The sequence below is a fragment of the Pseudobutyrivibrio sp. genome (assembly GCF_015057185.1).
GTDB lineage: Bacteria > Bacillota > Clostridia > Lachnospirales > Lachnospiraceae > Pseudobutyrivibrio.
This window is the reverse complement of the sequence record NZ_SVEV01000003.1, coordinates 1-57,671: the sequence shown is the minus strand read 5'-3', so window position 1 is coordinate 57,671 and position 57,671 is coordinate 1. Positions and strand designations below refer to the sequence as shown.

Sequence of the window (57,671 nt, the reverse complement as noted above, 5' to 3'; positions counted from 1 at the left end):
TTAATAACTTTATTTTAGTTTAATAACTTTTAATAACTTTGTCAAATAAGTAGGCACTTCCCCATTCATGGAAAAGTGCCTCCGAATTACTTATCAAATCTACCTACAAAGTCCATTGTGCTGCAGTCCTTCATTGGGAACTCAACTGATTCTCCTGTTGCAGCTGATTTATAAATTGCAAGAACCATCTCAAGAGCGCGGCGACCTGCCTCACCATTTACATATGGCTCTCTATCATTCTCGATAGCATCAATTACGTCTCTATAAAGCTTTGAGTGACCAAAACCGTATACGTTTGGAGGAAGCTCTGAGCACTCCTTTTTAACCTGCTCTGGATCATCAACATAATCAGCGAAATTCCACTCCTCAAGAAGGTTAACTGCGTCACCGCCGGCCTTTACTGTACCCTTGTCGCCAAAGATGTAAAGTGTCTCCTCAAGGTTCTTTGGATAAACATTTGTAGTACCCTCGATGATACCGTAGCTGCCATTAGCGAACTGAACGAGAGCGATACCAAGGTCCTCTGCCTGGATATAGTTGTGCTTTAATCTGTCAGTCATACCAACAACGCGGACAACATCGTCTCCCATCATCCAACGGAGAAGGTCGATATCGTGGATACACTGATTCATAAGTGCACCACCGTCCTGCTCCCATGTGCCTCTCCAAGCAGCTCTATCATAATACTCGTGGTCACGAGCCCATCTGATGTGAGCTGTACCATATAAAAGACGACCAAAACGTCCCTTCTCAAGGGCCTCTCTAATCATCTGGATTGACTTGTTGAATCTGTTCTGGTGGCAAGCACAAACCTTGACACCCTTTCTGTGACCAGCCTCGATGATTGCATCTGCATCTGCAAGTGAAAGTGCTATAGGCTTTTCAATGATGACATTGCATCCAGCCTCGATACAATCAAGCGTTATCTGTGCATGCTTTCCTGACTCTGTAGCGATAGCAACAAGCTCAGGCTTTTCATTTGCAAGCATCTCCTTGTAGTCTGTGTATTGCTTTACATAATTTGCGTCTAAATCAAATTTCTTGATTTTGTCTAGTGTGTTTGCTAAATCCAAATCGCACAATGCCACCAAATCAAGTCCTGTCTTCTGAGAAGCTACTACGTGGTTTGGTGAAATTCTTCCACATCCAATAATTGCGTACTTCATAATTTTCCTCCTAATTGTCACGGCCTGTCTTGTAAATTGTGTAGATTACAAAATATGTGAAATATGGAAGCATATATTTGTAATACATATCAAGGCCTAAATCTATAAAAAAGAATGAAACCAAAAATGACAGTGTTAAAACTATTACCTGTTTATTTTTGGACATAAACGATTTAATAGCTAAGTATACTGGGAACCAGTAATATAAAACGAATCCAACGATACCATAGGAGAATAAAAGCTCCATGAAATTGTTGTGTATCTGTAAATGTCTATAGTGAATGACTCCGTTGACTTTGTACTCCTCTAACTGTGAGTAAGCCATTTCCTTGAAGGCATAGAAGCCGTGACCAAATAATGGAGTCTCGCCAAAATGCTTTTTAAACTCTGCAGCAACTGCCATTCTTTGACCTGTGCTGGTGTGTAAATCGTACTCGTCACTGCCAAGACCAGTGAACAGCTCGATAAATCTGCTACCGATAATTCTGTAAAACAGTGGCACTGTCATAACAACAACTGTGCCGATAGCAGCTAGGACCGCGAGAACAATGATATTTCTTCTAAGTGTCTTTTTATCCTTTGCTGCACTAACAATCATTATAACAAAAACGATTCCCAATGGAATAATCGCTGCCTTTGAACCAGAAGCAAATATCTGAAAGATGCCCAAAATCAAAGGAAGTATATACTTTTTTATTTCTTTTTTAAAATAAAGCTGATAGATGATTGGAATCAACAGGATAATCATCATGTTAGCTGTATCAACACAGGAACCTGCTGGTGTGGCGCCTACTCTGGAATCTGAGATGGTGCCATTCGTCCATTCCTTCCACACATCATCATAAAGTAAGCTAGTGATTAATGTGGTAAAAATGATGACTGAGCCTGCCTTTGCAAGTATCTCAACAACATCCTTCTCATTTGAGAAAAGAATCATCATGATAACCACTGCCGGAACAACGGTCATAATAGCAAACTGGCGACTGTAGAAATCGCTAAGTGTGCCAATTTTAAAGTGTCCATACACAAATACTAATGCTGAGAAAATAACTGCCCAGGCAACTGCTGGATTGAGCATACCTTTTTTAATCTGCTTTTTATCCTGTACAAACATTAACCCGCAAAAGACCAAGCCTAATGCGTTAACAAAAACATTTATTAATAATACCCATTTATTTACGGTGATTCCTAGGTTGCTTCGGGCAAAAATCAGTGAAGCAACCAGGATTATGGATAATACTTTTTTGTTTTTATTTATTAGTTCCATTTTATTCTCCGTTAACTAGAAGGCAAAAGCGTTTGGAGCTGTTTTGAACCAAACAATTTTCGCACCTAATTCCTGTAAATATGCTGCCAGCGCTCCCGCTGTGTACTGTGGACTGGTGAGCATGGCATCAGGCATATCAAAAATAGCAATATCTGGGTCGACTAATTCATAAAATCCAGTCTCTGTCGGCATGCTATTATTGCCGTGATGTCCGCATTGGAGGATGTCAGCTTTTAGCTCATCTCCATATGTTTCCACCAAATATTCTGCCATGAACTTGCTATGACAATCGGCACACATCAAAATGCTGCGATGTTCTGTTTCCATTTTGAATACCAATGAATCATTGTTTGGAATGTCCTCTGCACACTCTACTACAACATCATCAAAAGCATTGTAGAAGGTAATGGTAAGCCCATCACTAAACTCTAAAACATCATCCCTTTGAACCTCGTGAATGTTGTCAGCGCCCTCTGTGATTTTCTGGAATTTGTCGAAGGACTCTACATCATCCCACTCCTGAGCGACACTGTAGAATGTATCCGCATCAAGAGGTGTCACATAAACGTCCTTGATTGTAAGATCCTCAGGGTTCTCATAAATATCATTAAAGGCATCTATATGATCCATATGATAATGAGTAATAATCCAAGCATCTACGGTGCCACCATAGTCTCTGATGGCTTTTCTGAGCTTCCATGAATTTTCAATGTGACCGCCATCTATAACAATCAGCGTGCCGTCATTCTCATTGTACATAGTATAGCAAAGCCCCTGTAAATCAGCATCATCACTATACTCAGTCAATACCCAATTGGTATCAGGCACCTGAAGGATTGCGTAATATGGTGTCCTGCCATAGAGTGTGTAGCCATTGTCAAGGTAAGTGTTCAATGTGCTCTCTACTGCTGAAACAACTACAAAATCAACGCTTTTACCTGCGCAGTAATCCTCGACTACCTGTGTGTCTGGCTCAAGATTAGTAAGCTCGTAGGCCTCATCTGGCAAATATCTAGAATATGGCATTGTGAATCTGCTATCCATTTGGCGCAAATAAACCGCTATATCCTGAGGTGCCATGATGCTGATGGTGTCACCCTCATAGTCTGCAAAAATATCGCAGATTGTTACCACGTCCTGAGGTACCTTGTTTCGATTCTCAGCCTTTGTGTACCAGCTTTCTGAATAAATGGAATGACCAAGCACCCCAATTATTAACATAATAGCTAGTAATCCTGCCAGCTTTTTCACACCTGATAGTTTGTTTAAAAGAAGTGTGAAACCATAGGCAACGATTATAAGTATCGGTATCAATGTAAAAAATCTCTTGTAATACTGATCAAATGTACTCTCTTCCATCAACTTTTTGCAAACGAAAAGAGTCACCGGATTATATATGAAAACAAGTATTAATCCCGTATACCACAGGAATGCATACCGTTTTATTTTTTCTCTTTCAAATACGAGTATCCCTACCAAAGCTATTCCAAATAGCAGTGGGAATCCCAGGCCGCCCCAGTATTCCTTAGTGATACCGTATAAAAATTTTAACCAAACCATTTGTACCACCAATTCGTGCTCCTAGAGCGATTGAAAATGTTGCTTCCATGCTTCATATCATTGAGCAGGGCTCGCATAAGCATGAAAAATAATAGTAAATATAAAACTCCAAAGAGGCTAGCTACGAGGTAGCGAATTCCCCATGGTTTTCTATTGTAAATACTCATGCACAACCAAACTGCTACTGCAGTGGCTGTAACAAGTAATGCTGACATGGTCGTCAGCGAGCATGAGCCAAGGGAAAACAGCGCAATGCCAAGTAGCCTGCTATTTGTAATCTTCTCGCTATAGGCATTGAATAAATACACCATAAAAAATGGAACTGCTATAGCACATAAAACTGCCTTGCCCTGCCAGATTGCCCCAAGCAATCTAAATGTAACCGAGTAGTGAGAATAGAGACCAAATATATTCGCCATGGAAAGCAAAATCATGAAAATAAGTCTATTCTCATCATCCTTGAACAGGAACAGTGAAATATAACAAAAAACCGTATATGCGATAATAAGTAAAATCACTGGCAGGATAGTGTGACAAACTGTTGTCACCTCAAAGCTAGATACCCTTGCCAAATATGCAATGTATGTAGGCCATGCTGTAACAACTCTCTTCTCAGAGGTATATGGCATCTCGCCTGTGATGAAATTCGCATATGCGATAGTGTCTGTGGTGATAGTGTCCTGACTATTTACCACGTAGTCATAGTCATCGTAGGACCATTCATTTATCTCGTAGGCAAATGCAAAATAAAGCTGAACCACTAAAAGAGCCACAAAAATAAGTGCATATACCGCAATCAATTTACTATTTTTGAAATTAACCTTGCAGTGTGCAAATTTTGCACGGACATATACTGGGAATTTTTTGATTGCTGCTAAGTCCTTTTTAATCCATACAATGGCAAGCACTGCGATTACCACTGAATACGCTATGCATAGAGCAGTGAAGCAACCGGTAAATGGTTCGGTGAAGGTATTCCAATATTGATGCCAAACCAGAATAGAGCAGAGAATATAAAATATTCCTAAAGCCCCAAATAGACCCAAAACATAAGTCGCGATAGGCGACTCATCCTGGGTCTTGCGTAGCTTGTATGTAATTAGTCTGCCCACTGCTACAGGCACTAACGTGAAATGTAGCAGAAAGGCTATAGCTCTAATTAAAGTCATATATATTAATCCTTAGGAATTAGTTCTCTTTTGCATTAAGCATGTTGCAAACTCGAAGTCGATAGGATAATCGATATCGATTGAATCCTCACGTTTCATAACATAGGCAACGGTGTTGTCACAATAGTAGGTTCTCTTATTTTTGAGAAGCTCATAATCGAGAATGTAAATAGCGCCGTTTGGCACAATGTAAGTCTCATTAGCTTGGCGATTGCCCATTGTAGCACCTGCGCCAAAGCCTGCGTTATGAACACGTCCCTGCTCGTCTGTCACATGATACCAGCTAGCTGGCACCTCTGCCTCTGCAAATGAAATAAGTGTAGTGGCCTTGTCATGTTTGAACTGGGCGATAGCCTCATCAATGTGCTTCTCAGTACGAAGTGGAACTGTAGGAAGCAGCACCATGAACTTATCTATTTTCTCGCCTGTCTCATTCATAACAAACTCTGTGGCATGCAAATACACATCAATTGCAGAAGCAGTATCGCTAGAAAGCTCGGCCGGTCTCATAAATGGAACCTCGGCGCCGTACTCTCTTGCTACCGCAGCGATTGCCTCATCATCTGTAGTGACAATGACGCGGTCGATACCCTCAGCCTTTTTAGCTGCTTCGATGGTCCAGGCAATCAGAGGCTTGCCGCAAATTTCTTTTATGTTTTTCCCTGAGACTCCCTTGGAACCCCCGCGGGCTGGAATAAAAGCAATCATTAGAAATCACCCCACTGGAAGAGCTCGTCTTCTGTAATGTCGCGCTTGAGCACTTTTCCGATGAGCATCTCATAGAACTTAGGTGAGATGGCTGTGCCTGGGCGCTTGTAGTCGAGGTCTTCCTCTGTGAGGATGTGACCAGCCTTCATGTCGTGAGCGGCTACGATAGAGCGCTTGTACTCACCTCTCTGGTGCTCGCTTTCGTTGACAACCTTGCGGAATGAGCCCATCATCTTGTGACCCTGCTCTGCTGCATCGCAGATGATTTTCATTTCCTCAGGGTTAGCAGAAATCTTGTGGTCCCAACCCTTCATGTTTTTATCCATTGTGAAGTGCTTCTCGATGATGCACACGTTTTTAGCGATAGACATAATAGGTGCAACAGTACCAAATGTGTGATCTGAGTATCCTGTAGGATAGCCAAATGCCATACGGTACATGTCGATATTGTTGAGGTTTACCTGCTCGTCTGCTGGTGGGTAGATTGATACGCAGTGAAGTACGCAAATCTCGTGGCATCCACCTGCCTCGATAGCTGCGATAGCATTGCAAACATCATCCATGCCGGTAAGACCTGTAGAGATAACTACTGGTACGCCCTTGCTTCCGATGTATTTGAGGAAAGGAACATTCTCAACATCCATAGAAGCAACCTTGATGAATGGTACATGAAGCTCGTCAACGAGAAGGTCTACGCCAGCCTTGTCAAAAGGTGTAGATGTGAACTCGATACCGATTTCATCACAGTATGCCTTGAGCTCGTGATGCTGCTCCTTAGAAAGAGCGTATGCCTCAACGATTGACTCAAGTGTGTAGTCTGTTCTGTTTCTATAGTCGTCACCGAGGAAGTAGTTATCCTCGTAATTTTTCTTAGAGAAAACGTTGTTCTTTGTGAAAGACTGAAGCTTAACGCAGTCAGCGCCGCACTCCTTTGCAGTCTTGATCATTGTCTTTGCAAGGTCCATATCACCATTGTGATTAGCTCCAAGCTCTGCGATAACATATGGCTTCTGATTTCCTGCCACCATGTCCTGATAATTAAATTTCATAGGAATCCTCCATAATAATGTTGCTCCACCAGTAACCGTTGTGGCTCTGGCTTGTATCTATTTTTGTAATATCCAAATTCTTCAAATCCTCATAGAGGTGTTTGAAATATGGATAACGTTTAGCTAAGTTCTCGTAATGAGTAAGCTTCACTCTGTATTCCTGATCCACGTCGTGAGTGGTGCCCACCTGATTATTCTCGTGAATGCGATAAATAGTAGCGGCATTTCCCACTAATTTACCTGGACCAATGTCCATCAGCATCCTGGTGTAAAAATACCAGTCAAACACTGGGCAGTCCCCCTCGCTGAGGGAATCTATAAACTCATCATCAATCATATTCAGATTGATAGCAGCAATGGACATGCCGATAAAGTTGGACTGGGAGATAGCTTTTGCACTAGTAACCGTCTCAGGCATTTTTTCAAGGACAGTCTTACCCTCGTCCGTAACTAAATCATTATAGTAGAAAGCATAGGATTTGTCCATTTCGTACGCCTTTTTGTACTCTTCCACTCTTGTTGGGGCAAAAGTATCATCCGCGTCGGATACGATAAGCAAATCATAGCCTGCATGCTTTGCAGCGCGAATCATTTCGATTCTGGTTTGGGCTATGCTTACATGCTGTGGCTGTAAATCTACCAGCATGTCTGCCTGTAAATTGAGCTCATCCAGCTCCTGCTTCTCATAGTTGTCATTTACTATCAGCACGTCAAAATCCTTGTCCGTCTGATTTTCAACGCAAGCCATCAATTCATCTAAGAATCCTCTCGCCTGTTTATATATAACTGTTCCAAATGCTGCTTTCATTTATTTCCTTTCAGTCAAATACGCTCACTCTAGCTTTTACTAATAAAGCAAAATCTTTCCTCAAGTCATCAGGAATATATGATTGTTGTATTTCTTCTATTATTTTATCTTGATATTTACATACTTGGTTTATTATTCTTTCAGCCACTTTTGACTTGATACCTAAATTATCAGCCATTATAAGAAAATCTTTTTTTCGGATATTTCTTTTTTTACCATTTACCGTAAGGGCCATCTGCTCTTTATCTTGTGGCATGATAATATTAACGGGTAACATATCATAAGCAGGAGATAAACTAAATACTCTTCCACCTGGTTCGTTTTCAATTAATGAAAAATTTTTTAAATGCATATCGGAGTTCCCGGTCACAAAACAAAAAATTAGTCTATAGAAAAACTCTGTTTTATCTAAACCAATGTTTTTAGAATACTTATCAATAACTCTTCCGCATCCCTCATATGATCCCTTATATTTATCAGCTGTGTTACGATTTGAAAGCTGACAAAAATCCTCCATGGCATACATTCTATTATTTAGTCTATCAATTCTTTTTGTAATATATGCATAAGCGCCATTTAACTTGATAAGCCCATTAGGGACCGTCTTTATATTCATCATTTCTGCCAACTTCATGGAAAGAAATTCTGATTCTGGCAAAGCTCTAAAATCATCTGATTGAGGTTTTAATATATAACCTGTGGGATAATCTACGATTGTGAATCGCGCAGATTTATCTTCTTTTGACAGATGTAACGAAAGCTTTTTTTGAACTCCCGGAACAGTTAATCCCTTATTGACAGTACTGTTTGCCAAATTTTCTAGCATCTCTTCTGATATATTAAAATCCGGCAACTCATCCGTTCCAAAAAAATCCTTTATGCACTTTTTATGCCATCCCGATGCAACCTCATATTCTGATGGGTTCACCATTAAACGGTTACAACATAAACATCTCATATTATTCCTCTGCTTCTATATATACATCGCCTATGCAGTCTCTACAAGCTGCAAGCAATAGACCAAATCTATCTCTACCATCAATCTTCCAATTACGTTCTACTATACCAAGCAACCAACCTTCTGGAATCAGACCATCGAAAAAAGAAAACAGGGTGTTGGATTTATAAACTTGTTCTGATAATGGAAATGTCAAACTAACTGGTATAGCAGTCTCCCTAGAATAATACTCATCATCATAAGCAAATTCATAGCCTTCATCAGTTTCATATATTCTGCCTACATATTCATTTTGTACATAGACCTTACCTGCTCTAGCCATTTATTTTACTCCTATCAATTTCTCCTGGAACAGCCTGCATGCCAAACATTTCTAATGCTTGATTTACTTTATCAAGGCGCACAGTCTCCTTACCTTGCTCAAGATCCCTAACAAATCTAAGACCAAGTCCTGCACGCATTGCAAACTCTTCTTGAGTCAATCCCGCTTTTCTTCGTTCAGTTTTTATATATTCGCCAATTGTATTCATAAACTCAATATATACCCAATCGGGTATAATTTCAATATTTTTTATGGATTTATACCATATCGGGTATAATATTCCGTTTTAATAAAAAAATATACCCTTTCGGGTATATTTTTATTAAGCTATAAACTCTCAATATAGCCATCCATATATTTCATACGCTGTAGCACAAAACTCTCAAAATCATCTAGCTTTACCGCTGGATCATAATAGTTGCCATCTGGCCAGCGATTCATGGTTCGCTCAAAAGCACCGGAATCATAGATGTCTACTTCGTAGTCTGCGATGGCTTGAGTGAGGCTTTCGTCAGAAAGCACGCTTTCTCGTAATTCTTGGTAGCGCTGCTGCACCTGCTCTATGATTTCCTCGTCCCCACACTGCTGTAAGAAGTAAACTGGAGACCACTCCATAGGCAAATCATAATCGGTGGCGTTGTAGTAGGATGTAATTCCATGACTGCCCTGACCATCCACGAAGCGATTGCCCCAGGTTTGATCCATGTCCCATGGAGAAAATAGTAGCTTATATCCATCCACTCCAGTGGCAGATTCCTTGGTTCCCACATAGAGATTTTTTACATTGGTTCCGTATACATTATCAACCGCTTGGGTGATTTTGTAAAAAAGCCATAAATCAATGGAATTTTCAACATCACAGCTACTTCTGATCAACTCACTGTCCTTGGAATAAGCCAGGTTGTAGTAGAGCTCATGTAGAGTCTCATAGGCTGCTGCATCTCCGTCCTTGATAGAGTAGCCTGGCAACATTTCAACTCCTGAGCCGTCCTCATATTCTACGTACTCCAAATCTTGGGAAAACTCACTGCCGGACCAATCCTTTTTCTTGAACAAAGTCTCGCCGTCTTTTATATCAAAGGATTTATTGTCTATAGGTGTAGCCAGTGCATAGAGCCCATGGTAGCGACCATTGAAAAACAGCTCTATATACTGATACTGGTTTGACACCTCTGCTTGCCACTCATTATCCTTTGATGCCATCTGCTCCCATAGGTTCATGGAAAATACTGTTCTAATCTTCTCATAATCGGAATAGGCAGAAAACAAAATCCAATCGTCATCAGAGCGCATACCAAGAAGTTTTTCCTTTTTGGTTTTGTCCATGTCATCACCGTTATTAAGCAAGGTGATACGATAGCTCTTCTGTGGCGCATTTATAGTTGTGCCACCGCGCATGTGTATTTTGATGTCAGAATCTGTAGTGCGAACTGCATCATCAAAATCACTGCGATTGTCATAAAGACTCATGGATGCTGCTGTGTATTCTTCAATTGCGTAGGTTTCATCCAGCCCCAATTCTGAAACTGTCTCGGCTGAAATATTGATGTTCATCACAGGCAAGGTTGTGGTCACAAAGGACGAAACACTAACCTGATTTTTATTGTAAATAATTAGCTGGGGCTCATCACCATCCAAAAGTGCTGCCTTTAGATAGTTTCCTGAAATGGCGTCCTTGACAGAATTACGCTCTGTTGACAGGGTCATATACTCATCTGACTCGTCCTCGCCATCTACAATGGAATAGTAAAAGGTATTATCCACCTGGTCATAAATCAGCTTTTCATCCCCAATGTAGACATCTGTAGAAAGGGCAACCTTTGAGGTTTCCTTGCCGGCAACTATGTTCTCATAGTTTGTCTCATCTATTACTATTTCCGATAGCTCAAACTCAGGGTTCATCCTATTATCAAGCACTATTACACATGAAACAACTGCGAGCCCTAGCAATATTAGAATAATCGAACTGATTAAAGTATTTAATTTGAATAATTGTTTTTTCATATGCTTATCTTTTTAACAGAAAATATGGTTTGCAATACAACCTCTAGCATTAGAAGCCTTCATTTTTGTGAGCGCAAAATTATAGAGCATTCACATATGCGTCCATGCAGTTTAGTCGTGCCTGCACGTATGCTTTAAACTCAGAGAGTTTAAGAGAGCTTTCGTTGTAGCTGCCTTCCATGAATTTTGCCTGTGTTCTGGCGAAGGCACCTGAATCGTAGATATCCGACTCATATTCATCAAGCATTGCCATGATACTCTCGTCAGACCAAGCACCGCTTCGAAGCTCTGCGTAGCGAGCCTTTATTTCCTCATTGATTGTGGCATCGCCAAGGCACTGCAGGCGATAAACTGTGCCCCACTCAAGTGGCAGGTCATACTCAGGCATGCTGTACTGTCCCACTACTGATGGAGATGTGTAGCGCCAGGTCTGGTCCATGTCCCAAGGGGTGAAAAGCAGCTTATAGCCTGTGATGCCAGTGTCGGATTCCTTGATGGAAACATACATATTTTTGGCATTGCCGCCATAAACATTATCCACCGCCTGAGTCAATTTGTAAAAGAGCCACAGGTCAATGGAATTATCCACGTCAGAGGTCATGCGGACAATGTTTGGGTCTGCAGAATAATTCATGTTCATGTATAAAGTGAGCAGTGTGTTGTAATCATCCGCATCACCTGCTTTGAGAGAATATCCTGGCAACAAATATGTGCCGGTGCCATCCTCATATTCCTGATATGTCAGCTGAGTATCCAGCTCACTGAGAGTCCAGTCCTTCTTTTTAAAGGTGCTCTCGTTCTCGTTTGTTTTCAGCTCCTTCTGGTCAATTCTATAGCAGATGGCATAAAGCCCATGGTAATGGCCATTGAAGAAAAGCTCTATGAATTTATACTGAGTAGAGTTGTTTACTTCCCACTCATTTTCCTTGGTGCAGCTTTCGTACCAAAGATTCATGGAAAATACATTTCTAACTTTCTCGTAGTCTCTGTAGGATGCTGACAAAATCCAATCGTCATCCTCACGTAAACCTAAAATATTTGCCTTTACCTTTTCTCCGTCAAAATCATTTTTATCAGCTAAAAGAGAAAAACGGTATCCCTTTAATGGGTATCCTGCTGTGGACTGACCATGACGTCTGATTTTCGCATCTGAGGTAGTCACTCTGGAAACTCCGTCGAAGTCTGCTCTATTGTCATAAACATAAACGGAGCTAGGCGCAAAAGAAATAATATCATAAGTATCGTCCAAGCCCAGGCTGGCTACGGTTTCGTCGTCCAAGGTAACATTCATAACAGGAAGAGTGGTGCAAACCAAATTGGAAACGCTGACGTTTGCTCCGTTGGTGAGAATGATTTGGATGGCACCGTTTGAAGCGATAAGTTCATCAGTGATTGCTGCCCCATGAGCAAAAATGCTATAGGTAGGGGTAGTTTCTTCTGAGTCCTGGGCACCATCCTCATTTTCTAGGCTAGTAGCTCCAACCATAACCGATGGATTAAATCCAGTTTCCGAATTCTCAATTACAGAGTAATAAAATGTATTAGTATCTGAATCGTAAATCAGTGGCTCATCATTGAACTGAATTTCTGTTGTAAGTGCAGCATCTGACATCTGATAGCTGCTGATGATGGAATTGTACTTATCATCATTGACGTAAATATCATTTAATGAAGTCACCGTCACTCCACTTTTATTAAATTTCATCACTAGGACTGCCGCAACCAGGGAAAGTCCTATTATAGACAGTGAAAGAATTTTTTTATTTAACATTGTTAAAAATTTGCCTTTCCAAATACATATGTATTATTATAGCAATATCGAGCTTTTTAACAACGAATATTTGAGAGGTAGAAACATTGGAGTATCGGCATGAATTAAAGTTTCTCGTGTCGGATATTACATTAGAAAAGCTAAAATATAGACTGGCGCCTTTCATGGATCGAGATGAACACCATGCGGACCAGTTTTATCGAATTAGGAGTCTTTATTTTGACGATTTATTTGATAGCTGCTTTAATGAAAATCTGGCCGGAACTGACAATAGATACAAGTACCGCGTTCGTTTTTACGATAATACGGATTACATTAATTTAGAGAAAAAATACAAGCTTCGAGGCATGACCAAAAAGGAAATGGAGCCTGTTACAATTGAGCAGGTGAATAGCTATTTAAATGGTGATTTCGATTTCACCCATGGGCGTCTTGCCACTGAAATTTTTGCCTCATCGGTAAAGTCAGGCATGAGACCAAAGTGCATTGTTGAATATGACCGCTGTGCATTTGTTGAGCCCGTGGGCAATGTTCGCATTACATTTGATATGAACCTCAGAGGCAGTAGGGACATTGAACGATTCCTTGATAATTCAGAAGAATTTGCTATTCCTATTTTGCCACCAGGACAACATGTTCTTGAAGTAAAATACGATGAATTTTTACCAACTCATATTTTGCAGTTGGTTGATATGAATAACTTACAACGTACATCTTTCTCGAAATATGCTATGGTTCGAGAAATGCTAGCTAAATAATTGGAGGAATAATAATGAGTTTTTCAGACATGATTAAAAAATCGGTACTTGAAGGTTTTTCTGCTGCAGATATGTCTGCCCAGTATGTATCAATTATCTTGATTGAAACCTTTATCATTGCACTTTACATTTTCTGCATTTACAGGTTCATTACTCGCAGTACTTTTTATAACAAAAGCTACGCAATATCAATGGCAATCATCTCAATGATTACCTCGGGCATCATCCTTGCCATGCAGTCAAACCTTGTTATCTCACTTGGCATGGTGGGTGCTCTTTCAATCGTTCGTTTCAGAACCGCTATCAAGGAGCCAATGGATTTGCTCTTTTTATTCTGGTCAATCGGTACTGGAATCATCTGCGGCGCTGGATTATTCGCACTTTGCGTTATACTTGCAGTATTCGTAACAATCGGACTTGTAGTTTTAAATATGGTCCCTGCTCTTTCATCACCTGAGCTTTTAATTGTAAAGGTTGAGAATTCTGAAGCTGAAAAGCAGGTTATGTCACTTGTTAAGAAGCACACAAATAGCTTCAAGGTAGATTCAAAGAGTTCCACAAAGGATTCCTCTACCCTCATCATTGAGGTCAAGGTAAAGGATGGCAGCAAGCTGGTTGATGATGTGACAAATGTAGCTGGTACAATTTCCGCTACACTTATGAAGCACGAAGGCGAAGTTAAGTACTAGAAACCTCAATCAAATAGATGATACAGCAATTTATTAGCATTATTGAAATCAAAGACATTGGACTAAAACAGTTCCAATGTCTTTTTTTTCTCATTACCACTGTAAACTTCATTTTCTATCTCCCGCAGTGGTAAATATTTTTCTCATTACCACTGTAATCTTCATTTTCTGCCTCTCGCAGTGGTAAATATTTTCCTCATTACCACTGCAATCTTCATTTTCTCCCTCTTGCAGTGGTAATCTATTTGCTCCTTTACCACTGCATTTCCCGTTTTTTACCTCTCACAGTGGTAATTCTTTTATTCCTTACCACTGCACTTCCTTTTTTCCGCCTTCCGCAGTGGTAATCCTTTTATCCATTACCACTGCACTCCCCATTTACGCTTCTCGCAGTGGTATTCTTCCTGGAACTCGTGGCTTGCCACAGTCCATTTTGAAATCCTGCTTGACTATCTTTTATCCGCCTAATGGAAATGGTGTCAATGGTGGAGTTTGCTCCAGCCGAAGGCTTTACCATTGACTCATTTCCATGGTGGATAAGATGGCAAAAGCAGGATAAATAAAATAATTTAGCCCAATATCCTCTCCACTGATTAAACATAAAAAAGAGACTTCTGCGATACACTCCCTATCTACTTAATAGAGAGAATTTCTTCCACAGAAGTCTCTTTCTTTTATCTCAAATATGTATCCATCTCATCCATGAGAGTCTTTTTATCAAAATGCTCTTTATTGTATTTCAATGCATTGTTTCCAAGCTTTGCAAGCTTTTCCTCTGAAAGTTTGCTCATGGCAAGGATGCTACATGCCAGCTCCTCGGCGTCGCCGATGTCTGAGCAGATACCACAGTCTGCTTCCTTGATGACGCGGGCTGTCTCGCCCTTGGCAGATGCGATAATAGGCATAGCGCATGCCATGTAAGACTGTAGCTTGGCTGGGATTGTCTTGGCGAAAAGCTCATCATCCGCAAAGGACAGAAATGCTGCATCTCCTGTGGCAAGTAACGCAGGAACTTCCTGTGGTGTTACTCTTCCGGCAAATTCAAACATGTCCCAAACGCCATTTTCTGTGATGGACTCCTCGAAGCTTTTTCTAGCACGACCATCGCCTACGATTGTAAATCGTATGTCTTTGATTCCTTGCTCGCGAATTTTTCGAGCTGCAAGTGGAAGAATCTCAAGGCCCTGAGCCTGACCAATGTTTCCGGTAAAGATAACATTAAATCCCTTGTGTTTCTTTTTAGGAAGTGGCTGATAAAACTCCTCTGCATATTGTGGCCAGAAGCTAACCTTGTCATGTTCTGATGGATCTACGTATTTACGAATGGCATCTACAAAGCTAGGGCTTGTTCCCCAGAGGTGTGTGCAGCCCTTGTAAATATAGCGAACCATACGCTCAATAGGCTTGATGATAATTGGTGAATGAATGCCTGTAATCATCTCTAGATTCTCTGGCCACAAATCCTGTACGTACAAGTAGCATGGAATCTTGTGGCGCTTGGCAAAACGAACACCTACCTTGCACTGATGCATTGGAGATGTTTCAAACATAAACACCTCGTCTGCCTTTATCCTAGAAAACAACTGCCACCAAAAGCCAAAGAATGGGAAGCTGTAATAATTTAGCACAAGGCCAAGCTTTGTATGCCCTGGGGCAATCAAAGGAATTCTATATATGTCCACACCATTATGGGTTTCTTTTGTATTTTTGAACCAGCTATAGCCAGGGAAATATTTCCCCGTTGGATAATTAGGAGTGCCTGTAACTGCAGTTACTTTGTAGCCTCGCTTTACCCATTCGTAGGCCATATCATTAATCCTGAAATTCTCCGGATAAAAGTGCTGACAAATTATTAAAATATGTTTCTTTTCCAAGTTATTCTCCCGCTTGCCTCTATGTGTAATCCACTATGTTGCTCGGTTGTTACTGTCTCAAGCCTAAGTATTGCTTACGCTCACTAACACGTTCGCTGCAGCAACACTTAGAGCTTGATACATACAACCTATTGTTAGCTACGTATATCTACTTTTAGATATTAACAACCACATAAAAGATATATAAGAATCCAATTTAAATTTTATAAGCAAGCTATCTATATTTTTTTTATAAACTTATTTGTAAAATTTGTTTCGATGGATGGTGCATCTAAAACTTAAGTACGGTCTTAGCAGGCACACCAACAACCTCGCAACGACCCTTTGTGTTTTTGATTACACATGAGCCAGCCCAGATATGGGTCTCGTCACCGATTTTCTTGCCCTGAACGATTTGTGAGCCTGTACCAACCTCGATAAGGTTGCCAAGTGTACATGAGCCTGAAATATTGGCATTTGGATTGAGGGTATTAAAATCACCAAGGACGCTATCGTGAGCGATTGTACAGTTAAAATTAATAAGGTTCTGGTTGCCAATTTTCACATCAATTGTAAGAATAGCACCGGCACAAATCACGTTGCCCTCGCCCATTGTAACCTGGTCAGATATGATGGCTGTTGGGTCGATAAGATTTGGAAAATGAACCTTTGGATTTTTCTTGTAAAGCTCATATAAGAATTTGCGTCGCTCCATGGAACCCATGGCAATGACTACGTCCAAATCCTCTGTTGTGTCAGTTACAAAGCTGTCATCACCGATGACTCCCTCGCCTGGCTCAACGTCTATGTATCCTAAAATATTCCATGTTGGTGTGACTGCATTGATTCTCTCAGCTAGCCACTTTGTCTCCTTGCCTGCACCGCCTGTGCCTGCAATAACAAGATTTCTCATTTTATACAATCCTCATTAACTAACATCACCGAAATCAATGCTTGTTGACTTCGGCGACATATCTAAACTATTTATTCTCTATAATTATTCTTTGCTATCTGTAATGGCGATATTCTGTCCGCTAATCATGTCTGCGCCATCTGATAACAAAAAGCTTACAGTTGGCACAACCTGGTTTACTGTCAGATTAGCCTTCATTGGCATAGTATCTGCATTCATTTCCTTAATCAAATCTGGAAGATTGTTTAGGAATCTGGTATCAATCATCTCTGGGCTGACACCATTTACGGTAATTCCCTTGTCGGCGTACTCTACTGCCAAAGATTTCATAAGACCTAAAAGCGCGTACTTTGTAGTTGTGTATACGCTCTTGTATTTTGGTGGCATGCCAAGGGTCACTGCGCTTAACATAAACACTACTTTGCCGTATTTTTGCTTTGCCATAACCGGCATAAATTCCTCTAGAATATCAACGATTGGACGAATATTTGTCTCTGTTGATTCAGCAAAATTACACCAATCAAGCTTTTTGAATTTCTCATTTTCCATAGGGGAAGCTGCTAAATGTACGATGTGATCTGGCTTTAACTGACGCTCCGTCATGAAATCAAGCATTTTTCTAACAGATGTGGCATCAGCAAAATCTGCCTGTACCATAACAAGCTTCTCGCCTAATTTTTCCTCTAATGGAAGGAGTCTGCCTGCACTACTGCGGTAATGAGCGACGATTGTATCATAATTATCAGCAACCTGCTCAATAAAAGCTGTTCCAATTTCTGAGGATGCTCCTGTAACAAATAATGTCTTATTTTCTCTCATGTACTCTCCCTCTAGACTACAAGTATTTGCATTTTGCCTCGAAGTACCTTTTTACCATTCTGATTGGTAATGGTAACCTTCAGCTCTAGGCGTTGCACACTCTCAATGAGTTCAGTGATTTCGCCCTTAACTGTAAGCACATCACCTATATATACTGGATTTGCAAATTTGGTCTCAACCTGCTGGATAAGGCTCTTTTCTCCTGGCAAATATACACCAGCTAATGTTGATAGAAAACTTGCTGTAAGCATGCCAAATGCCACCCTGCCCGGATGGCCCTTGGAATGTGCAAATTCCTCATCATTATGCAGTGGGTTCACGTCACCTGTAATTGCCTTGAAGTTCTCAAGCATTTCGCTTGTTATAGTCACCTCAAAATCCTCGGACATGCCCACACTTAATTCATCAAAACTATAATTATTCATATACTATCTCTCGCTCGTTACACTCTCAAGCCTGAGATATTGTCTTCGTCGGCTAACACGCCTCCTTCGACAACACTCAGAGCTTGATAGCTACGAGCTACTTATACATTAATTATTATCTTTACAATCGCTAAAACAGTCCTTCTAGCATCACTCAGAGCTTGATAACTACGAGCCATCAAATATTAATTGTGCCATTACGGCACTAACAGGTTCCTCTAGCGTTTAGAGCTTTGCAAGGATTGTATCAACCATCTCGCCTACGTTCTTGAGGCTCTGGATTTCCTTCATGTCGAATTTTACGTTGAACTTTTTCTCGCAGGCTACGACCAAGTTGATTTGCTCAAGGGAATCCCAGTCCTCGATATCGTCTGCTGTTGTAGCGTCTGTAAGTTCTATTTCGTCGTCATCAAATACATCCTGAAAAATCTCAGTAAGTGTTTCGAATACTTCTTCTCTTGTCATAATTGAATCTCCTTTTTATCGTCGAGCAAAGGCTCTCCTGATACTTTTTTCATTCTTAAAAAAGCATCATTTTATCGTCGTGCAAGGGCACTCCTGATACTTTTTTCATTCTGAAAAAAGCATCATTTTACTAAAAACCTAATGGTATCAATACCTCTGGAACACCCATTCCGTCGCGAAGATGGAAAAGGTAATATGTCAATCCGCACATTGCAAACATAAGGGCAACGTTCTGGATTAAAATCAATGTCATTGCTTTTTTGTTTTCTTTGGCGTCAGTGCCAAGGGCGATGCACATGCACATGTAAACTGGAATCAGATATCTGTATGAAATCTGGATTCGCTGGCTGCCTTCAGCTGGTGTGAATCGAACCAAGCATCCTGCAAAGATTGCAAGAACACAGGCTACCAAACCAACTCCGATGACAACGTACTGCCATTTTTTCAGTCTCTTGCCCTTGTTGATGAAGAGGCCAACAATAAGAACTGCAAGCATTACCAAGATGCAGCCGATAGGTACTACGGCATTTAAGCTGGTGTGACCAAGCTCACTACCAACAACGTGCTTGACGTTGTACCAGAAGTCTACCTTGATTCCTTCCCATGCGAACTTGAAGGTATCAAGAGGATTCTCAAGGAAGGTCGCCCAAGTGTAGGCCTCTCTTGTGGCATCCTGCTCGATAGTTGCGTGGTTCCAAGAAAGAACGAACTGGTCATAAAGCATGTAGGAATATTTTGGCCAAAGCTTTTTGATAACTAATGCTGCACCGGCGATAAATGCACCGCCAAGTACATACTCGTACCATTTTTTGCTAAGGCACACATCAGTCCACCATTTTTTAACAGGGATGGCGAAGAACCATACTGCAAAAAGTGTGTATACCATTTTGTTAGGAATCAAAAATACAACTGCTATGGCAATCAAATAAACATACCAAGCGTGCAGTTTCACGTGCTCCTGACTGAAATACAAACACATTGTAAGTAAAATCAGCGAGAATAAAATACTCATATTGTCATATGAATATGAGGCGTGAAGCTGCAAAATCATTGGAAACAGTGAGAATGTCAAAAGCTGCAGCTTGCCAACAGGAAGGAGCTTGATGCAAATCCATCCTGCCAAAATCAGAGTCAATGAATTCATGAAACGGCCCATGAATAAAACGCCGGAAAATCCAAATCCAAGGAATCTAGCAATTGCGATTCCAAGACCGGAAAGTAAATAACGTCTAGCCTGGGTAGGCTTTACGTAACATGGAACCAGTTCCTTCATTTCTTCGTCGGTGTGGAACCAGTTGCCATCTGCGATAATCTGATATTGATAAGGGAATGTCACATCAACATAAGGTAGCTTGTAATAGTCCTCGGCGCGCATCATTGAATATGTGGTGCCCTCGTACCAATTACCATATCGTTCTGGCTCAGTGTCAAAATCGTGATCCTTTATTCCAAGGTAAATATTGGAACAGTGGTATGCGCTGTAGAAATGATGAACTTCGTCAGCTCCTGAAATAGGTGGCATAACAAGCTGCATACAAATGCTCCAGCCCAAAGTCAAAATAACGTAAACTCTAGAATAGTTCCACTCTTTTTCCAAAACTAGAAATCTAGCAAGGTAAACAGTGGTGGCAATCATAATTAAAAGAATGATTGCAAAATAGCTATTGTAGAACTTACTCTTGGTGGAATCAAAACAATTCAACGCGAAATAAATGATAGAAAAAATGATTCCAATGGCTGCTATACCTATTGTTCCAAGCTTAAATGCTTTTTCTTTATTCATTGGGTAAAAAAAGCTCTTTAATTTTTCCAAGTAACATTCCTCTCTTTACTATTTTCCTCTTAGACGGTTCTCCATTTTGCCAAGCTCATCAAGCTGGCCCATATCCATCCAAGTATTCTCGTTGATTGGGTAAACGCCAACCTTTTTGCCGTCGTCCTTGAGTCTATTAATAATGTCTGGGAATCCTACGAATTCGCCATCCTTGATATAGTCAATAACCTCAGGCTCTACGATGTAGATACCTGTATTTGTAAAGAAGCTGAATTCTGGCTTCTCCTTCATGTCGGTGATGTTACCGTGCTCGCCAAATTCTACTACTCCATATGCCACCTGGAAATTTCTGAGGGAGCAAACCATTGTAATCATGTTGCCTTCAGCCTTGTGGTGAGCGAAAATTTTAGAATAGTCTTCCTCAATAAGGATGTCGCAGTTTGTAAGGATGAATGTCTCGTTAACAAGTCCTCTTATAAGAGCAAGACCGCCACCTGTACCAAGTGGAGTATCCTCGTCCACGAACTCAACAGTATAAGGCTTCTCAATCTCGCCGTAGTAAGCCTTAATCATGTTTTTCTTATGGTTTACAATCATAATCATCCTGTTGATGCCATAATCTGCAAAGCTATCCATAATAAGCTCGGAAATTGGCTTCTCACCAACTGGAATAAGTGGCTTTGGAAGCACTCTAGTATATGGATAAAGGCGAGTGCCCTTGCCGCCAGCCATCATAACAACTGGACAAGAAAGCTCGCTCTGTTTTGTCAAATTGTTTTCACTCCAGAAAATAGTATCAATCACATGACCATTATCATCCACAATAGGAAGTCCCTGGATATTATGGCGGCGCAAAAAATCTCTGGCGTCGTCACGCTCATCATCCTTCAAGCTACGTGGCTTGTAATTTGCAATTTTGCTGACAGGCTCGTTCAGGTCACCGCCTGACAAAATAAAACGGCGGACGTCACCCTCAGAAAGTGCAGCTAGAAGCACATTTTCCTCATCAACTATAAAAACTGTCTTTCTGCCGCTTGCATCAAATGTACGCATCGCCTGCAAAATACTATCTTCTTCATGAATTAAAACATTTTCCATAAATTTTTTTACTCCGCATAATATTTAACTCATACATATAATAGTACCGCTTACACGCTTGCGCTCTTGCCGCACTACTCACGTTACGTAAGATGCTGCTTCGCACCATCTAAGTAACGAGTGTGCTCTACGGTAAGCTTGCACTATTATATGTCTTCGTTAAATTCTATGCTCATCTAAAGATTTTTGTTTGTGGGCATTTCAATTACTCAGAAACGAGCATTGTTGCCACGTTATTTGAAGTTTCGGATTACGTCGAGGACGCGGTCAACGCCTGCCTCGTCGAGGTTTGTTGAGCATGGTACGTTTACAACGCGGTGCCAGTACCATGGTGCCTTTTCGAGCTCGTAGCAGCGTGCACCCTTGTATGGAACCTGATCAGAGATAAGACCCCAAATTGGACGGGACTGGATGTGGTTTTCCTTGAGCTCTTCGATGAGGCGATCACGACCAGTCTCATCATTTTCAAATACTACTGAGTAGAACCAGTAGTTGCTGCGGATGCCGTCGCGGAAATCCTGAACATGAAGTCCATCCATTTTGTCGATGGCATCCTTGTATCTATGGTAATTTGCTTCTTTTGTCTTGATGAAGTCCTCGAGCTGCTCAAGCTGTGCAAGTCCAAGTGCTGCCTGAAGGTTTGTCATACGGTAATTGAATCCGATTTCATCATGGATGAAATTAGCCTGGTCTGCCTTGGCCTGTGTAGTAAGGTGCTTAGCATGATCAAGTACCTGCTGATTGTTTGAAACAATCATGCCGCCACCACCAGTAGTGATGATTTTGTTGCCGTTGAAGGAATAGCAGCCTAAATCACCGATTGTACCAGCGAACTTTCCAGCATATCTACCCTCTGTGTAGTATGTGCCGAGAGCTTCTGTTGCATCCTCAACTACCTTGATATTGTACTCTCTGGCAATGTCCATGATTGCTTCCATGTCTGCCATATTTCCGAATACGTGAACAACTACCATTGCCTTAATATGGCGACCTGTAGTTCTATCGATAAGATTGCCATTTACGAAATCACACTCTGTCTCGCAGAATTTCTTGAGCTTGACAGGGTCCATGCAAAGGCTATCATCACAGTCCATGAAAATAGGCTCAGCGCCAATGTACTTTGTAGGGTTTACTGCTGCGATAAATGTAAGAGTAGGAACGATAACCGCATCCTCTCTAGTAACACCACAAAGCAATAAGCTCACATGAAGTGCTGAAGTACCGTTTTGTGTGCTGACAGCTGCTGGAGCCTTGACATACTCGGCAATCTTCTTTTCAAAATCTGATACATATGGACCAGCGGTGGAAACCCACTCAGTCTCAACTGCATCTGTAACATACTTCAATTCATTTCCCTTAAGATTTGGCACAGAAAGTGCAATAAATTCATCTGACATTTTTAATTACCTCTTAAACTATAGTCCGTAAATTGTTACAGTCACAAGCATTTGATTCTCTTACGGTGACTAAAACGTCAGCCTTCAGAGAACAAATAGCTTGTTACTTACAATTTACTCATCTAAATATTTAATACTTAATAATAATTTACAAATACCATCCAGATTCATTGATGTGCACGGCGCGGGTAGACCAGCTACCATATATGCATTAATGTGCACGGCACGTGTGGACTAGATGTTGTAAATATCTACCTTGTACTTGTCGAGGTTGCCACGAAGGAATTCGATGGTCTCAGCGAGGCCTTGCTCGAAGGTGTACTGTGGCTTCCAGTCTGTGAGGCGAAGGATTTTCTCGTTGGAACCGAGAAGACGATTTACCTCTGATTTCTCTGGGCGAAGTCTATCCTCGTCGCAGATGATGCGAGCGTTAGGATTAATCTGACGGATGAGCTCTTCTGCAAGCTGTCCGATTGAGATTTCCTTTTGTGTTGCAATATTGATTTCCTGACCGATGGTCTTGTCGCTCTCATACATAGCGATGAAACCATTAGCAGTATCCTTTACATAGTTGAAATCACGTGTTGGTGTAAGTGAACCAAGCTTGATTTCTTCCTTGCCTGCAAGAAGCTGTGTGATGATTGTAGGAATAACCGCACGAGCTGACTGACGTGGACCAAATGTGTTGAATGGGCGCACGATTGTTACAGGCAAATCGAATGAACGATAGAATGACTCAGCAAGTCTATCAGCACCAATTTTAGTAGCTGAGTATGGAGACTGGCCCTGGTATGGGTGCTTCTCGTCGATTGGCACGTACTGAGCTGTACCATAAACCTCTGATGTAGATGTAACAAGTACACGTGTGCCAAGGTCTCTAGCTGCCTGAAGAACATTAAGTGTACCCTTGATATTTGTGTCTACATAAGCGTCTGGGCTATGGTATGAAAATGGGATAGCAATGAGGGCTGCAAGGTGGAATACTGCATCCACGCCCTTCATAGACTCTCTAACACCATTAGGATCACGAACATCACCTGCAAATACCTCTACATGGTCCATGATTTCCTTTGGAAGTGTGTCGAGCCATCCCCAATTATTAAATGAATTGTAGTAAACAAATGCTCTTACTTCATATCCTTTTTTTACAAGTTCCTCAACTAAGTGAGATCCGATAAAACCATCAGATCCTGTTACCAAAACTTTACTCATGTTTTTACTCCTTTAGACAAAACCTACGTTAACAATCAATTGATTCTCTTTCACTCACTAACACGTTCGTTCCAGAGAACAAATAATTGTTAACTGGTTTTGCTTTCTATAATTCTATTAAACTAATAAATTACATAATTGGCTTTTGCTCTTTAAAATAATCGTACATTGATTTTGCTAACAGACGGCAGTTGTCGTCGGTTAGGCGGGCGTCGCTCATGGCGTAGGTGTTGCCTGGGCGGGCGCAAGACATATATGCTGCCAAGTATTTAACTATTTCTTCACGCTCTGGCTTTTTCCAATTTGCCATTGCGCTCTCATAATTTCCGAAAATGTCATCTATTCTCATGACACCTGGTGCATTCTCATAGAGAATGTCTCCGCCCATGATAACAGGGCGCCGGAGCATCATTGCCTCCTGGCCTGCAGTGCCGGTAAGTGTAGCTACGCATTCACAATGCTCAATGAGCTGGAAGCTATCCTCCCATGGGTCAATCAGCACGATATTTGGATATTCCTTTAAAGCTCTATAAAAGCTATTGTCCCTGCTACCAAGGAATGAATAGTGCTCCTTGCAGTAAATCACAGTATCTGCTGGAAGGGACTTTGCCAAATTATCTAAGAAATAAAGCTGCTTTTCGTATTTCTGGGCACACACGATGGTGGATGCCTCAGGCTGCAAATGAAGTGGGAAATAAACGAACTTCTTTGAAAGGTCAGCCTTGTTGTAATATTTTCTACTAGCCTTGTAGCGGAAGTAGAACTTTATCTGCTCCATCGAGCGCTCGTAAGCCTTGTAGTAAATATATGAGCCCTTGTCCATTGCATGTGGATTGAAATATCTCTGTCGAATCCATAAGAAAGGAAGAGTAAAAAAGCTCATTTTCCATTTAGGCTTGCGTCCCGAAAACTGCATAAATGCAGGCTTGGAATGCTTTTCCTCAAAGCCTGCCAAAAATTCATCCGCTGCCTTTAGCTGCTCTGGAGTGTACTCTCTAGTAGCATAATCCTCGGGCATATCGTAAATCATCTCGAATGGATCATTTAAAATATAGTGATGAGTCAAATCCATTCCCACCGAACGCATAAGCATCAGTGTGTAATAATGGGTGCCTACCTTTTTCCCTACCAAATAAGCTACATAGGTAAACAGTGTGGCAATAACCTCATCATAGTAGAAGTCAACCTTGTAGGTTGTGAAAACGTGCTCCCAGAAAGCAAACAAGCCTGCTGCTGTGTGCACGCAATAATCGTAATTGCGATAAATCAAAAATCTATCTGAGTAAATGTATTTCCACATTGGGGATGCATCATACTTTTTCTCATAGTATGAAAGCTTCTCAAGTGTGAACTCGTCCCAATGCTCATTCATGAAGGCAGAAAGCTCAACCACTGTCACCTGCTTGTCGTTGGCATCAAATTTCTTTCTGATGTACTCTGACTCCTTGCAATCGCAGGTGATAAAAATGGCATTAGCCTCTGGGTCCTGTTCTTTTCTAATTTGTTTATATATTCCTGGCGACAAATCGTCGAATGGACGACGGGCCATGAAGCATAAATTATACATATTTTTTCCTATCTTTTAGAGAAAATTAACTTATATAGTGTAGCACATACCAACATTATAGTAAATAAAGCCAATGCTGCGGCCACATACAGGTTAGGAATAACCATATAGAAAATCACTCCAGGTACCACAATTGCCAGTAGCGGTAACCAGCTAGAGCCAAGTAGCTTTATCATTGAGTAATTGAATCTTCTAGCAAGCTTTATTATCAAAAGCAGTGAATATAGTGCGTAGGAAAGTCCGGTTCCTATAGCAACCATATTTATGCTGTGGTCAACAAATAGTACTAGCGCTGATGAGAAAATTGCATTGAAAATACAAAGGGCAACTGAGTTGGCAATCAGCGATTTGTTAAGCTTTAATACACTGAAAATGTTGCCAAATACCATTGTTGTGGAATAGACTGCCACGCCAATGATAAGGATTTGTGTTGCGGTATTACCATTTGTGTACATTGGCATGAATCTGCCAACGAATATAGGCATGATGTAGAACACAAACACGCAGGCTGCTCCTGAAACGGCAGCTGTGATAGCTGTGAAAAAGCTAGCTTTCTCAAGGAGCTGATTCTCATCGGAATTAGCACCATAAAGATGATTAATTTTGATGTAGAAAACCTGAGAAATGGTCTGTGGCACAAGAACCATTGTGGTAAATCCCATTGTAGGAACTGAGTAGGTACCCAAATCCTTGGTGGTTAAGAAACCTAAAATAACAAATTTATCAACACTTTGAACGATAGTCCAAATCAGGCTGTTTATCAAAAGTGGAAGGCCTGCTATAATCATGCCTTTCATAAAGGTAAAGTCAAAATCAAGTCTAGCTCCCTTTAGAGAATCCTTGTGGAACATGACAATTCCAAGGGCGGCAGAAATAATGGACATACTATATAGACCATAGTATCCAAATGCCCTGAGGCATAAAATGCCAAGTACAAGGGCAATAACTGTTCGAGCCAAGCCGATTCCTGCGGATTTATTATATTTGCCATTCATTCTCACTGTGTAATTTGACATGTCGTCAAAGCTCTTTAGGAGAATCAAGATTGGGCACATGGCATAACCAAATGCATAGTAGCCCTGATATACATCATCTGCAATTTTGCCGTGGTAAAAAATCACTACCCATGCCTCAAACACTACAAATATCAGCAAATATATCATTAGCATAAATGTCATTGCTGAATTTTTAAGACGTTTAGCCTGCTCATAGTCCTTGCGACCTAGAGCCTGAGGGTAATCTCTATTGTATGCATTCAAAACTCCAAACTGCGCATAGTTCATGTATGTCATAGCGATAAGACATGTACTATAAATTCCCATTGGAAAATCTGCCACGATGGATTTTGAATAAACATTAAATATGAATGACATTGCCGAACACGCAACGGTGGACATTGTCACTAGTATAAAATCTGCACTTTTAATTTTGTTTAACAGTGTTGTAAACATCTTCATAAATCTTTAATACTTCTTCCATGAATGTGTCAAAGTTATTGAGCTCTTTGGCACGTCTTCTTGCCCCCTCTGACTTCATCCTATAAATCTCGTCATTGTCCAATAGTTCCACGATGTTATTCACAAATGCTTCCCTATCAATTGGCTTTTTGTCTGTGCCGCAAATTTTGCCGCAGTCGTCATCCACATTCTCGATTAAGCCGCCAACCTTGCTGGCGACAACAGGCTTGCCAAAAGCCATTGCCTCTACGGCTGCCATTCCAAAGCCTTCGAATTTAGAAGGCGCTACCAATACTCGAGTCTGGTTCATATAGACGTAAGGATTATGCTGTAGGCCCACCATTTTGATGTGGTCGCCTAGTCCCATTTTATTGATAAGCTCCAAGGTCTCACTTCCTAAATCTCCGCCGCCAACCATGATGGCTTTGATGTCTGGATGTGTCTTTATAACCTCGGCAACGATTCTAACGAATTCATATGGGTTTTTGTTCTCGGTGAGATAACCTACAAAAAGTAAGTCTGACTTATAAGCAGCCAGCTTTTCTTTTGACATCTCAGTGCCTGGTAAATAACCCTTTTCAAAAATTTTTACTGCATTAAAAGGAGTACCAAGGACGATGGTTTTGCCTTCCATTTTATCCTTGAACCATGCTTTTTCTTCTACCCTTTTGATAGGGATGATAATCTTGGTGAAATTCTTGCATGCTCCGCCATAAATAATGGATTTGGTGCCTATTTTCTGAACCCACTTTGGAATGGAATACAAGTGGGAAATAATAGGAATTGTATCTGTAACCTTTGTGCACATAAGGCTGCACTCGTACTCATAGGCGTGGATAATGTCTGGTTTAACCTCATCGATGGCCTTTTTGATTGCCTCCTCATTGACTTTCTCTACTGCAATGTAGGAAATGTCCTGGTCCAAAAGCTTGGTTTCAATGGAGCCTGTGGCAGTCAAATAGACGCTTTTGATCTCCTCCGGCATAGAATTAATAATGTTTATTGCAACATTTTCCATGCCACTATACTTACTAGATTTAGAAACATGCAAAATAATCATAGTTACTCCTAGTCCGCGTCCCGTTCCAATAAATACTTCTATTACGGTAATTGTTACGACTACAAGCATTTAATTCTCTTACGATGACTGAAACGTCATCTACAGAGAATAAATAGCTTGATGTCTACAATTACCTAATATAGGACTGATAACGGTCCGCTAATCTAAACATTAAACTATATTACCTACTAAGTCTTGCATTACCATTTGATCACATTAATCATTAATTACGTTTTGATAAATATCTTGCATAACATTATCTACGGTTTGGATATCGAAATTTTTCATTATTTCGATATTGGTGTTGCCCATGGTCTCGCGGGCAGTTGGAGAATCTGCCAAGGCTTTTTTTATGGCCTGAACAAGTGTGGACTCACGGTGGGAATCAAATAAGTAACCACCTTTGCCCTCCTCGATTAGGTCTGTGTTGCCACGGATTCTACTGCATACTACAGGAAGTCCTACGGACATTGCCTCCATCAAAGCCACTGGAAGTCCCTCTTGGTGGGATGGGAAAACATAAATGTCACTAGCGGCGAAAACATCAGCAACATCACGTCTAAAGCCAAGCATCATGACATAATCCTCAAGTCCCATTTCCTTGATGGAATGCTCAAGCTCCTGAGCAATTTTTCCACGACCAGCGATTAAGTATTTTAATTTGTACTTTGGTTCAACGCGGTCGTCACCATCTGGGCTATAAAGCATTCCCTGCTTTTTCATAATCGCCAAGGCTTTGAGAACTTCGATGTGATTCTTTCTAGGAATCAATTCACCAACAGATAGTAGGACGTTTGTGTCTGCATCGATTCCAAGCTCTGCTCTAATTTTCTCGCGAGCGCCATCGCTGGCTACAAATTTGTGAGTATCAACTCCAGCTCCTGGAACGTAAGCTACTTTTTTAGCTTTAAACTTTTGTGCGTTAGCATAGTCCTCTTTGTTGATGGTTATCAACAGATCAGTGAATTTACTACAGTACTTTTCCACATTGTAGAACACCAACCAGTTCTTAAGTGGTGCTCCCTTGAAAAAGTGAAAGCCGTGGGCTGCATAAATAACCTTTGTTCCATAAAGCTTTCTTGCTTTTTTGCAGGCCAGTCTACAAATAACTCCACCTATAGGAGACTGGGTGTGGACAATTTCGTATTTATTGTTTTCCACTTCAGTTTTCAATTGTTTATAGGCTGTCCTGAGCTCAGAAATATTAAAAATCTTTCTGAGGCTGGCTGTCTCGATAACTCGGCAGCCAAGGTCATCAAGCAATTTTCTACGATCCTTTAGAGCCTCTGGCGAAAGTGCACTGTCGTCGTCATTCCAACAACAGGCCACATCAACCTCATAGCCTAGGTTCTGCAAAATCTTTATATTATCTACATTAAACTGGGTCACCATATAAGCCGTGTGACCATGCATCAAAGCCTTTTTCATTTTTAAAATATCTCTCCCGGTTGTTACGATAACAAACACTTTATTCTCTTACGATGACTAACACGTCATCTTCAGAGAAAAACTGTTTGTTATCTACAACCTATTTTTAGTGTGATTTAATAATGTTTTATAAATCTACTTTTAGTTTGAATAAATCGCTAGTTTATTAACTTTTATGAATTACGTTTATTTACGTACGTTTGCGTTTACTGCGCCTTCTTCCACACCTTCGGTGGCATCCTTTGTAAAGATAACGCGAAGTGTCATAAGGATAAGCTGGATGTCTAAAAGTACTGAGCATTTCTCGCAGTAGATCATATCAAGCTTGAGCTTGTCGTAGGATGTTGTATTGTATTTTCCGTAAACCTGAGCGTAGCCTGTGAGACCTGCCTTTACGTGGGTACGGAAAGCAAATTCTGGAACATCTTTTACATATTCTGCAATAATCTCTGGTCTCTCTGGACGTGGGCCAACTACGGACATCTCGCCCTTGAGAATGTTGAAGAACTGTGGCAGTTCATCAATTCTAGTTGCGCGAATGAAGTGACCGATAGGTGTGATTCTATCGTCGTTCTCGCTGGCAAGACGAGCCTTGCCGTCCTTTTCTGCATCAGTAATCATTGAACGGAATTTCATAATCTGATATTCTTTTCCACCGATTGTGCAGCGAGTTTGTTTATAAAATACCGGTCCGCCGTCATATTTGTGGATAAGTATAGCTGTCACCAACATAATTGGGGATGAAAGGATGATTCCGATTCCTGAAATCAAAATATCACCCATTCTCTTGATTGCTGATGAAATGCCATCCATTCCTACATTTTTGCAAAGGTACAAAGGTGTATCGAAAAGGTTGACCTCTTCTGAGCCCTTGATGAGAATATCTGAAATCTTTGGAGTGAAATAAACTCGTTTGTCAGTTGCAAAGCAAGCCTTGATAATGTCATTTCTAGTCTCAGCTGGTACATCATTTATAAGGACTGCGTCGTAATTTTCAAGCTCCTTTGTGATTTTATCCAAAGGCTCCTTACAGCTCATTTCACCTGTAATATTGTATTTATCTCCTCGGCGATTCATTTTAACAACAAGGTTGTTCTCATATTCGCCGTAAATATTCAAAATCGAAAATGGTGGGAACACTGCACGATAAAGCTTTGTGCTAATAAATGTTATGGCAAGGACTGCAAATGCCTGCGCAACTGTCAGCACAACGATATATGCAAGAGTTATCCACATTAATACCTTGATTCGGGTCATCAAAATAACAATTATGAACTCCAATATGTTTACAAGGCCCATTGCAATGGCCTGCGACATTGTCAAAATGGAAATTCGTCCACTACCAATATTAAAGCCCTTGAAGGTATTAATCATCAAAATGGTAAGTACTGTGTACAAACCAATCATCAAATAATTTCCTAATCCTAAAAATCTTGTTGGCATAAGCATCTGTAAACGCAAATACCACATAACTGCAAAAAGCGCGGCTAGTACTGCTACTAACACCACGCTGCTCACAAATCTAAAAATCTTTTTTCCTGTTTCTACACTTTTACTATTCATATTAATTTAAGTCCGCAAAATGTTAGGTCAACAAGCATCATGTCTCTTTGTTAGGCCACAAAATGTTACGTCAACAAGCATATACTCTCTTTCGTTCACTAACATGTTCACTTCAGAGAGCATATAGCTTGTTTACTACATTTTGTTCACTATAGATTCCTGTTTTTCCTCAGAAAAACTGGAATCGTAACTACCATGAAAATAGATTTATCTATTTTCATGTCCTGCGAAGCAGGATTCTTGCTGACAATTTCATTGTTTAGTCAGCAAGAAGTCATATTTAGAAACCTACTTGTTAATTACATTTTGCTCATTCTAAATTGTTAAATTATGTATTCGTCCAGAATACTGGGTATAAAATCTTTTTTCTGCCCCTACTTTTAGCAGCAGGGCTAGCCGTAGGTTTTATTGGCTAGAAGTATGATTTGTTGACGTCTACGTTTCCTTTGATGCCAGGGATGGAACCCTTGCTTGAGTACTGCCAAATAGATTTGCGGCCAGTGTATGAGCATGAGGTATTGTACTGGGCCACCCAAATGTAGCATGAGCTTGAAAGACTAGATGTATTAATATAATTTGTCATCCAAGTTTTGTTTGCGTAAACGCCTGCTTTGTATCCGCCAGATTGTACTGTTGAACAGAAAGCATTGATAATTGCTGTACGCTGGGCGTTTGAAAGGCTTCTCTGTCCTCGGACGCTGTCCTCCATATCAATGAAGATTGGAAGTGAACATCCGCCGGCTTTGTTGGCCATCGATACTGCCATTGAAGCCTCTGCAACTGCCTCGGCCTCGTTAAGGGCTGTTGAGTAAACATAAATACCAGTGCTTACTCCGTTGCTCTTTGCACCGCTCATATTCTTGTAGAAATATGAATCCTCGTGCAGCTGTCCATCGTACATTCCACGGTAACCGCATCTAACGATTGCAAATGAAACGGCTGGGCCAGCCTGTGACCAGTCGATGGAACCCTGATGCTTTGAAACATCGATACCAACACCGTTAACAAGAAGCGCGCCGTCAGAGCCGAAGTTGTATTTAACACCTTGGATAACCTGCTCGCCTGTTACATAGTTGCCATTGCCATCGAAGTATTTTGTGCTGCCATCGATTGTCTGCCATCCGTAATATGTATAAGCAGCCTCTTTGTAATAATATGTCTTGCCTTTTTCGTAGTCAGCTGCTGTCGCTTCTGTTTTTCCTTCGCTATCAAGGTAGAGCTGGTTGCCCTTTGAATCCTTGAGCTTTTCAGAAGAACCTGTGCCATAGCCACTTACTGTGTAAGTAACGTTAAGGCTATTATCTGTAGCTCCATCGGAGAAAGTTGCTACGCCTGTAAGCTTGTAATCTCCATCCTTTGAAGCCTTGTATGTACCCTTGCCACCTGACATTGAAACAGCTGTGTCATTTACCTTTACGCTGCTAACATTTGTAGTTGCAGAAATTGTAAATGTACCAGCTGAATAGCTCATATCAAGAGTTGCTTTTTCGGTGGTTGTGGTAGTTACAGGTTTCTTAGTATACTTAAATGTAACTGTAACCGTATCTGGAACTTTTATTGTCTTTTCAGAATTACCTGAAATATCATATCCCTCTATAGTTGGGGCAGTATACGTATGATTTCCGGCTTCTACCGATTCTGTATAATCACCCTTAAGGGTATTTCCATCAACATCCTGATATTTTACTGTAACTGTATATTTTTCAGGCTCATTATTCTTGTATGTAAATGTTACGGTTGTATCACCGCTGACAGTTACCTTTTTCGAAGATTCACCTGTTACTGTGTAGCCATCAACAGCTGGTGCCGAGAATGTCTGCTCTCCAGCCTCTATGTTTTCCTTTGTCTCAGTTTTGATTGTTGAATCTCCTGAGACACATTTTATAGTGACTGTATAAGTTGCTGGCTTTGTCTCTTCCTGTTCTGGCTCGGTCACAGTAGGTGTCTCTTCTGTTGCTGGCTCTTCACCGTCAACTGCAGCAACCTGAACCAGAGATACAGCAACTAACGCATAAGGATTTGTACTACCTGCAACTGCACCGTTATTTCTAACTCGTGTGCGTGATGTGGTAGTTACATTATGTTCTGTTGATGTTTTGCCTCCGCTTTTTACAGTGGCTTTGCTTGAGCTTGCAGTTGTTGTTGGTGCAACTGCGTCGGTTGTTTCTTTGTAGCTTCCGCCATTTTCAACTTTCTTAGAATCTACAAAAGCTACAGTATCAGTAAGTGTTGCCTCTACAGGCACAGCTTCTTCAACCTGTCCATCCTCGGAAGCAACATCCTCTTTTACCTGCTTTTGAATCTCTTCTTGAACTACGAACTCAACTTTGTCTTTTACATTGACAGCAGTCTCCATAGTTTCTGGCTGGTAAGCAGTGGCTCCCTCGTCAGTGCTATTTACAATACAAGCTACATAATCACCAGGCTCAACATCTGTCTCGCTAATGACTCCGTCCTCGTCATCATCAGTGTAAACAGGACCTTCTAACTCATTGAGAGCCAGTGTGTAAGCCTGCAAGGCAGTCTCTTTATCCAAATACAGCTGATAAAGTGGATCAGTTGTAATGTCGCCTGCCTCTGTATCTATTACCTCATTATTTTCATCAGTAATCGTAACATCTACATTTCTGTCCTGAAGGATATCATTAACAGAATATGTTTCATCATATGCCGATGTGTACTCTTTAATCTGCTCATCAATGCTAGTAATTGCATCAACATATGACTGTAGGCTCTCGCCATCCTCTACTGAAATCATTTTAACCTGAAAAAGAACACCTGTAATACATGTATCACTTTCTTCATCCTCACCAGTTGTTGGCTCAGAAATGTAAATCGTGATGTCCTTTTCAATTGATTCGCTAGTTAAAACTACGCTTTTAAATTGAGGAATATAAATATCTCCAGTAGCGGCCTTTTCTTCAACCTCTACAATTTCTAGTTCTGGTTCTTTGTTGTCTGAGAATGCATTATAGGCTGCAAAGCCGCCTGCACCTACTGCTGAGACGCCTACGACGCCGGCGGTAGCGATAGATGCCACACGATGTCCGCTAACAAAGAATTTAATATTCTCCCAAAATCCTTTCATTGGCTATTCTCCCTAAAACCAAATTAATTAATACCGTGTTCTTTGCAGTATTCCTTGTATGATGCGTTGACCTTATCCTTATCAGAAAGAATCAAGTCATCCTTTGTCATTCCTTCTGGAATAGGCCACTGAACATTGATATCTGGATCATCAAATGCGAGTCCGCCCTCATCATTTGGATGATAGAAATCTGTAACCTTATAACAGAACTCAGCATAATCACTTACAACTAAGAAGCCATGAGCAAATCCCTTTGGAATCATAAACTGCTTCTTGTTCTCAGCTGAAAGAAGAATTCCATAATGCTTGCCAAATGTAGCTGAGCCCTCACGAAGGTCAACTGCTACGTCATATACCTCACCAGAGATAACGCGTACAAGTTTATCCTGTGGGAAATTCTTCTGGAAGTGAAGGCCACGAAGAACGCCCTTCTTGCTTGCTGACTGATTATCCTGAACGAAAACATAATCAAGGCCCTCAGCCTTCATGTCGTTCTCGTTGTATGTCTCCATGAAGTAACCTCTGTCGTCACCAAACACCTTAGGGGTGATAACGCAAAGGCCTTCAATACCATTAACATTTTTCTCTACTGTAATAGCCATTTTAAAAACCTCTATTCTATGTGCAAAATCTTTTTTTCGTGTTTCTAATATAACCGACTGACACGCTTTCGCTCTTGCGTCGCTGGTTGCGTTACATAAGAAGCTGCTTTGCACCTTCTAAGTAACGACCGCTCCTTATGGTCAGTCTTATTATATTTAGAAACACTCTCTAAGATTTTGCTCTTAATATTTTTAATTACCCAGTTAATTTTTAACTGGACTATACGGGAAGACGCATCCATTTATGATTGCTTCGCAATGGGATGCGTCGTGACAAACAGGTTCTTCCCCTTCGGGGTCCCTCCTATTTGTTTTTTACAGTCCGTTTGCAATATCGACGAGATATTGACCGTATGCTGTCTTCATAAGTGGCTCGGCGAGCTTGAGAAGCTGGTCGCGATCGATGAAGCCACGCTTGTATGCGATTTCTTCGATGCATGAAATGTACATGCCCTGGCGCTTCTGGAATGTGCTGACAAACTCAGCTGCCTGAAGAAGCATGTCGTGGTTTCCTGTATCGAGCCATGCAAATCCACGGCCAAGTGTTTCAACGTGGAGATTGCCACGGTTTAAGTACTCATTATTTACTGCTGTGATTTCAAGCTCACCACGTGCTGATGGCTTGATGGTCTTTGCGATTTCTACAACTGAGTTGTCATAGAAGTAAAGACCTGGAACAGCGTAGTTACTCTTTGGCTCAGCTGGCTTTTCCTCGATAGAAATTGCCACACCATTCTCGTCAAACTCTACAACGCCATACTCTCTAGGGTCACGTACGTAGTAACCAAAGATTGTAGCGCCTGGCTCATTTTCTGTACGAGTTGCTGCAGAAAGGAGAACCTTTGAGAATGACTGTCCATAGAAAATATTATCTCCAAGAACAAGGGCAACAGCGTCCTTGCCAATGAAGTCTGCACCGATAATAAATGCTTCAGCAAGTCCGTTTGGATGCTCCTGAACAGCATACTGAATGTCCATGCCAAGCTGCTTGCCATCTCCAAGGAGCTCCTCGAATACAGGAAGATCTCTTGGTGTAGAAATGATAAGTACTTCTCTAATGCCTGCCAACATGAGTGTAGACAATGGATAATAAATCATTGGCTTGTCGTAGATTGGCATGATTTGCTTACTAATAGCCTTTGTAAGTGGATACAGTCTTGTTCCTGATCCACCTGCTAAAATAATACCCTTCATATTTTTCCTCCAAATGTCGCAGCATTCTAATCTTACATGCTCCCGCAGGGCACCCCTCGTACTGCGCTAGGCAACCTCCTGCTAAAGCGGTTCCTTCCTAGCTTGCACGATACTGTCTCCGTTTCACTACGGTCGGTGCTAAAGGTCCACAGGACCTTTAGCACCCCTGCTCGCGCTTGCCGACTCTATGATGCTGCTATTTCTAAAAAATATAAACCTCTTCTCTGCAGCTGTATCAGGAACAGCTGCAGTCCTTTACGTTTTTGCGTTTAGTTGAATTCGTGTGCGACGCATTCTAGGGCTGCGGCTACAACCTTATCCATGTCGTAGTACTTGTACTGGCCGAGACGGCCGCCGAAGATTACGTCTTTGTCAGATGCAGCCTTGTCAGCGTACTGCTGATATACTGCATTATTTTTGTCATTATTTACTGGGTAGTATGGCTCAACGCCTGGCTTCCACTCTGAAGAATATTCTCTAGAGATGATAGTTGTAGGCTGCTTGCCAAACTCGAAGTGCTTGTGCTCGATGATACGAGTGTATGGCACCTCTGCCTCAGTGTAGTTTACAACTGCATTTCCCTGATAGTTTTCCTCGTCCAGCTTTTCTGTCTCAAAACGAACTGAACGGTACTCCAGTGGTCCGAAGCAGCTATTGTAGTACTCATCGATTTGACCTGTGAATACAAGCTTGCCCCAAGAAACTTCTGTGCCGTCATTAAGTTTACCTGACTGAACGAGCTTGAAGTAATCCTGGCTAACAACCACGTCTGCGCCCTGAAGCATCTTCTCAACAATCTGCGTGTATCCACCCATTGGGATACCCTGGAATCTATCGTTAAAATAGTTATTATCGTATGTAAATCTAAGTGGCAATCTCTTGATGATAAAGGCTGGAAGCTCTGTACATGGGCGGCCCCACTGCTTTTGTGTGTAGCCCTTGATAAGCTTTTCATAAACATCTGTACCAACTAAAGAAAGTGCCTGCTCCTCTAAGTTCTTAGGCTCTGTGATGTTAAGCTCTTTAATCTGCTCAGCAATTTTAGCCTTTGCCTCAGCAGGAGTCTTAATGTTCCACATTTTTGAGAATGTGTTCATGTTAAATGGAAGATTGTATAACTCATCCTTATAAACAGCCACTGGAGAGTTAATGTAGTTGTTGAACTCAGCGAACTGGTTCATGTACTCCCAAATCTTTTTATCACTAGTATGGAAAATATGGGCACCATAAACGTGCACATTGATTCCATCCTCTTCCTTTGTATAAATATTGCCGGCAATGTGGTCACGCTTGTCGATTACAAGCACTGACTTGCCGCGCTTCATAGCTTCGTAGGCAAAAGTAGCTCCAAAGAGTCCCGCACCTACGACTAAATAATCATATTTTTTCATTTTTTCTCCCGCCTGTTACGCATACAAGCCTTATCATTACTCCGCTCAGCTAACATGCTTCGCTTGAGTAATATAAGAGCTTGTCTGCTACAGGCTATTTATACTTAAATGCATTAATTACGCTTAGTAAACGTAACATTTTAGATGAACATCTCGAATATTGTTTCTTACTATCTTCGAGACATATTCTACGCTTTATTCAAAATGTAGCTAACAAGCTCTTTGTTCTCCGAAAGTGACATTTTAGTCACTGTAGGGGAATCTAAGGCTTGTGAGCGTAACATTTTGCACACAGCATAGATTTATTTGTTAGAGTACATGTCTGTGTAGTACTTCTGGTAGTCGCCAGATGTTACGTTCTTCATCCAATCTTCGTGCTCAAAGAACCATGCGATTGTCTTCTTGATGCCTTCCTCGAAGCATGTCTCTGGATACCAGCCTACCTCAGCCTTGATTTTGTCAGGTGCGATAGCGTAACGACGGTCATGTCCCTTACGATCTGTAACGTATTTGATAAGATTCTCAGAAACAAGCTCCTTACGTGGGTCTCCCTCTGGAAGCATCTCCTGAAGTGTATCAAGGATGATGTGGATAATCTGGATGTTCTGCTTTTCATTGTGTCCACCGATGTTGTATGTCTCGAAAAGCTTACCCTGCTCCTGAACCATATCGATTCCCTTAGCATGGTCCTCTACATATAACCAGTCACGTACGTTTTTACCATCACCGTAAACTGGAAGGTCCTTGCCCTGAAGTGCATTGTTGATGATAAGTGGAATGAGCTTCTCAGGGAACTGGTAAGGGCCATAGTTGTTAGAGCAGTTTGTAATGTTTGCAGGGAACTTGTATGTATCCATGTAAGCCTTTACAAGCATGTCTGAGCTGGCCTTTGAAGCTGAGTATGGTGAATGTGGATCATATGGTGATGTCTCATAGAAGAATGCATTGTCATCATCTGGAAGTGATCCATAAACTTCATCTGTAGAAACGTGAAGGAATTTCTTTCCTTCCTTGAATGTACCATCTGGAAGCTCCCAAGCTTCCTTTGCACAGTTAAGCATTACAGCTGTACCAAGTACGTTTGTCTGAACGAAAACCTCTGGGTTCTTGATTGAACGGTCTACGTGTGACTCAGCTGCAAAATGAACAACTCTATCGATGTCATTCTCTGCGAATACCTTGCGGATAGCTTCCTTGTCACAGATGTCAGCCTTAACAAATGTGTAGTTGTCACGGTTTTCGATGTCCTTGAGATTTTCAAGGTTACCAGCGTAGGTAAGTTTGTCTACGTTGATGATTCTGATTTCATTATCATATTTCTTAAACATGTAATGAATGTAGTTTGAGCCGATGAAACCAGCTCCACCTGTTACTAAATATGTTCTCATTTTAATCTCCTTTTTGACGGGCAAATCCCATAGAGTTTCTATCTTTTGTAGCTCCCATATATATTATCTTTAGGCACGCTCTCGCTATTCTCGTCTCGTAGCGGTACTAAGTTCGGACTCCGTCCTCACTAAGTGCCGACGGCCTCGTAATGCCTGTCAGATAAAATATATGGAATCTACAAAATTTAACACTATGTAATTTGCCCGAATTAAATCATTTTAAATTAAATGTATTTATTAAACGCGTGAAAACTGGTTTCATGCGTCCATTAACGTTTTATGCGAGGTACTCCCGGAGGGCGTCCTTCCAATCGGCCATGCGGTAATCTGTTGTGAGACGAAGCATGTAGTTGTCCAGGATGCTATAGTGTGGTCTGTCGGCACTAGCTGGATTCATTTTCTTGTATTCCTCGCTAGTAACGTGGTTGACCTTTACATTGATGCCCTTGAGGCGGAAAATTTCTTCTGTGAAATCTGCCCAGTTTGTATCGCCTTCGCAGGTGCCATGGAAAATACCATAGTTTTCTGTAGGCTCTAAATGATGAATCATTCTTGCAAGTTCAACTGCTGATGTAGGTGAACCAAGCTGATCACAAACTACTGAGAGCTCATCATGAGTCTCTGCAAGGCTAAGCATTGTCTTAACAAAGTTTTTGCCATCGCCATAAAGCCAGGCTGTACGAACGATGAACCATTTGCTAGCAAACTGCTGTACAAATTTCTCGCCCTCGTATTTTGTTTTGCCGTAAGCACTGATTGGTGCTGGCTGATCAAATTCGGTAATAGGCTTAGATGCATTGCCTGGAAAAACATAGTCTGTGCTGACATGTACAAGCTTTGCGCCAACCTTTGTAGCTGCAATGGCCAAATTTCTAGGGCCAAGGGCATTGAGCTTGTATGCAAAATCCCAATCCTTTTCGCAGCCATCTACGTTTGTAGCAGCTGCGCAGTTAATAATAACATCTGGCTTTTTAGCCTCAACAAAGCTAAGAACCTCATCTAAATCCATGATGTTAAGTGGAGAAATATTCTCACCCTCAACAACGTCAGTTAAGATGAACTCAACCTCATTACCATATTCCTTCTGAATTGCACGGCCTAATTGACCATTGCAACCAGTTACAAGAATTTTTCTCATTTTAACAATAATTTCCTTCCTATCTAACCTGTTACGTTCTCAAGCCTTAATATTGCCTTTGTCGGCTAACATGCCTCCTTCGGCAACATTAAAAACTTGATAACTACAGGTTTCTATTAATCACAAAAGCTTAATAGCTGTATGCTATTTAAACATAATCCTTGACTTTTGCAATAAGTCTATTGTATGCGCTAAACATACCACGGATAGATGCACGTGTAATGTTTGAGCTTACGCCGACACCGAATGTGGTGTTGCCATGGCGCTCATCGCGCATCTCAATGTAAGCAGCAGCCTTTGCGCCTGAACCCTGTCCCTGAGAAAGTGTGTGCTCAGTGTAATCGATGAGTGTAAAGTCAAGCTCTGGTACGCATTGCTTGATTGCAAGCTTAACAGCATCGATAGGTCCATTTCCTTCTGCTTCTGAATGGAATTTTTCTCCATTGTAGCTGAAGTCAAGAACTGCAATTGTGTCGTCACTATCCTTGTTATCCTTGATAACAACATATTCAAGTGTAAGTGGCTCTTTGTTCTCAAGATACTGAGACTTGAAGGCCTCCATAATGCGCTGTGGTGTAACCTCGCCACCCTGCTTTTCAGAAATGTACTGAACGACATCAGCGAACTCACGCTGCATCTTCTTTGGAAGCTTGAAGCCGTAAACTGTATCCATAACAAAGGCAACTCCACCCTTGCCAGACTGGCTGTTGATACGAACAACTGGCTCGTATTTACGACCGATATCTGCAGGGTCGATTGGAAGGTATGGAACCTCCCAGTACATATTCTGGCGCTCGTTCATTGCGCGAACGCCCTTATTTATAGCATCCTGGTGTGAACCAGAGAATGCTGTAAACACAAGCTCACCAGCATATGGGTGTCTTGCGTCTGTTGGCATTTTAGTAACTCGCTCACAAACCTCAACGATTTCTTTTATATCATCAAGATCCAACTCTGGGTTAACACCCTGAGAGAACATATTGTAAGCAATTGTAAGAATGTCTACATTTCCTGTGCGCTCACCGTTTCCAAGAAGTGTGCCCTCTACACGGTCTGCGCCAGCAAGAAGTCCAAGCTCTGTAATAGCAACGCCTGTACCTCTATCGTTATGTGGATGAATTGAAAGGATAATGTTATCACGATCCTTGAAGTGTGTGCTCATCCATTCGATTTGGTCTGCATAAACATTTGGTGTATTCATCTCAACAGTTGCAGGCAAATTGAAAATAATAGGAGCATCTGTTGCATGATTCCATGTTTCCTGAACTGCTGTACAAATATCAAGTGCAAACTCTACCTCAGTACCTGTGAATGACTCAGGTGAATACTCTAACTGAAGATTTCCATTATATCTATCAAGACGGTCTTTGACCATCTGAGTACCCTTTTTTGCAATCTCAATAATTTCATCCTTATCTGCATTGAAAACAACATCTCGCTGCAATGTAGATGTGGAATTGTAAATATGGAAAATAACATTTGGAATGCCCTGGATTGCCTCGAATGTACGGTCAATAAGCTCTTCTCTACACTGAGAAAGCACCTGAACCTTTACATCATCAGGGATTTTGTTTTCTTTAACTAATTTTCTTAAAAAATCAAATTCGATCTGGCTAGCTGCTGGGAAGCCAATTTCAATTTCTTTGAAGCCGAGTTTTAGTAGGAGGTTGAATAGTTCCATTTTTTCGTCGACAGACATTGGTTCGACGAGGGCTTGGTTGCCGTCACGTAGGTCAACTGAACACCATATTGGAGCCTTGGTGATCTGCTTTTCAGGCCATGTACGCTCTGGAAACTGTAACACTGGGTTTGCTTTGTAACGCTTGTAATTCAACATTATTCTTTCCTCCTAAAACTAGTATCTCGCTCGTTCCTAGATATCTCTCGCCTGTTACATTCTCAAGCTCCAAGTATTTCTCTCGCCTGTTACGTTCTCAAGCCTTAATATTGCCTTTGTCGGCTAAAACGCCTCCTTCGGCAACATTAAGAGCTTGATAACTACAGGCTATTTAAAATCTATTTACGAGCTATTGTAACTTTATGTAAAAAATCATGTTTCATTTACACGATTTTTTATTCTCCTAAGCCCGATTCTATCGAACTTACTATATCTGCAAGGGCTTCGGCTTCATCGGTGCCTTCGCAGGTGATAATGATTTCTTCCCCACTTTTGACGCAAGCGCCAAGTACACTAAGAACTGATTTGGCATTTGCCTCGTAGTGGTTATCAGTTTGAAATGTAATTTTGCTACTGTACTTCATTGCTATCTCACAAAGGAGTCCCGCTGGGCGCAAATGAAGACCAGTTGCATTTTTAATTTTAACTTTTTGTGTAACCATAACCCTTTACTCTATATTCAATCCTTGCGACGATAGTAATATTCTAAGCGCCAATAACGGAGCCGCAGAATACGTTTGTCAGCAAGGGATTGCTCCTTAGTTTATCTAATAATTAAAGCATTGTAGCCATAATGAGGTCTGCAAGAGCCTTTGCATCTGCCTCAATTTCTTCCTGGTTTTTGCCTTCAATCATAACACGAACAAGTGGCTCTGTACCTGATGGACGGATGAGAACACGACCTTCACCAGCAAACTTTGCCTCAAGCTTTTGGATTGCTGCAGAAATCTCAGGATACTCCATGTAGCTTTCTTTCTTATGATTTGGAACCTTTGCATTAACAAGAGCCTGTGGAAGTACTTCCATGATAGATGCAAGCTCTGATAATGATTTGCCTGTCTCTACAACTACTCTAAGTAAGTGTAAAGCTGAAAGTAGACCATCTCCTGTTGTATTGTCATCTAAGAAAATAACGTGTCCACTCTGCTCGCCGCCGATATTGTAACCATTTGCAAGCATATTCTCAAGAACGTATCTATCGCCTACCTTTGTAGACTCAACGTGGATTCCCTGCTCCTTTGCCATAAGTGTGAAGCCAAGGTTTGTCATAACTGTAACTACGCAAGTGTCCTTTTTAAGGGTACCCTTGTCCTTCATGTGCTTTGCGCAGATGGCCATAATCTGGTCACCGTCAACAAGCTTACCATGCTCGTCTACAGCAAGCATTCTGTCGGCATCGCCATCAAATGCAAGACCGATCTGAGCGTTCTCAGCAACTACACGAGCCTTTAGCTCATCCATGTGTGTTGAACCGCAGTTGCTATTGATGTTTGTTCCGTCTGGGTTGTTGTGGATTGTGATAAGCTCTGCACCCATTTCTGAGAGACAAGCAACTGAAGTTCTGTAAGAAGCACCTTCAGCACAATCGATAACAATTTTAAGTCCTGATAAATCAAGTGGTACAGTGTTCTTAAGGAAGTCAACATATTCTCTTCCTAAATCGAATCTGAAATCAACCTTGCCGATTTCTGCGCCTGTTGGGAAATTGATTCCCTTCATATCGCTTTCGATAAGCTCCTGAATCTCATCCTCAAGCTCATCAGAAAGCTTGAAGCCTTCGCCATTAAAGAACTTGATTCCGTTGAACTCCATTGGATTGTGGCTGGCAGAAATAACTACACCTGCGTCAACCTTGTGCTTACGTGTAAGGTAAGCAATTGCTGGTGTTGGAAGAACTCCAACGTAAACTGCATTAGCACCAACTGAGCAGATACCGCTCATAAGTGCAGAAGCAAGCATTGTGCCTGAAATACGTGTGTCGCAACCAACGATAATTGTTGGCTGGTGGCTAGCCTCCTTTGTAAGTACATAAGCGCCTGCCTGTCCAAGTGAACGTGCGAGGTCGATTGTAAGCTCTGAACCAGCTACACCTCTAACACCGTCTGTTCCAAATAATCTTCCCATTCTAAATAATTCCTCTATTCTTAATTATTATCATCCTCGCTATTTGTGGAAGATTCATCCTCTACCACTTTTACTGTTACGGATGTGTTTTGTATGGTGATATCTTCTAAATTATCAAACTGGAGAACTGTACTCTGTGAGTCTCCAACTGATAAATTAGAGCAATCAACGTATCCTATAATGTCCTCTGTATTAAGGGCTGCCAAGGCTGACTCAGTACCAAATACATTGACGCTGACACTCTCTGTTTCAAGAGTAACAGCCAATCCCTCTGGTACATTTCTGAGTTCAATGTTGCTAGCAGGAACATGAGCCGTAGCATTGGTCTCATTTTCCATAAGAACATAAATAGTAACCTTTGACGAATTAGGATCTGTAAGCTCAACACCTTCTGGCAGGTATGAGCTAATATCAACTGTCGTAATGAAGGAACCTGTAACATTAGACAGATTAATAACTGATTCTGGTATGGTGATGTTTGATACATTGTTCAAAGCACTAGCCTCACCGATGATCATTACTGATGACGGGTCGGTTTTGATTGAACCAAGTGTCAAATCGCTAGCTAGCGTGCCGCTAGTTTTAACTGCAATGTCCACTGTTTTAACATTGTTAAAATGAACACTAACGCTAACTGTAGATACTGAAAGGCTAAGGTCCTTTGTATCTACCTCATTGCCCGAAGCATCGTAGAATTTAGGAATAACATTTTCAGTAAAGTCTGTGTTAACTCCTTTGATATTGGCGCTAGCCTCTACTGTCTCGATGCTAGAAACAACCTCCTGGGGACCTGTTACCGTAATTACGGTAGGGCTGCAGGTAACTGTCTCCACCTCAACGCCTTCTTCCGCCTCACCGGTGGTTTTGGCATTGATAACAAATCTATTAGTTGCCTCATCCTCAAGCTCTACATATAAATAATTTTGCTTGTTAGAGATTGTGATGTAGTTAGCATATGTTTTTGCTGTGACTGTAACTGGAATTCTCTCTCCATTTTCCAGATTGTTCATATCTGCAACAGCAGAGAAATCTGATGGTGAAAGCTTCTCTATGATGGAACGCTTCGCTGTAACTCTGAAGCTGACAGTATTGACACCGTCTTTGATTTCATAGAGCTTTCCAGCGCTTTTAAGCACGTCTTCGTTGGTGACTGTAACTACCGAAGTAAATGTCCTGGTCTGGGTAGGGTCATCAATATTGACAACCACCAGCCATAGAAGAAACGCAAATATAAAAGCAAGTATTTTTAATCCGACGTCCTTGGTGAGGGCTTTTAAAATCTTTTGTTTCATCCTACGCCTCCCTCTTTTCTACGTCTAAATCATCGTTTTCTTCATCGGTATTCTGGAGTCGTTTAAGCTCTGCAATAAGCTCGTCCTCTTTTACATCGCGAACGATACGCCCTTCGCGAGCGTAGGAAACAGTTCCTGTCTCCTCGGAGACAACGATAGTAAGGGAATCTGAAACCTCGCTGATTCCAACAGCGGCTCTATGTCTAGTTCCAAGATCCTTTGAAAGTCCCATGTTATCTGAAAGAGGAAGATAACATGTGGCAGAAACAACTCGATCTCCACGAACGATTACAGCGCCATCGTGAAGAGGTGTGTTTTTCTCGAATATATTGATAAGTAGCTGTCTGGTGACAAGTGCATCAAGGCTAATACCTGTACGCTCAAACTCAGTCAGCTGCATGTCATTTTCTACAACAATAAGTGCGCCTGTTTTTACAGCGCCCATTTCGTAGCAAGCTGTAACCATGCCTACGATTGTGGAATCATCAAACTTCTTTGATGCAGTTTTGAGCAAGTTCCAACTGAAGATAGACTTGATTTTACGTCTACCAATCTGCTCAAGGGCTCTACGAAGCTCTGGCTGGAAAACTACAATCAGCACCGTCACTGCGACAGAAACTAATTTCTCGCCCAACCAAAGAATAGTGCTCATTTGGAAGATTGCTGCGAACACAAAAAAGATAAGGATGAAGATAACACCCCTAATGAGCATCCACACTCTACTATTTTTAATCCAAACCAGTAGGTGATACATGAAATATGAAATTATGATAATCTCGATTATGTCTGTGATAGAAACATCAGGAAGATTAACATTAAAGTAATCATCGATGAATGCATCAGCAGCATTGATAAAATCAACCACTAGCCCACTTCCTAACTACCCGTAACGGGTTGTATTTATATTTTCTTAATTTCTTTGTCTTCTTCTACGATTCTGATTTTAGGTACGGCTGTTACGTAATAGTAATAGTCGTCATCCTCGAACTGAACCTTTTCGATTCTAGAATAATCCAAATCTAGAACAAAATAATTAAGTATTACGCCAACAAGTAAAACTAAAACATTACCAAGGATAAGGCCTGGAATCTCGCCCTTTTGGCTGGTGAGAAGGTAACCCGAAAGCATGATGATGAACTCGATTGCAACGCCTGCTGCATTTGCAATAATCCATGACATGTTAATATTGGCCTGTCTAAGTAGATAAACCACCATAAACATTGCTGTCATAGCTACGATGAAGAACCAGAACAATCTGTTTTCGAGCATCTGCTCTTTTAACAATGTAAGGATGTCAACCTCAGTGGTCTCATCCAAAATTGGTGTAATGTTTTCTTTTACGATGTGTAAGTAAAATGCGATTACTGAACCGCAGATAATTGACGCAAGTTCATTAACGCTAGACATCAAGCCTGCGCCAAGAGACATAACGTATGGTGCTCCGAATGAATAGCAAACTGGAACTACAACCATATTGTAGGTATTCTTGCTTCTAAAATATGCACAAACGAGATAGCCAACTACCAAAAGTGCTAGTGCAACTAGAGCAATTTGTGTGCTAAGGGATGCAAGGTCAATAAATAGAACTATTGCCAAAACAAGCGATACTCCCTGGATTGGGAAGAAAGCACAAATTATTGAAACGAGTATTGTCACCCATATTTGACTAACAAATTTCTGATGTCCGAAATTGCTTCGGATACACATAAGTCCAACAAATGCCACCAAGGCATTCCATATTCTCAAAAAGAAAATCTCTCTGGAAAGAACGTATTTCCTAATATCGTCACGTAATCTAATAAAAGCATTCATAATTAATTATTCCCTTTAGTCTAAGTCTGTATAGCCTCTTGCTAACAATGGTTTTGTCTGCTGCGCCTCGTCCTCATACATAAGGTTGAGCTTTGAATATTTGCTTGCTAATTCTTTGATAAGGCGTCGGCCTCTCTTGTAATGTCTGGCTGCACGGCGTCTAACATTATGCACGTGAATGATAATATATGCAGCGTAAACCAGTAATCCAATTAATATAAATAGAAGCATGTACATCTGTGTAAGATTCTCGATGACATTTCCTATTATGTAGGTAATGATTAAAGCATAAATCACACCGTAGATTAATGTACCAGCCAAAAAGCCGCCCCAACCATGTAGAGCTACGTACTCTTTTTTTGAATACTTGAGCATCGGCTGATATTCAGGCCCTAGCTCTTTTTCGAATATAGCCATGGCTGTCATGTGCTTTACTCGCTCTTCGTTTATCATAATTTATCCTCTATCCAACATAGTTAATCAGGGTAAGTATAACATAAGTGCCCACCAAAAAAAACACCTGCCAACATGATGTTGACAGGTATAAATTTACATACACTATTTTTCCAAGAATCTCATCTTGTTTTCCTTCTTTGGCTTTTCCTTTGGTGGTTCTGGGGCCTTTGGCTTTTCTATAGACTTTGCGAGAGCCGCAGCTGTATTGTTTTTGCAGTTATCACAATATTTTCCTGTTTTGATAGTAGCACCGCAAATTTCACACTCAATTCCAACAGGAGAATCATCCGCGAACTGTAATCTTTCCTCGCGAATCCACTGTTTGATCTGTTGTGTAGAAACTTCATTTTCATCAGAGATTTCCTGAATAGAAGCCCTAGGATTCTCACGGATATACTCCTTTACATTCTGGAATTTCTTCTCTGATTCTTCACGACAAGCAGGACAGATATTAGGTCCTCCTAAATAATTAAAAAGTCGTCCGCAACTTCTGCAATTTCTGACATCCATAGGTAATACCTCCTGTTAATCGTTACCCTTTGCCAATGCAAATACACAATCCGTAAACTTCTGATATTCCCCCAGTCTTTAGCGTTTTCGCCATTTCATCCATTGTTGTGCCAGTTGTATAAATATCATCAACTATAAGCACTTTTCTAAATTGTACAATATTTTCTGCAAGTTTGAAAGCTTTTAACAGATTTTTCTTTCTTTTTCCACCTTTTAACTCTTTCATTGCTACAGTTTCTTTCTCTCGTCTGACAATTTTGTCAGCCACTGGAATGCCTGTAAGCTGGCTTAAAGCCTTGGCAAATACCTCTGCCTGATTGTATCCGCGGACTTTTTTCTTCTTATTGTACATGGGTACAGGCACAATTGCTTCAATGTTGTTTTCAGCAATCCATTTGCCATATTTTTTGAAGGCATATTTCGCATAATGCTCAGCGAAACAACGTCGGTTTGAATATTTAAATTTGTACATGCTGAGTTTTAAAGGACCTTCATATATAAATACTGCTTTGTTTTGTAAAAAATAATGATTGGAATTATTGCACTGCTGACAATATTCATCTGAGGAATCCTCAATTGGTTTTCCACAGCACATGCAGCTATTTGCCCCAACAAGCTGAACTTTTTTGCTACATTGCCGGCAAAATCCTATTTCTTTTTCTATTTTTAATAAAACTTTGCCGCAGGACATACATTGTTTTGGGTACAATAATCCTATTGTTAAGTCTATAATTCTTTTGACGAGTCGGGAGTTTTTTGCTCTCATTTGACTTATTAGCGTTTTCTAATTAAAATTGTGTTCTAATAATTGATATAAAAAGGAATATTATGAAGAAAAAAATTGTAAGCGTTCTATTAATTGCGGCATTAATCGTAGGCCTCGTTGCCTTTCGTAATAGAACTTCATCTGAACCGGAAAAAGAATCTGAAGTAGAATCTGTAGATGATTCTTACGTATATAATATAGCAGCATGTCTATCAGATGACAATGAATATAATCAAATTCTGTTGCAGGGATTCACAGATTGCCTTTCAGACTACTTAGGTGAGAGCCACATTTCCATTACAACTTATACTCCAGCTGAGGAGGTTACAACTGATCAGCTTGTGAATACAGCTCTTTCAAAATCACCTGATATGATTTTTACAGCTGGCAAGTCAGCCCTTACATCTGCTACTGAAGCTACTGATACTACTCCAATCGTTGCCACAGGCATTGTTGATTTCAAGGGAACACTTCGAATCACCAGCCTTAACGGTAAATCTTGGGACAAAACTACAGGAATTAATGTTACTGGTGTCAGCAGCAAGCCACCAATCGTTGATCAGGTTTCTCTTATGATTGAAGCTACTCCTGATTTACAGACTGTTGGTATTTTGTTTACTCCAGAGGATACTGATTCAATTTACCAGAACGAAATTTTCGAGGGCTATCTTGATCAGGCAGGCATTCCATGGAAGGAATACATTATTCCAGCCAGCGAAAATGACACTGTTGTACAAGAAGAGCAGGCTTCTACAGCTCTTACTCCTAGCAAATACACAGCATATTCTGCAAAGACAGGTATTGATGATATAGTTGAGGCACTTGAGGAAGACACAGTTGTAGGTCTCAACGCTCCATCTTCTACTAGAGTTGCAGAGACTTCAGAATTCTGGACTGGTGGCAAAATTGTTACTTCACATTCTGATGATGAGACAGACGAAAACACCGAAGAAGAGACCACTACTGAGGCGACTTCAAAAACAGAGGAAACTGAAGAAGAGACTCTCGAGAGCCTTATTCAGGAAGTTTGTGATGAATGTTCTGTTATCTACATTCCTTTCGGCAGTAGCATTACTGACCAGATGGAGACAATTAGCAGTATTGCAACTGAGTCTGACGTAGTTATCGTTGGCGGTGACAATACAATTGCTGAGAATTCACTTGTTACACTTTTTACTGATCCATATTCACTTGGATATTCAGCTGGTAAAAAGGCTGTTAAGGTATTTGACGGCGAAGATATTTCAACAATCAAAATCACATACGGTGATTCAGACGAAGCTGTAAAGCTTTATAATGGAGAAATCGCTGAGGAGCTTGGAATCGAATTTCCTAAGTCATTCCATGAGTTACACGAGTACCTCAGCACTTATGAATACGGTAGCAACACTACACGTTATATCTATTCAGGAGAATAATCGGGCATGGTTTTACATGTAATCAAATCAAATATTTATTCAGGGGCAGAAAACGTTGTCTGCCAAATTATTAAAGGACTCTCTGACCGTGAGGAATTCATTTACATGGCTCCTCATGGTCCAATAGAGGACAAACTGAAATCTATAGGGCTTATCAATTGTTATCGCGGCATTGATAAGCTCTCTGTTTATGAAATAAAAAAGGCTGTAGAAGAATTGCATCCTACTGTGGTTCACGCTCACGATTTCACAGCCAGCGTGCTTTGTGGCATTGCTTTAAAGGGTTCTGTACCTATCGTTTCACATCTTCACAACAATCCACCTTGGATAAAAGATTTAAATATTAAATCCATTGCTTATAAAATGGCATGCAAATATTTTAACCATATTCTCATGGTTTCAGATGCTGTTTACGACGAGTATAGATACACTAGCAAAATCAAGTGTCCTATCACTATAATTGGCAATCCCTTTTCAGTGGATGGTGTTCGTTCACAGGTGGCTGATTTTACATTTACAGGTACAGTTACTGAAAATGACTTTGATTGCGATTCTAATGATGAGCTAGATAGCGATATTCTTTTTGTTGGTCGATTAACAGAGCAAAAGGACCCTATGATGGTTGTAGAGGTTGCCTCTGAACTAATTAAAAATGGCGTTATTAAAAGGGCTAGACTTGTTGGTGACGGTGAGCTTTATGAGCAGCTTTCATCTTTTGTTAAGAGTGCTGGCTTGGAGGATAAAGTTATTCTCGAGGGATTTAAAAAGAATTCCTATGATTATATGGCTCATACAAAGGTGCAGATAATGCCTTCAAAATGGGAAGGCTTTGGACTTGTGGCGCTGGAAGCTATGTCTTTAAATGTACCAGTTGTAGGAACCGATAATGGTGGACTTGGCAAAATTATTGATTCCTCTTGTGGATATGTATGTCATACAAAGGAAGAATATGTGAATGCAATTACGGAATTGCTTTCGGATTCAGCACTTTATGCAAAAAAATCCACAGGTGCGAATGCTCGCGCATTAGAATATAATAATATCAACGAATATTGCGATAAATTATTTAATATTTACGAGGAACTGAGATGACAAAGGGACAGTACAAGGCGCTTCTTGACAGCGACTACAAGCGCTATTGCGATAACATGTCGCCTATAGCACGTTTTAAAACATATAAAATGAAGCCTGGATATGCATGGAGCTACTGGTACCGCAAGCTTTGCTACCAGAATTCTCACAATTGTATGAAGCCTCTGGCATTTTTCACACGTTTGAGATTTCACAGCGTTTCTGTCAAATATGGCATCGATATTCCAAGCCATATTCATGAAATTGGCGAAGGCTTTATGATTGATCATTTTTCATGCATCGTTATTCACACTGACGCCATCATCGGCAAAAACGTAACTATTCGTCAGGGTGCTGTTGTTGGTACAAATGGACGAGGTGTTCCTGTTATTGAAGACGGCGTTGATATCGGCGCTGGTGCTGCAATTATTGGGCCAGTTACTGTTGGTGCTGGTGCCAAAATCGGTGCCAATGCTGTTGTTGTTCATGATGTACCTGCGGGAGCTACTGCTGTTGGCAATCCTGCCCGTATTATCCAACATTAAGAATTTATATGAAATATTTATATCCAGATTATTACGATAATTTCAAATGTATATCCGACAAGTGTCCTAAGACCTGTTGCGGCGGATGGCAAATCGAAATCGATGAGGATTCTCTTGAACAGTATCGTTCCATGGGGATTAAAACTGTGGATTTTGATAATGAGATTTTTCATTACGATGATAAAAAGATGTGCCTAAACCTGCGAGAGGATGGATTGTGTCGGCTTATTTTAGAGCATGGGGAAAATATTCTTTGCAAAACCTGTGCCACATTTCCAAGGCATATCGAGGAATTTGAAGGCAATAGGGAATATTCTCTTAGCATCTCATGTCCCGAGGTTGCAAGGATCATTCTAAATAGAGCAGATGCTGTAAGCTTTTATGGTCGTGAAGATGATACAGCTGATTGCGAAGACTATGATGATTTCGAACAGGAAGTTTATGGGTATTTAGCAGTTTTACGTGAACGATTTTTGCAGATTGCCCAGGATAGAAGTCTGCCCTTTGCTGAGCGTGCTGCTCACATTCTCTCTATTGCGGAGGCATTCCAGAGTGAAATTGATTTTGCTGTGTTAGAAGACGATTCTTTAGATTCTCTTGATATGGGTGCTGTTTTGAATGTTGAAATTTTCCATATTGCTGAGGGAAAATCCGTCAATCAGATTATATTCGGAGCCATGAAGGAATGGGAATATACCGGAGATGAATTTGAGGATATCCTGAAGTTCACTGAAGGGAGGCTTTATCTAGATTATAACGTAAATACGATTTCTAGTTTAAAGTCCATGGTCAACTGTTTAAAGCGCCAGAATGTTGATTTCGAAGTTGTTCTTGAGCAGATTCTCGTTTATTTTATCTATGCATATTTCTGTGGTTCTGCCTACGACGAATACTACTACGGTCAGGCACAGCTTGCAGTTGCCACATGCATGCACATCAGAGATTTGTGCCTGGCACATTATTTGGAGCATAAAAATATAGCTCTTGATGATATTATCAGACTCACATACCTCTATGCCCGTGAGTTGGAACATTCAATCCCAAATATTTTGGCTACTGAAAAATATATGGATGAACATCCATTGATATAGTTTTACAAAGCATCAGCATATTGTTGGTGCTTTTTGTTTAGTAAAATATCTTGACCAAACATAAATATAGAAATAAAACAATAACAAATAATAAATTTTAGGGCGTTTTGATAAATATACTGGCGTTTTAATAAATTATTGTCGAGTTTGATAAAATTTATTGTCTTTTAATAAATATAGTGATGTTATGATAAATCCAAAGAGGTCTTGGTATGAAAAAAGAATTACATCAATACGAATCATATGCAAATCACCAACAGAATTCAGGTTGTTATACATATTTTTAGTAATGTACATCTTTTGTCAACACAACTCAATTGATGATTATTGCCGTATCTGGCTATTCAGCCTATCATTAACTTAGAGAAGGTTATTTGTAGATGGAGGTAGAATAATGGCAAACACAATTGCAAGTATAAAACATTCAATTCAGCGAGAAGCTTTTTCTCTTGCTATACACAAATTCTTAAGTAACTTAAATGACACCTCCCATAGAACTGATTACTATCTGCAGCTAATCGATTACGCTGAAAAGTTTTGGGGGAAAGATGGTGCTAAAAAAGAGAGCCTGGATAAAGTTCGAAAGGCATTTCAAAATTCAGATAACCGCTGGGTTAACTTTATTAACAAGGTTATCGATGAATCTAATCCAGAGTATGTTCATAAGATGGCGCTAAATCTCGGATACGAAGCCTTTTTCAGGGGAACTAAAATGATTCGTGCCAACAGAGAAAAATACAATTGCAACATTCCATGGTTGATATTATTTGATCCAACAATGGCTTGTAATATGCATTGTGTTGGTTGTTGGTCAGGTACATATGGACATAAGGTAAAGCTGAGCTTTGAGGATATGGATAAAATCGTCACTGAGGGTAAGGCGCTTGGTGTTTATGTCTATATGATGACAGGGGGAGAGCCAATGTGCGCAAAGAAGGATATTATTAGACTTTGTGAGAAGCATAATGATTGTTTCTTTGCTGCATATTCAAATTCAACTTTTATTGATGAGGAGCTTTGTAAAAAGGTCGTTGAGTTAGGAAATCTTACATTTATGCTTTCTATAGAAGGCACGCCAGAGACAAATGATAAACGTAGAGGTGAAGGCCATTATGATGCCGTAATGAAGGCCATGGATCTTTTAAAGAAATACGGGATTGTCTATGGCACTTCGATTTGCTATACGAGAGATAATATTGAAGCCGTCACTAGTGACGATTTCCTTCGCTTTATTGCATCTAAGGGCGCACGCTTCGGTTTTTATTTCCACTACATGCCAGTTGGAAACAATGCTGTTAAGGAATTGATGCCTACAGTAGAACAGCGAAGAAAGATGATAGAAAGAATACGTGAAATTCGTTCCGATAAAAGTGACATTGAGTTCTTCCCAATGGACTTTCAGAACGATGGAGAATTTGTTGGTGGTTGCATCGCAGGTGGTCGCAACTATTTCCATATCAACTCCAATGGGGATGCTGAACCATGCGTGTTTATTCACTATTCAGATTCAAACATACGCGAGAAATCTATTTTAGAAATATTGCAGAGCCCGCTATTCATGGCTTATCACGAAGGACAGCCATTCAACAGAAATCATTTAAGACCTTGCCCTATGCTTGAAAACCCTGAGCTTCTCCGCAAGATGGTAAATGAAACTGGTGCCTGCCAGACAAATTTGGAATCGCCAGAATCTGTGGACCACCTCTGTGAAAAAGCCGATGACTATGCGAAAGAATGGGCTCCTGTTGCTAATGAAATCTGGGCAAGCCAGAAGCATAAAACTCCTGCTTATGAAAACTATTGCAAAAATCATAGAGACAATCCTGACCTTGCAGCATTTGAGCAGAAGACTGAGTCAATGTCTCAACACACGCATAAGATAAAGAAACATAATAATAGACATAGAACAGCGTAAATTTGATTAAGGCCGCCTTTCGAGGTGGCCTTATTTTTAGTTTAACAATATTTTCTATGAAGGCTCGTCGCATTTTTCTAATGTAAATGTTCCATCTACGCAATGATATGTAAGAGTACCATCACTATTAATATCTAAAGTGAATGTAAAGGTTCCAAATTCAGTTGTGTATCTGTATTCATTTCCGTCCTTAGTAAATTTGCCACCTAAGTCACCATCTCTGATAGCACCTGAATCAGAGCTTGTAAAATTAAGGTATAAATCCATACCATATTCCTGCCAGCTAGCTTCTGTTAGGCCATACCATCCCTTTAAATCTTGATTATTATCAGATTCTTCTTCCAGTTCATCTGTTGGTTCAATCTCTGTAGCAGCTTCATCTTCTATAATTTCCTCATTAGTAGATTCCACGTTAGGATTTGCTTCATCAGGGATTTTGACTTGGCTGTAATCAAAGTTTGCAATGTAGGCTGCTACATCCTCTTTGAACTCATGCTCATTTATTGATGCCTGAATCTCTTCATTATTCTCGAGATATAACTTGTAAGCTGTTTCTTTATCAGATGCTAATAGTTTTTCATCTAGACGAGTCCAGTTAGACAATCCATTAATAGCAAAATCCATTGCCATTGCTTGGACTTCATCGTTTTGGTCACACTCTATAGATTTACCATTCTCGTCTTCTATCAACTTAGTCTCATGGCATCCTAAAAAATTCTCTTCTATGATAATACTTACGTAATTAGCTTCATCAAAGGCATTTTCTAGGGATGTGTCAAAAACATAGCCTGAATTTCTTACTAAACCTTCATTTTCATCATATTGGCCTACAGCAATTATCATATACCAATTGTTGCATTTTCTAATGTAAACTCCATTACTACCAAATGGTGATATTCTGTTGTCCGATGGATTTTTTGTATTCTCACAATTTATATTATATGATGTAATTACTTTTCCATCTTTTTCATTAGGCGTGTATGCACTTAATGATATCTCACCAACTCCATCGATGTCTGTAATCATCCATTCATCCCAATCTGTAGTAATTGCTTCAAGCCATTCAGGAATTTCATTTTCCGCAGTTTTAACTTCATCATCAACTATTGTGCTCTCAGAATTACTGCTACCACACGCAGTGAACATTGTAAAAGTCATAACAGTTGCCAAAATAAACCCTAATATTTTCTTTTTCATCATAATCATACTCCTATATGTATTTACTCCTAGTATCGCAAAATAATGACTTTGCCATAACGTTGTAAACATTACTTTATATCCGATTCGAGCCATCCTATATTGGATGGCTAATTTGTTGTTAATTGTAAATAATAGTTAACCAAACATAGTCTATGCCACCATCACTTATCCCAACTGTTTCTGTATATTTCATATTGCCTTCTTCTTTCTTGTATGAAAGTACAGCACTATAAGAATCTTCTCTACTTTCTGTTGGTTCACCTGAATTTTCTATTAGTTCCTCTGGGGTAATCTCAAATGGGATATCAAATCCGATAACATTTTCATCCACATCTTGTGAACGTCTTACTTTATAGTCTATTGAATTCAACTTACACTCAGTAACAGGAATTTCCTGATCTGTATCATTAGCAATTGACATATTACCGAACCTTCTTTACTTGAAGAAATCTTGTATCCTCCTGTTATCATTTTACCTGGTTCAATTGTACTATCGAATCCTTCCATGTTATTACTTTCAAGGTTTACACCATTCTCCAACATCTCACCCATGGTGCTTTTGCCAAGTGTATATTTTACTCCATCCAGATATATATTCATTTCATCTAGATTTATGTATGTTCCACTATATCTGTCATCCACTTCTTCCTCAGCTGTGCCTTCTTCAACAGTTGCAGAATTATCTACACTAGAGCTGTCGCTACTATTACCACAACCTACTAGTGATAAAGACATGATTGAAATCATGATTGTACTTATTATTCTTTTTCGCATATATCAATGCCTCCCATAAATTAATATTATAAAAATACATATAAAAGTAATGTCAATAAACTCTGTTACCTAATCTATCGTTTTTTAGCTCTTAAAAACAACAGAATATTATTTAATATTTGCGTAGCTTGTTCCCTTGACAGAAGCTGATAATTCATTTCTTTTTTGGCTAACGAATAAAAGATGGACATTGGCTTAGGTTTATTTTTATCCATAAAACCACCTCTTTTCCCAGCCCACTTCACAGGTTGTAAATGAAAAGTGAAGTAGGCTTTATTATTTAGCGGCAATAGCCTAAGAATTCTTCTGCTGCATCCTTTTCTTTTGAAATCTGTCTCATATTAATAAATACAAATAATGATGGTACAAAGATAAAAAACCAACCTACGATACAAAATGCTGTAATTCCAACAAAAATATCAACTGGGAAAATTGGGACAATAAACCAGCCTATTTTGGCGAGCTTGAATCCAGTAGAAAATGCCTTTCCTAAACCTCCGCCAAGTACATATGCTGCAATTGTTCCGACAACACCAATTAACATACCTAAACAAGCGAGAAATGCACTCACTTGAGGAATTAAAGCCATTATAAGCCAACCAAGTGATGCAACTAATCCAACAATCAAACCACGTTTGCATTTCTCGAGCTTTTCATCTGCACCTGCTACAACATCCCTTGCGTATGCTACGTCATCAAATGTTACCTGCTCGAATAATTCCTTGTTTCCTTTTTTCATTGTTTTTTCCTCCTAAAATTTGAAATCTTATTTTTACAATCAGCACAATTTTTTATTCATTGTTTTGTGCCTTACACTTATAAGACAATTCAAAAATCGATCAGGTTTTAAAAAAATAAAAAAATTTTTAAAAATTTTTTATAAATCGAGTAGGAGGGAAATTCAAATGAATTTCCCGACCTCTCACACCACCGTGCGTACCGTTCGGTACACGGCGGT

General features: G+C 40.4%; 53 protein-coding genes. 7 read left to right on the top strand and 46 right to left on the bottom strand.

The features are described 5' to 3' along the window. Positions 1 to 86: 86 nt before the first annotated feature. The 12 genes from E7276_RS02450 to E7276_RS02395 all read right to left on the bottom strand — a co-directional run bounded on the left by E7276_RS02450 (position 87) and on the right by E7276_RS02395 (position 12,716). The gene (locus E7276_RS02450; RefSeq protein WP_294213311.1) at positions 87 to 1,166 is read right to left on the bottom strand and encodes a Gfo/Idh/MocA family protein; all 1,080 of its coding nucleotides are present in this window, start codon (positions 1,164 to 1,166) and stop codon (positions 87 to 89) included. Between the two features lie 10 nt (positions 1,167 to 1,176). Then, entirely contained in the window at positions 1,177 to 2,433 is a 1,257-nt protein-coding gene (locus E7276_RS02445; RefSeq protein ID WP_294213306.1) for an O-antigen ligase family protein, read from the bottom strand. A 15-nt stretch (positions 2,434 to 2,448) separates the two neighbouring features. Beyond that, entirely contained in the window at positions 2,449 to 3,993 is a 1,545-nt protein-coding gene (locus E7276_RS02440; protein ID WP_294213303.1) for a ComEC/Rec2 family competence protein, read from the bottom strand. After that, on the bottom strand, positions 3,981 to 5,162 hold the full coding sequence (locus tag E7276_RS02435; RefSeq protein ID WP_294213300.1) for a DUF6077 domain-containing protein: 1,182 nt from the start codon (positions 5,160 to 5,162) through the stop codon (positions 3,981 to 3,983). Before E7276_RS02435 ends, E7276_RS02440 begins: the two co-directional genes overlap by 13 nt. A 12-nt stretch (positions 5,163 to 5,174) precedes the next feature. Continuing rightward, a complete protein-coding gene (locus tag E7276_RS02430) occupies positions 5,175 to 5,870 on the bottom strand; it encodes an acylneuraminate cytidylyltransferase family protein (protein ID WP_294213296.1) in 696 nt (231 codons plus the stop codon). Further along, positions 5,870 to 6,919, bottom strand: a complete 1,050-nt coding sequence (locus E7276_RS02425; protein ID WP_294213294.1) for an N-acetylneuraminate synthase family protein — start codon at positions 6,917 to 6,919, stop codon at positions 5,870 to 5,872. The genes E7276_RS02430 and E7276_RS02425 overlap by 1 nt, the downstream gene beginning before the upstream one ends. Continuing rightward, positions 6,909 to 7,727 carry a glycosyltransferase gene (locus tag E7276_RS02420; RefSeq protein ID WP_294213292.1) on the bottom strand — a complete coding sequence of 273 codons (819 nt, stop codon included), beginning with the start codon at positions 7,725 to 7,727 and terminating at the stop codon, positions 6,909 to 6,911. Before E7276_RS02420 ends, E7276_RS02425 begins: the two co-directional genes overlap by 11 nt. A gap of 10 nt (positions 7,728 to 7,737) precedes the next feature. Next, positions 7,738 to 8,685 carry a HipA domain-containing protein gene (locus E7276_RS02415; protein ID WP_294213290.1) on the bottom strand — a complete coding sequence of 316 codons (948 nt, stop codon included), beginning with the start codon at positions 8,683 to 8,685 and terminating at the stop codon, positions 7,738 to 7,740. Position 8,686: 1 nt separating this feature from the next. After that, the gene (locus E7276_RS02410) at positions 8,687 to 9,007 is read right to left on the bottom strand and encodes a HipA N-terminal domain-containing protein (protein ID WP_294213287.1); all 321 of its coding nucleotides are present in this window, start codon (positions 9,005 to 9,007) and stop codon (positions 8,687 to 8,689) included. Continuing rightward, positions 9,000 to 9,215, bottom strand: a complete 216-nt coding sequence (locus E7276_RS02405; protein ID WP_294213284.1) for a helix-turn-helix transcriptional regulator — start codon at positions 9,213 to 9,215, stop codon at positions 9,000 to 9,002. The genes E7276_RS02410 and E7276_RS02405 overlap by 8 nt, the downstream gene beginning before the upstream one ends. Positions 9,216 to 9,334: 119 nt before the next feature. Next, the gene (locus E7276_RS02400) at positions 9,335 to 11,011 is read right to left on the bottom strand and encodes a CotH kinase family protein (protein WP_294213281.1); all 1,677 of its coding nucleotides are present in this window, start codon (positions 11,009 to 11,011) and stop codon (positions 9,335 to 9,337) included. Positions 11,012 to 11,090: 79 nt separating this feature from the next. Further along, entirely contained in the window at positions 11,091 to 12,716 is a 1,626-nt protein-coding gene (locus tag E7276_RS02395; protein WP_294213277.1) for a CotH kinase family protein, read from the bottom strand. A 152-nt stretch (positions 12,717 to 12,868) separates the two neighbouring features. On the opposite strand from E7276_RS02395, the gene E7276_RS02390 reads away from it, so the two are divergent. Beyond that, positions 12,869 to 13,540, top strand: a complete 672-nt coding sequence (locus E7276_RS02390; protein WP_294213274.1) for a polyphosphate polymerase domain-containing protein — start codon at positions 12,869 to 12,871, stop codon at positions 13,538 to 13,540. Between the two features lie 14 nt (positions 13,541 to 13,554). Further along, positions 13,555 to 14,229 (top strand): DUF4956 domain-containing protein, encoded by a 675-nt coding sequence (locus E7276_RS02385; RefSeq protein WP_294213272.1) that lies wholly within the window; start codon positions 13,555 to 13,557, stop codon positions 14,227 to 14,229. A gap of 674 nt (positions 14,230 to 14,903) precedes the next feature. On the opposite strand, the gene E7276_RS02380 is transcribed toward E7276_RS02385, so the two are convergent. The 29 genes from E7276_RS02380 to E7276_RS02240 form a co-directional block, all read right to left on the bottom strand. After that, positions 14,904 to 16,103 carry a glycosyltransferase family 4 protein gene (locus E7276_RS02380; RefSeq protein WP_294213270.1) on the bottom strand — a complete coding sequence of 400 codons (1,200 nt, stop codon included), beginning with the start codon at positions 16,101 to 16,103 and terminating at the stop codon, positions 14,904 to 14,906. A 271-nt stretch (positions 16,104 to 16,374) separates the two neighbouring features. Next, positions 16,375 to 16,995 (bottom strand): PglD-related sugar-binding protein, encoded by a 621-nt coding sequence (locus E7276_RS02375; protein WP_294213267.1) that lies wholly within the window; start codon positions 16,993 to 16,995, stop codon positions 16,375 to 16,377. 84 nt (positions 16,996 to 17,079) lie between these two features. Continuing rightward, entirely contained in the window at positions 17,080 to 17,814 is a 735-nt protein-coding gene (locus E7276_RS02370; protein WP_294213264.1) for an SDR family NAD(P)-dependent oxidoreductase, read from the bottom strand. Between the two features lie 11 nt (positions 17,815 to 17,825). Further along, positions 17,826 to 18,239 carry a MaoC family dehydratase gene (locus E7276_RS02365; RefSeq protein WP_294213262.1) on the bottom strand — a complete coding sequence of 138 codons (414 nt, stop codon included), beginning with the start codon at positions 18,237 to 18,239 and terminating at the stop codon, positions 17,826 to 17,828. Positions 18,240 to 18,464: 225 nt separating this feature from the next. Then, positions 18,465 to 18,704 carry an acyl carrier protein gene (locus E7276_RS02360; RefSeq protein ID WP_294213261.1) on the bottom strand — a complete coding sequence of 80 codons (240 nt, stop codon included), beginning with the start codon at positions 18,702 to 18,704 and terminating at the stop codon, positions 18,465 to 18,467. 130 nt (positions 18,705 to 18,834) lie between these two features. Further along, positions 18,835 to 20,517, bottom strand: a complete 1,683-nt coding sequence (locus E7276_RS02355) for a DUF2142 domain-containing protein (RefSeq protein ID WP_294213259.1) — start codon at positions 20,515 to 20,517, stop codon at positions 18,835 to 18,837. A gap of 18 nt (positions 20,518 to 20,535) precedes the next feature. Continuing rightward, positions 20,536 to 21,576 (bottom strand): nucleotidyltransferase family protein, encoded by a 1,041-nt coding sequence (locus E7276_RS02350; protein ID WP_294213256.1) that lies wholly within the window; start codon positions 21,574 to 21,576, stop codon positions 20,536 to 20,538. A 233-nt stretch (positions 21,577 to 21,809) separates the two neighbouring features. Then, the gene (locus E7276_RS02345) at positions 21,810 to 22,973 is read right to left on the bottom strand and encodes a LegC family aminotransferase (RefSeq protein ID WP_294213255.1); all 1,164 of its coding nucleotides are present in this window, start codon (positions 22,971 to 22,973) and stop codon (positions 21,810 to 21,812) included. A 234-nt stretch (positions 22,974 to 23,207) separates the two neighbouring features. Then, positions 23,208 to 24,185 carry an NAD-dependent 4,6-dehydratase LegB gene (locus E7276_RS02340; protein ID WP_294213253.1) on the bottom strand — a complete coding sequence of 326 codons (978 nt, stop codon included), beginning with the start codon at positions 24,183 to 24,185 and terminating at the stop codon, positions 23,208 to 23,210. A 130-nt stretch (positions 24,186 to 24,315) separates the two neighbouring features. Next, on the bottom strand, positions 24,316 to 25,752 hold the full coding sequence (locus E7276_RS02335; protein ID WP_294213252.1) for a capsular polysaccharide export protein, LipB/KpsS family: 1,437 nt from the start codon (positions 25,750 to 25,752) through the stop codon (positions 24,316 to 24,318). Between the two features lie 8 nt (positions 25,753 to 25,760). Then, positions 25,761 to 27,074 carry an oligosaccharide flippase family protein gene (locus E7276_RS02330; RefSeq protein ID WP_294213250.1) on the bottom strand — a complete coding sequence of 438 codons (1,314 nt, stop codon included), beginning with the start codon at positions 27,072 to 27,074 and terminating at the stop codon, positions 25,761 to 25,763. Positions 27,075 to 27,174: 100 nt separating this feature from the next. Continuing rightward, positions 27,175 to 28,338 carry a glycosyltransferase family 4 protein gene (locus tag E7276_RS02325; RefSeq protein ID WP_294213248.1) on the bottom strand — a complete coding sequence of 388 codons (1,164 nt, stop codon included), beginning with the start codon at positions 28,336 to 28,338 and terminating at the stop codon, positions 27,175 to 27,177. Positions 28,339 to 28,485: 147 nt separating this feature from the next. Next, complete coding sequence (locus tag E7276_RS02320; protein WP_294213245.1) at positions 28,486 to 29,697, bottom strand: glycosyltransferase; 1,212 nt, start codon at positions 29,695 to 29,697, stop codon at positions 28,486 to 28,488. A 186-nt stretch (positions 29,698 to 29,883) separates the two neighbouring features. Further along, positions 29,884 to 31,260 (bottom strand): sugar transferase, encoded by a 1,377-nt coding sequence (locus tag E7276_RS02315; protein WP_294213242.1) that lies wholly within the window; start codon positions 31,258 to 31,260, stop codon positions 29,884 to 29,886. Positions 31,261 to 31,672: 412 nt separating this feature from the next. Further along, the gene (locus E7276_RS02310; RefSeq protein WP_294213240.1) at positions 31,673 to 34,348 is read right to left on the bottom strand and encodes a GH25 family lysozyme; all 2,676 of its coding nucleotides are present in this window, start codon (positions 34,346 to 34,348) and stop codon (positions 31,673 to 31,675) included. A 23-nt stretch (positions 34,349 to 34,371) separates the two neighbouring features. After that, positions 34,372 to 34,950: a dTDP-4-dehydrorhamnose 3,5-epimerase gene (gene rfbC / locus E7276_RS02305; RefSeq protein ID WP_294213235.1), complete on the bottom strand. Its 579-nt coding sequence runs from the start codon at positions 34,948 to 34,950 to the stop codon at positions 34,372 to 34,374. Positions 34,951 to 35,265: 315 nt separating this feature from the next. Continuing rightward, positions 35,266 to 36,144, bottom strand: coding sequence for a glucose-1-phosphate thymidylyltransferase RfbA (gene rfbA / locus E7276_RS02300; RefSeq protein WP_294213233.1), 879 nt, complete (start codon positions 36,142 to 36,144; stop codon positions 35,266 to 35,268). A gap of 269 nt (positions 36,145 to 36,413) precedes the next feature. Beyond that, positions 36,414 to 37,535, bottom strand: coding sequence for a UDP-galactopyranose mutase (gene glf, locus E7276_RS02295; protein ID WP_294213230.1), 1,122 nt, complete (start codon positions 37,533 to 37,535; stop codon positions 36,414 to 36,416). 302 nt (positions 37,536 to 37,837) lie between these two features. Beyond that, the gene (gene rfbB / locus E7276_RS02290) at positions 37,838 to 38,923 is read right to left on the bottom strand and encodes a dTDP-glucose 4,6-dehydratase (RefSeq protein WP_294213228.1); all 1,086 of its coding nucleotides are present in this window, start codon (positions 38,921 to 38,923) and stop codon (positions 37,838 to 37,840) included. A 277-nt stretch (positions 38,924 to 39,200) separates the two neighbouring features. Then, the gene (gene rfbD / locus E7276_RS02285) at positions 39,201 to 40,061 is read right to left on the bottom strand and encodes a dTDP-4-dehydrorhamnose reductase (RefSeq protein ID WP_294213226.1); all 861 of its coding nucleotides are present in this window, start codon (positions 40,059 to 40,061) and stop codon (positions 39,201 to 39,203) included. Between the two features lie 148 nt (positions 40,062 to 40,209). Then, a complete protein-coding gene (leuA, locus tag E7276_RS02280; RefSeq protein WP_294213223.1) occupies positions 40,210 to 41,898 on the bottom strand; it encodes a 2-isopropylmalate synthase in 1,689 nt (562 codons plus the stop codon). 236 nt (positions 41,899 to 42,134) lie between these two features. Beyond that, positions 42,135 to 42,401, bottom strand: a complete 267-nt coding sequence (locus E7276_RS02275) for an HPr family phosphocarrier protein (RefSeq protein WP_294213220.1) — start codon at positions 42,399 to 42,401, stop codon at positions 42,135 to 42,137. Positions 42,402 to 42,513: 112 nt separating this feature from the next. Beyond that, positions 42,514 to 43,863, bottom strand: coding sequence for a phosphoglucosamine mutase (glmM, locus tag E7276_RS02270; RefSeq protein ID WP_294213218.1), 1,350 nt, complete (start codon positions 43,861 to 43,863; stop codon positions 42,514 to 42,516). 20 nt (positions 43,864 to 43,883) lie between these two features. Further along, positions 43,884 to 45,155 (bottom strand): CdaR family protein, encoded by a 1,272-nt coding sequence (locus E7276_RS02265; RefSeq protein WP_294213216.1) that lies wholly within the window; start codon positions 45,153 to 45,155, stop codon positions 43,884 to 43,886. A gap of 1 nt (position 45,156) precedes the next feature. After that, positions 45,157 to 46,020: a diadenylate cyclase CdaA gene (gene cdaA, locus E7276_RS02260; protein WP_294213214.1), complete on the bottom strand. Its 864-nt coding sequence runs from the start codon at positions 46,018 to 46,020 to the stop codon at positions 45,157 to 45,159. A 35-nt stretch (positions 46,021 to 46,055) separates the two neighbouring features. Next, the gene (locus tag E7276_RS02255) at positions 46,056 to 46,967 is read right to left on the bottom strand and encodes a hypothetical protein (RefSeq protein WP_294213212.1); all 912 of its coding nucleotides are present in this window, start codon (positions 46,965 to 46,967) and stop codon (positions 46,056 to 46,058) included. A gap of 15 nt (positions 46,968 to 46,982) precedes the next feature. Continuing rightward, positions 46,983 to 47,420 (bottom strand): hypothetical protein, encoded by a 438-nt coding sequence (locus E7276_RS02250; RefSeq protein WP_294213210.1) that lies wholly within the window; start codon positions 47,418 to 47,420, stop codon positions 46,983 to 46,985. 105 nt (positions 47,421 to 47,525) lie between these two features. Beyond that, complete coding sequence (locus E7276_RS02245; RefSeq protein ID WP_294213208.1) at positions 47,526 to 47,933, bottom strand: FeoC-like transcriptional regulator; 408 nt, start codon at positions 47,931 to 47,933, stop codon at positions 47,526 to 47,528. 22 nt (positions 47,934 to 47,955) lie between these two features. After that, positions 47,956 to 48,699 carry a ComF family protein gene (locus E7276_RS02240; RefSeq protein WP_294213206.1) on the bottom strand — a complete coding sequence of 248 codons (744 nt, stop codon included), beginning with the start codon at positions 48,697 to 48,699 and terminating at the stop codon, positions 47,956 to 47,958. A 62-nt stretch (positions 48,700 to 48,761) separates the two neighbouring features. On the opposite strand from E7276_RS02240, the gene E7276_RS02235 reads away from it, so the two are divergent. From E7276_RS02235 to E7276_RS02215, 5 genes are all read left to right on the top strand, one after another. Then, positions 48,762 to 50,117: an ABC transporter substrate-binding protein gene (locus E7276_RS02235; protein ID WP_294213204.1), complete on the top strand. Its 1,356-nt coding sequence runs from the start codon at positions 48,762 to 48,764 to the stop codon at positions 50,115 to 50,117. Between the two features lie 6 nt (positions 50,118 to 50,123). Further along, on the top strand, positions 50,124 to 51,209 hold the full coding sequence (locus E7276_RS02230; RefSeq protein ID WP_294213203.1) for a glycosyltransferase: 1,086 nt from the start codon (positions 50,124 to 50,126) through the stop codon (positions 51,207 to 51,209). Continuing rightward, positions 51,206 to 51,733, top strand: a complete 528-nt coding sequence (locus E7276_RS02225) for a serine O-acetyltransferase (RefSeq protein ID WP_294213200.1) — start codon at positions 51,206 to 51,208, stop codon at positions 51,731 to 51,733. Before E7276_RS02230 ends, E7276_RS02225 begins: the two co-directional genes overlap by 4 nt. Positions 51,734 to 51,741: 8 nt before the next feature. Next, positions 51,742 to 52,824 carry a flagellin lysine-N-methylase gene (gene fliB / locus E7276_RS02220; RefSeq protein WP_294213197.1) on the top strand — a complete coding sequence of 361 codons (1,083 nt, stop codon included), beginning with the start codon at positions 51,742 to 51,744 and terminating at the stop codon, positions 52,822 to 52,824. A 394-nt stretch (positions 52,825 to 53,218) separates the two neighbouring features. Beyond that, positions 53,219 to 54,739, top strand: coding sequence for a radical SAM protein (locus E7276_RS02215; protein ID WP_294213195.1), 1,521 nt, complete (start codon positions 53,219 to 53,221; stop codon positions 54,737 to 54,739). 54 nt (positions 54,740 to 54,793) lie between these two features. Here the strand turns inward: E7276_RS02215 and E7276_RS02210 are convergent, their stop codons facing one another. The 5 genes from E7276_RS02210 to E7276_RS02190 all read right to left on the bottom strand — a co-directional run bounded on the left by E7276_RS02210 (position 54,794) and on the right by E7276_RS02190 (position 57,452). After that, positions 54,794 to 55,939, bottom strand: a complete 1,146-nt coding sequence (locus E7276_RS02210) for a hypothetical protein (RefSeq protein WP_294213193.1) — start codon at positions 55,937 to 55,939, stop codon at positions 54,794 to 54,796. Between the two features lie 118 nt (positions 55,940 to 56,057). After that, positions 56,058 to 56,360: a hypothetical protein gene (locus tag E7276_RS02205; protein WP_294213191.1), complete on the bottom strand. Its 303-nt coding sequence runs from the start codon at positions 56,358 to 56,360 to the stop codon at positions 56,058 to 56,060. Continuing rightward, complete coding sequence (locus tag E7276_RS02200) at positions 56,306 to 56,713, bottom strand: hypothetical protein (protein ID WP_294213189.1); 408 nt, start codon at positions 56,711 to 56,713, stop codon at positions 56,306 to 56,308. Before E7276_RS02200 ends, E7276_RS02205 begins: the two co-directional genes overlap by 55 nt. Positions 56,714 to 56,787: 74 nt before the next feature. After that, positions 56,788 to 56,928: a hypothetical protein gene (locus E7276_RS02195; protein ID WP_294213187.1), complete on the bottom strand. Its 141-nt coding sequence runs from the start codon at positions 56,926 to 56,928 to the stop codon at positions 56,788 to 56,790. Positions 56,929 to 56,993: 65 nt separating this feature from the next. Beyond that, positions 56,994 to 57,452 carry a hypothetical protein gene (locus E7276_RS02190; RefSeq protein WP_294213186.1) on the bottom strand — a complete coding sequence of 153 codons (459 nt, stop codon included), beginning with the start codon at positions 57,450 to 57,452 and terminating at the stop codon, positions 56,994 to 56,996. Between the last annotated feature and the right edge of the window lie 219 nt (positions 57,453 to 57,671).

Coding starts and splice junctions, on each gene's coding strand:
- E7276_RS02450 (WP_294213311.1), bottom strand. CDS start 1,166: ATGAAGTACGCAATTATTGGATGTGGAAGAATTTCACCAAACCACGTA.
- E7276_RS02195 (WP_294213187.1), bottom strand. CDS start 56,928: ATGGATAAAAATAAACCTAAGCCAATGTCCATCTTTTATTCGTTAGCC.
- E7276_RS02435 (WP_294213300.1), bottom strand. CDS start 5,162: ATGACTTTAATTAGAGCTATAGCCTTTCTGCTACATTTCACGTTAGTG.
- E7276_RS02350 (WP_294213256.1), bottom strand. CDS start 21,576: ATGGAAAATGTTTTAATTCATGAAGAAGATAGTATTTTGCAGGCGATG.
- E7276_RS02315 (WP_294213242.1), bottom strand. CDS start 31,260: ATGAATAGTAAAAGTGTAGAAACAGGAAAAAAGATTTTTAGATTTGTG.
- E7276_RS02230 (WP_294213203.1), top strand. CDS start 50,124: ATGGTTTTACATGTAATCAAATCAAATATTTATTCAGGGGCAGAAAAC.
- E7276_RS02430 (WP_294213296.1), bottom strand. CDS start 5,870: ATGATTGCTTTTATTCCAGCCCGCGGGGGTTCCAAGGGAGTCTCAGGG.
- E7276_RS02370 (WP_294213264.1), bottom strand. CDS start 17,814: ATGAGAGAAAATAAGACATTATTTGTTACAGGAGCATCCTCAGAAATT.
- glmM (WP_294213218.1), bottom strand. CDS start 43,863: ATGGGAAGATTATTTGGAACAGACGGTGTTAGAGGTGTAGCTGGTTCA.
- rfbA (WP_294213233.1), bottom strand. CDS start 36,144: ATGAAGGGTATTATTTTAGCAGGTGGATCAGGAACAAGACTGTATCCA.
- E7276_RS02320 (WP_294213245.1), bottom strand. CDS start 29,697: ATGAAAAAGGCTTTGATGCATGGTCACACGGCTTATATGGTGACCCAG.
- E7276_RS02235 (WP_294213204.1), top strand. CDS start 48,762: ATGAAGAAAAAAATTGTAAGCGTTCTATTAATTGCGGCATTAATCGTA.
- E7276_RS02400 (WP_294213281.1), bottom strand. CDS start 11,011: ATGAAAAAACAATTATTCAAATTAAATACTTTAATCAGTTCGATTATT.
- E7276_RS02210 (WP_294213193.1), bottom strand. CDS start 55,939: ATGATGAAAAAGAAAATATTAGGGTTTATTTTGGCAACTGTTATGACT.
- E7276_RS02325 (WP_294213248.1), bottom strand. CDS start 28,338: ATGCTTGTAGTCGTAACAATTACCGTAATAGAAGTATTTATTGGAACG.
- E7276_RS02240 (WP_294213206.1), bottom strand. CDS start 48,699: ATGAGAGCAAAAAACTCCCGACTCGTCAAAAGAATTATAGACTTAACA.
- E7276_RS02375 (WP_294213267.1), bottom strand. CDS start 16,995: ATGAGAAATCTTGTTATTGCAGGCACAGGCGGTGCAGGCAAGGAGACA.
- rfbB (WP_294213228.1), bottom strand. CDS start 38,923: ATGAGAACATATTTAGTAACAGGTGGAGCTGGTTTCATCGGCTCAAAC.
- E7276_RS02360 (WP_294213261.1), bottom strand. CDS start 18,704: ATGACAAGAGAAGAAGTATTCGAAACACTTACTGAGATTTTTCAGGAT.
- E7276_RS02415 (WP_294213290.1), bottom strand. CDS start 8,685: ATGAGATGTTTATGTTGTAACCGTTTAATGGTGAACCCATCAGAATAT.
- glf (WP_294213230.1), bottom strand. CDS start 37,535: ATGAAAAAATATGATTATTTAGTCGTAGGTGCGGGACTCTTTGGAGCT.
- E7276_RS02225 (WP_294213200.1), top strand. CDS start 51,206: ATGACAAAGGGACAGTACAAGGCGCTTCTTGACAGCGACTACAAGCGC.
- E7276_RS02265 (WP_294213216.1), bottom strand. CDS start 45,155: ATGAAACAAAAGATTTTAAAAGCCCTCACCAAGGACGTCGGATTAAAA.
- E7276_RS02395 (WP_294213277.1), bottom strand. CDS start 12,716: ATGAAATTTAATAAAAGTGGAGTGACGGTGACTTCATTAAATGATATT.
- E7276_RS02405 (WP_294213284.1), bottom strand. CDS start 9,215: ATGAATACAATTGGCGAATATATAAAAACTGAACGAAGAAAAGCGGGA.
- E7276_RS02250 (WP_294213210.1), bottom strand. CDS start 47,420: ATGATAAACGAAGAGCGAGTAAAGCACATGACAGCCATGGCTATATTC.
- E7276_RS02215 (WP_294213195.1), top strand. CDS start 53,219: ATGGCAAACACAATTGCAAGTATAAAACATTCAATTCAGCGAGAAGCT.
- E7276_RS02330 (WP_294213250.1), bottom strand. CDS start 27,074: ATGGGAATTTATAGTACATGTCTTATCGCTATGACATACATGAACTAT.
- E7276_RS02440 (WP_294213303.1), bottom strand. CDS start 3,993: ATGGTTTGGTTAAAATTTTTATACGGTATCACTAAGGAATACTGGGGC.
- E7276_RS02345 (WP_294213255.1), bottom strand. CDS start 22,973: ATGTCAGATGAATTTATTGCACTTTCTGTGCCAAATCTTAAGGGAAAT.
- E7276_RS02205 (WP_294213191.1), bottom strand. CDS start 56,360: ATGTCAATTGCTAATGATACAGATCAGGAAATTCCTGTTACTGAGTGT.
- E7276_RS02410 (WP_294213287.1), bottom strand. CDS start 9,007: ATGGCTAGAGCAGGTAAGGTCTATGTACAAAATGAATATGTAGGCAGA.
- E7276_RS02445 (WP_294213306.1), bottom strand. CDS start 2,433: ATGGAACTAATAAATAAAAACAAAAAAGTATTATCCATAATCCTGGTT.
- leuA (WP_294213223.1), bottom strand. CDS start 41,898: ATGTTGAATTACAAGCGTTACAAAGCAAACCCAGTGTTACAGTTTCCA.
- E7276_RS02365 (WP_294213262.1), bottom strand. CDS start 18,239: ATGAATAATTATAGTTTTGATGAATTAAGTGTGGGCATGTCCGAGGAT.
- E7276_RS02245 (WP_294213208.1), bottom strand. CDS start 47,933: ATGGATGTCAGAAATTGCAGAAGTTGCGGACGACTTTTTAATTATTTA.
- E7276_RS02420 (WP_294213292.1), bottom strand. CDS start 7,727: ATGAAAGCAGCATTTGGAACAGTTATATATAAACAGGCGAGAGGATTC.
- rfbC (WP_294213235.1), bottom strand. CDS start 34,950: ATGGCTATTACAGTAGAGAAAAATGTTAATGGTATTGAAGGCCTTTGC.
- E7276_RS02425 (WP_294213294.1), bottom strand. CDS start 6,919: ATGAAATTTAATTATCAGGACATGGTGGCAGGAAATCAGAAGCCATAT.
- rfbD (WP_294213226.1), bottom strand. CDS start 40,061: ATGAGAAAAATTCTTGTAACTGGTTGCAATGGTCAATTAGGCCGTGCA.
- E7276_RS02190 (WP_294213186.1), bottom strand. CDS start 57,452: ATGAAAAAAGGAAACAAGGAATTATTCGAGCAGGTAACATTTGATGAC.
- E7276_RS02255 (WP_294213212.1), bottom strand. CDS start 46,967: ATGAATGCTTTTATTAGATTACGTGACGATATTAGGAAATACGTTCTT.
- fliB (WP_294213197.1), top strand. CDS start 51,742: ATGAAATATTTATATCCAGATTATTACGATAATTTCAAATGTATATCC.
- E7276_RS02310 (WP_294213240.1), bottom strand. CDS start 34,348: ATGAAAGGATTTTGGGAGAATATTAAATTCTTTGTTAGCGGACATCGT.
- E7276_RS02275 (WP_294213220.1), bottom strand. CDS start 42,401: ATGGTTACACAAAAAGTTAAAATTAAAAATGCAACTGGTCTTCATTTG.
- E7276_RS02340 (WP_294213253.1), bottom strand. CDS start 24,185: ATGAGTAAAGTTTTGGTAACAGGATCTGATGGTTTTATCGGATCTCAC.
- E7276_RS02200 (WP_294213189.1), bottom strand. CDS start 56,713: ATGCGAAAAAGAATAATAAGTACAATCATGATTTCAATCATGTCTTTA.
- E7276_RS02385 (WP_294213272.1), top strand. CDS start 13,555: ATGAGTTTTTCAGACATGATTAAAAAATCGGTACTTGAAGGTTTTTCT.
- E7276_RS02335 (WP_294213252.1), bottom strand. CDS start 25,752: ATGTATAATTTATGCTTCATGGCCCGTCGTCCATTCGACGATTTGTCG.